Here is a 56444-nt window from a genome sequence, read left to right as displayed (position 1 = left end):
CACGATCTGGAGGTTGTCAATGGAGCTGATGCCTAGGCCGCCCCCCGGCAACGGCGCGGTTGTTATGCCGGCTGCGGTCGCGGTCAGACCATTGTTGTAGGCAAAGAACATCTCGGGTGCCGTCTCCAGCGTCCTGATGATGCCCGTATTCACCTTGGTGCGGGCCTGCAGGAATGTACGGACGTTCTGCTCTAGAAGCTTGGCGCCATAGAGACCGTAGATTTCGGCCAGGAAGGAACCAGGCACGGCGACGAGATAGGATGTGTGCTCGCCGTCAATGCTGTGCGCGGGTAGACACGGCAGCGGCGCGCCATTGACGCTGGTGACATCGATCTCGATTGGTTCAACCCCACCCTTGGCAGCGAGAATGCTGGCGTAACGGGCGAAGTCCAGCACGCTGCATACGAAGGGGACGCCGAGAACTTCACCGGCCATCTCAGGCTTCCTGCGTGTCGAAAGGCGTGCATTGGAGAAGGCGATAACACGAATGCGCTTGATGTGGCTTCTGCCAGCGTGGATTGGCCAAGCCGCCTGGAATGACGGGCTAGTCTCATCGACCGCTTGAATGAAGGATGGATCGATCGCCAGCTCGCAGAAGCGCCGAACCCGATCGAACAGAGCGTCGATCTGAGCGGCATTCAGGGTCTGCAGTTCGCGTCCGGTTCGGAAGTCGGAGATGGCCAGAAATAGATCGCCACGGTCGCGCTCCAGCGCGAAGCCATCAACCTGATAGCCGCCGCGGACCTCGTTCCGCGCCGGCGTATAGGTCAGGTCGATGCAATCGCCGTTTTCAGCTGCCAGTTTGGCGTAAAGCCGGAAGAAGGCAGCAGCCTGCGGCTCGGCGGAGGCCTCCGCCTCGAATAGGAGATCCTCCCAGAATCGGTCGAATGCCTCCTCGAGCTCCGGACCAGTCATGCAAAGACCTCGGTCAGCATTTGGTCGAGATCGACGGCAAACCTCTGACAGGCGCTCAGGAGGATCGAATAGGAGACTGCGTGGACGCCGGTCGGCAACATGGCAGCCGTCAATCGGGGGAAATCATCACGTACCTCGAACAGCCGTCGGTCGGTCAACAGCCACTGCGGCTCGTCATATTCCTCTCGTCGGATGTAGTGACAGGCTTCAAGCGCAGCCTCGAACTGTTCGAGAATCGGAAGTCCAGCAGCTGTGAACTCGTGCGTGAGCTCATCGATCAGTGCGTTCAGCGAGACGGCGGCGGCGCCAGCGGGCGCGCGCGCGATGGTCTGGTGGCACAGGAGCAGGCGACTGCCAGCGTTATCGAGCTGGGCTTCCGAGGAGATCAGCAGTCGATGGTCCGAGGTCGAAAGCTGAGTCTTCACTTCGATCTGCCAAGCGCCGATGGCAAAGTCCTGTTCGTCTCGGTGCGCGCCGCGCCAGGCCGCCACGCTGCTCGCAGCTACGGTGCGCGGCAGGACTTGGTCGCGCAGAAACAGCAGCTCACCGACCAGACCGATGATCTCCTCGGTGGTTAGCAGGGCCTCGCGGCGCCGGCGCAACATGTTGTGCCAGTCTGCCAAGCGGCGGAGGACAAGACGGAGACCAGGGCCGTTCGCGCCATACGGATGATCGGCGGTTGCCTCCAGGAGATGGCCACACAAAGCGCGGAAGATATCGAAGTGATCACGCTCCTCGAGCGTCAGGATGAGGCGAGCGCCGTCGCCCGGACGACGTTCCAACGAGACATCTATCCCGTTGAGTTTCGGGGGCTTGGGTAGCTCCCGGCAGCCTTCGTCGGCGGTCAGCGCGAAGATGTACTGACCGGCATGATTGCGGCCTCTGAAGAAGTCGAGCGGATGGGTGGATGAGGCGCGTCGGACGTTGTCGACGCGCGGATCGGGGGCGGGAGCTATGTCGTGCCAATCTCTCTCATCCATCAAACTTCCCCGGCGAGAATGGCTTCGTCGTCGTCCTCATCTTCGCGAGCGAAAGCCTCTTCTACCTGCTTCCGGTATACGGCGTTGACTTGGTAGCTCCGCTCAATGGTCGCCCTTTTTGTCCCAGGGAGACAGAAGCTCAAGGTGACGATCGGTCCTTCAAGCTTGAGGTCGGGCACTTCTGCGCCGGTAGTGAATACATGGATCAGCAGCATCGGACGACTACGCTGAGCGCAGTAAACCTTGTCGCCGCGCAGTCGGCCGTTGGCCTTTTCAGTGTCTCCAGCGTCGATCTGGCTCTGTGTCAGACCGATCTGCGCGTCCTTGGGGTCGGCCACCCGATTTCCACCCTTGGTTACTCGGAATCCCTTATCCAGTATTACGTCGCCGTGCATTCGCGTACGTAGTGGGAAAGAGAGATCGGACCGCAACACCGACTTTTTCTCACCGCTGGAGGGATGGGGAATGGCCACATCCCACTCTGACAGCTCATCTCGGACGCGGTCGGCAAAGTAGTCCTCGAACAAGCTGACGTCACCGCTGATCGGCCCCAGGTCACCGTGAGCCGCGGGGAAAGTGAACGCCTTCAGCAGGGTCATCACCGATCGACCTGACTGACGCGGCCAGACCTCAGCCTGCGGCGTTGACCATTCTGAGGATGGCGCGCCAAGCTTCGCGAGGAACGCGCGGACCGCTTCTAAGTTGTTCTCGTTGATCTGCTGATTGTTCGGCAGAATGTAACCTTCCAGATGCCGAACGGAATAATCCTGCGCGATCCTAATCTGGGTCGCCGTGCGCATCTTGTTGGCAGCGGTGATGCGGATAGCCGTGGGGCTTTCGCGGACCTTCAGCCCGAAGTGTTCGGGTGTCATGCCGAGGTCCTGCATCCGGCGCACCTCGCCGCGCAGCTCCTCGATGGCACCATTGATCTCGCGATAGTGATCCAGCGCCAGCTTCGGCAGATAGACGCGGCAGATGTCCTCATAGCCAGGCCTGTAGCCGAACCACCGGGCCATCTGCATCAGCGTGTCTGACGCTGCCGTGTTGCGGAGAATGTATGAGACCGTCAGGCCCTCGAGAGTCAGGCCGCGTGACAAGGCGAGCCCACCGATGGCGATGACGTGCAGTCCGTGCTCGCGGTGAGCGCGGTAGTCGAGGACGCCACCCTTCATGTTGACCGTTACCGGCCGAACTCGCGCCGCCTCTGCCAGGACGGTGCGGACCGCATCGAACGTCTCCGTGCAGCTTCCGAACTCGCGCTCGAAGTCCTCCTTCAACGAAACGATGATCGGATCCCTCATCGCCTCTGGTCCCAGAGCGAGAGCGGCGGCATTCTGCAGCGTCTGCAGGTAGACGTAGACCTCGCCGTGGATCTTCTCCTGCACGGCGTTGAATCGGCTGACGTTGATCATCATGGTGCAGTGCTCTCGGCCCTGACCTCGCAGGATGCGGATGGCGCGCGTCAGCAGAAAGACCCGGACTGCTGTGAGAAGCGACGCCGGCGAGGTCACGTGATGATCCCCTTTGTGGTTCAAGGGGAGGTGCGGGACATAGTCCGCGACTACCTTGACCATCGTTTTACGCAGGTCGCCGTCGTCGGCGAACACTCGTGAGGCGCCGACGTAGGTGTTCGGCGGGTCGAGCGCCTTTATGAAGTGTTTCGGGAACAGGTCGTCCTTTAGCATCTCATCGTTGCTGTCCGGGTCGATAAAGATGTTCGCGAACGGCGTGGCGGTGTAGCCGACGTAAGACCGTCGCTCGAACAGCGCCAGAATTTCTCGTATCACTCCATTGATCGCAGTCGTCGCCTTTGGGTCTTGCGACGTGTTGATCGAGGCGTTGTCCGCTTCATCGTCTATGAGCAGCAGCGGCGAGGTGATAACGCCACCATGACCTTGCTCGATCAGCCAGTCCCGAAGTTTCGACAGAGGAGCCTTGTTCTTCTTGCAGACAAATATGATCGGCTCGTTGTGCGCGGCCAAGCTGAAGACCACGCCGGCGCCGGGGTCGCGGGTAAAGTCTTTGTCCCGCGACGTGCCGTAGGCCGGAAACCGCTTCTTCATCGCATAGGTGAGGATCGGGAGGGGCTCGGCCGCCAGAGCATGGAAGATGGACTTCTTGCCGATGAAGGTCTCGTCCAGGCGCTCCTGTGTCTGCGCGCGCAGGCTGTTGGTGATCCCGGCAAGCAGAATGATGGTGCGATAGCCGGCGTCCGCTGCCTTGCAGATCAGGGCCGAGTAGTTGGTCGTCTTGCCGGACTGCACGTGCCCCATCACCATGCCGCGACGGGATCCGATTCCCGGCGTCAACGGGTTACCGGAATAGTCCAGAATCTCATCCGTGACGCTGTCAAGGGTCGCGACCACCGGTGCAGCCAGCGCACCGCCTTCGAGGTAGTACCTCTTGAGGCGGTTCCAGTAGTAGAAGTCGATTGAGCCCGCGCTTTCCCTGAGCCAGCGCTTGAAGTCGCTGAATACCGAATAGCCACGGGTCTGGAAAGTCGTGAAGCTTGTTTCCAGCACCCGCAGAACCTCAGCCCTCTCCTCGTCGTCGAACTTAAACGGCGAGGTATCCACTTCAGCGGCGATCGCACCCTGAGGCAGAGCACGGCCACTATTGACGTCGTCAGCGTACTTCTTCCCGATGCGCAGCGTCAGGAATGCCAGCTCCTCGCTTAGATCACGCATTGATCCACCCCTTTTCCTTAAGAACCGACTCGGTGGCGCCCCAGGCCTCGCACCACGGTTCAGTGATGCGCAACAGCTTTTCCAGAGCGGTGAAGTCTCCATCGACCTGCATAAGAAGCAGAGGTAAAGCTGCGCTCAGGTCGGCCCTGAAAGCGATGGGGTCGGCCAGTGTCTGATGGATGGCGTCGGGCTCCCGCATCGTGTCCTGACCGAACGCGGCGACCGGGAACGCCTGTTCGATGATCTTCAGCGCGGCGCTGGCAGTCTGCCTCTGCTTGTCGTCCCCGGTGTCCAGCAGCGCCTCAATCACGGGATGCTCGCGGTTGATGGCGTAGCGCACCTCGCCGCCACGGGCATGTCGACTCCAGACCGAGGTCGTGCCTGGGCGGTCAAGCCGACCACCACGAGACCGATAGACGCGCGATGAGCGACGTCGCAGACCCTCGACGAGTTGACGCAGGCGATTACGCAGGGCAGCGGGGAGCTGGGCGTCCGACTTGTCAATGGTGATCTTCCAGACGTGGTCGAGCGCGTTGGGTATGTCCACACGCACACGGACTAGTTGGGATAGTTCGCCGTGGCGCAACAGTCTGAACCAAGTGCCGCTGATGATGAGGCGATGGTTGCGATAGAGGTAGAAGCCCTGATTTCGGAGAAATCCTTCCTCTCCGCCCAGCTGATCGTACTGGTTTGGCAGTAGCTTCGAATAATGCGGAAGGATGAAGGGCTGGATGTCAATTGTGCACCCGGCGATCTTCAGCGGCTCGGGCTCCAGTTGCTGTGTCGCCTCATGATCGCGATAGAACGGATCAAGCGCCTCGATCTTCCTGCCATTGAGGCGAACAGTCAGCCGCTTTCCACGGACCTCGCCTGCGAGATACCGATGGAAAACAAGCCCCAGTTGATTGCCCGCGTGAGCGATCAGTGCGTTGAATTCGGATTGGGTGATCGTGTTGTTCTCGGACAGTCGATCACAGTTCGACCACACCACCTCGACGCCATCGGTCACAAGGAGCTCCGGTGACGCCGTGGCGGCGATTTCGTGGTCATCGAGGACGCCCATCCGCCACGCGTCGACATCGGCCAGATCCCAGACGCAGCCCGTCAGCTCTGAGTCTTGACGGCTGAGCACTGTAAGCCGTGCACACTGGGAGAAAGAGGCGGATTTCATGCCCCAGCCGAACCGTCCCAGATCGTCCGGTGACCGTTCCGTCAGGGGGTTGCTGCTGGCGGGACGCATCGCCTCCCTGAGCTCACGACCTGACAGGCCGTGACCATCGTCCCGGATCCGGATTTCAGGGTCGCCATCGTTGTATCGACACGTCAGCGTGATTTCGTGTGCGCCCGCCTGGATGCTGTTGTCGATCAGGTCGGCCAGCGCGCCAGGCAGATCGTAGTTGCCGAAGCTGCGGGCCGACAGCATCAGTGAGGCGGCGTCAGGTGGATTGGTCTCGTATTTCACGGAGCGCTCTGCCTCTCTTCAGGCCGAGCAAGCCTCCCCCTTGCAACTGCTGCCATAGATCCCCCTCGCACAAGCTATAGCTACGGTCAATCGGTCGGTAACGCATGATCCAACGGACACCGTCAGAGCAAGTCAGGCGACCTTGAAATCTTCCCCTGGCTCGGTCTGCGGTACGGGCATCCGCAGAAGATCCTGCTTCAGATGCCTAGCTACCGCCTCGGCGAGCAGAGGGGGCACGGCATTTCCGATTTGCCGGAAGGCCGCATTCATGGCCCCGGCGAAGCGGAAGCTATCCGGGAAGGACTGAAGCCTGGCTGCCTCGCGCACCGAGACCGTCCGCATCTGTGCGCTGTCCCAGTGGATATGAGAGTAGGTGTCCTTGCCCATGTGAGCGGTCAGCGTGCGCGATGGCATCGCCGGGTCCAGCTTCCACCATTTGTTTGGAAACTTGCTGGGATCGTAGGGCGGGACACACTTTGCACGTAGCGACGCCCACTTCTTCGAATTTTCGCGGGGGCGAATCGCGAGGGCTTCAAGCTGCTCGGTAAAAATCTCCTCGGCCACAGCAATCGCGTGCGGGTAATCGTCGCCGTGTTTCATGCGACGGAATATTTCGAAATCCCGAGGCGTGATCCGTACCAAGTGGCCATCGGTGTCGGCATGAGAAATCTGGAGGCCAGGCCACGTCCGCATCTTCTTCGCATAGTCGCTGAGGTCTACAGAACTGGCATACGGCAATCGGTCGGTCAGTCTGCGCCGTCGCATGTCGGTCGGTGCTGAGAAATGCTCCCTGATACGCGGTAGGTCCCCCAGGGCCGCCTTGACCGACACCGCCTTCGGAAGGCCTTGCCGGGCTTGTGGTATGGCGGCGAAATGCGAGCCCTCCTCCGGCACGTACTTGAGCGCAACGGAACGTGCGCTTTCATATCCCGAGGGTAGTTTGGCCGCGTGGCTTGGCTCGGGGAAACCAGGCACGAAGCCTAGCGAACTGTCGATGGCGACTAGAAACAGTCGTTCGCGCATCTGCGGGACGCCGTAGTAGGCGGCATTCAGCAACGTGTAACGGGCGTTGTAGCCCAGTGTCTCCAGCGTCTCACAGATCTCCTCGGGCACGTTGTGGCCGCCGTGGTTGAGGATGTCCGGGACATTCTCGATCAGGATAGCCACGGGCTGGACTGCTTCGACGTATTGAAGGAAGCGCTGGTAAAGCTTGGCGCGTGGATCGTTGACGTAGGCGACGTCATCGCCAGTCACTGAACGAAGTTTCGACCGACCGATCCGGGCAAAGGCCTGACACGGCAAGCCGGCGGCCAGGACGTCGAAATGCTTCAGGACAGAGCCCTTCAGGCCGATCTCCGAAGCCAGAGTGACAGGATCCGAGGCCACCATGTCCCGCGACTGGCTCCACGCGGCCCTCTTCTCTTCGACGGGCGGCTTGAAGTTCAGCGCATAGCTGGCGGCAGCGGTGTCGTCGAACTCTACGTGCCCCAACAGCTCGAAGCCAGCAGCCTGCATTCCGAGCGACATACCCCCGCAGCCCGAGCACAGCTCAAGCGCACGCGGTGCTTCACCGCTGCGCAGGCGATCCAGTTTGGCCTGCCGAGCTGCTGTGTTGATCTTCATTGGTCGTCAGCTCGTCCAAGGTATGCGGAGAGACGCGAGGCAACAAGTTCCGAATCCCTCACCTCGCACTCCCATATTACCAAGGTATCCCAGCCCTGGTTCTTCAGGTCGGCCAGCGCCTTCTCGTCGCGGGCCACATTCGCGGCGAACTTTTTCTTCCAGAACGCCACATTCGACTTGGGCTCGTAGGCCAGTCGACAGCCAGGGTGCCTATGCCAGTAGCAGCCGTGAACAAAAATAACTTTCCGTGAGCCAGGAAAGACAAGGTCAGGACTGCCCGGAAGATCCCGTCGATGAAGACGGAATCGAAATCCCAGTCGGTGTGCCAAGCGACGCACCGCGATCTCAGGCTTGGTGTCCTTGCCGCGTATTCGCCCCATCATCCTCGACCGGGCCTGCTTGTCGATGATGTCCATGAAGATAGTCTCGAGTGTTCGGCAGTCTCTACAAGAAGGCTTATTTGTTGCCGCGTTTGGTCGGTTGTGGGAAGCCGCGAATTGGTACCACGGAGTCCGTTTGACCGAGTCTCGCCTTGTAGTCCTGCAGTTTACGATGAAGATCGAGGATGGACTCTTCCGCGATGACAAGGCGTGCCATGGCCGTGTCGCGCTGCTTCGTAAGCTCCTCGATGCGGGCTTGCTGCTGGCGATTCTTGGCTCGCGCTCCCTTGATCAGAGATGCGCTGGAAGCGCGGGCACGGGGCGCGTCACCGTTGTCCTCAATCCACTTCTGAATTGCGCGAATCAGGCGCGGATACCTGCTCTTGCGCAGTGCGCTTGGATCACGCCCGGCCTCCTTGGCGACGTTGTTCTGGCTCACGGGCGTGCCACGTGGCAGCGTGGTCGGCTTGTCGCACTTCAGACGCTCGAAAGCGTCTCGAAACAGCTTTTCGGCGTCGCCGACGTAGTCAGGCTGTGACATCCATAAATCTCTCGATGGCCGCGGAGCTGCGTTCCAACTGGGTTCGCAGCGGGGTCCCCAGCGGCACGTCAACCAAGCGAATCGCAATCGTCTTCCCCAGCTTCTCGACGCTGCTGCGCTTGCGCTTGCTCAGGAGCGCATCATTGCAGTCCGGGCAGTGGGCGTAGTTGTCATGCCCGCCATAGGGACAGCTATCGCGTCGAGTGCAGACACCAAACAGAGTCTGTTTGACCGCCAATTGGCCTTTCTTGATGGCTTTCTGGAGCGCGTCACCGCTGCCGACATCGTGGAAGTTCAAGATTTCATCCTTGCGCGCCGTGCTGATAGGCGAGACGTACTCAGGGCCGTTGAGCAGGCCCAGCTCTACCGATACCAGCTCGTAGCGTGTTTGGACCAGCTCATAACTGAACGTTCGGTTGAGACGGAGACTCTGAAACCCTCTTCGGTAGTACGCACTCTGATTGCGTGTCAGATGTTTGAACTGGTATTGCTGGGATTCAAGACTGACCTGCGAGGCCCCCATCATCACCGCAACGGTACGGCGGTACTGGTGACTGGTGAAGTTCCACACGCAGCCTTCGCCATACTTCTCCGTATCCGCATTGGCACTGAAACGCCGCACATAGCTCGCATCGTCTTCCGTGATGCGCAGGGCGTCTTCCTCGAAGAGACCAGGCACCATGCTTTCCCAGCTGGAAAGCTTGTGGGGCTGAGGACGTCGAGCGGTTGGGTGATGCTTGTCTACCGCCGCTGGCCCACATGCCCAAGGCTCGTATCTTCGCTGAAGCAGGTACGGATTGGTTTTGTCCTCCCGGGTAAGCGGCACATCTGCTCGTTCGACAGCGATGCTGGTCCGCCAGCGAGCAACAATGCTCATCGCCTCGACAGCCAACGCCACTGTCGGTGCCGCCAACCAGCGCGCATCGTCATCCTCGGTCGTCTTGGTGGTCTCGCCGCTCAAGATGTGGATATCGCCGAGCAGTGGATCGTGCTCGACAGTGAGACAGTTACAACGTAGCGACTGGCTCTCGCTGCGGCGCATGCCACTGAAGCATTGCAAGTAAGCCATCCCCACCAGGCCGATCGCGCCAAAGTATCGGGCTAGCGTCCGGAGGCCCGTTTTGTTGGGGTTGAACTCATCCCATTCCGTCCCGGGCCGGAGTAGCCAGCGGGCGAGCACATCGCGGATGCCGTAGTGATCAGCGAACGATGAGAATGAGCCTAGATATGTGCAGCCACGAACCGTCCCCTTTCCATTAAAAGGGTTCCGATCCGAACTCCGGCGCATATTCGCCAGCGAACCGAAATTGCATCGATAGGCGGCCAAAATATCTCGCAGCGCTGTCTCAAACAGCGTTTTGTGTGCCAGGAAGTCCTCCAAGCATGCCTGCAGTTGCCCAGCCTGATACGCCCAGATGCGCGGTGGAATAAACTGGGTCTGTCGCACCTCGTGTTCCGGGATCAATTGCGTGAGGTGCGCGATCTGCTTGGGGTCGACGAGCGTAAACCCTAGGTGCTCGCGTGCCAGCCACAGCTCGTTGAGCAAGCGCATAGCGTACTTTGCGCTACCTAGCGGCATGGCCCTGGCTAGGGGAACCGCCAAGGTATCAAAAAAGCGCGACAGGTCCGACGCGACGATAGGTCGCGCGCGGCCGCTGCAGAACGCAAAAATGGGCTTCAGGAGCCGGTAGTAAGTATGAAGCGTACTGGTCGTTACGCCGCGCCGATCGCCGTACATGAACCAGGCGATACAGCGCTTGAGAAGCTCGCCATTGCCTTTGGTCAACACGAGATGACCAGAGCCAAGGTCTCCCGGATCGGTGCCGAAGTTGAATGGGCGTGTCCCGATTCGCCACTTGTGATCTCCGTAGCGGCACACGGGCTCTCCTTGGGAGTCAACCATCATCGGAAAATCATCGGGCGGCGGGAGAGTGGGCGGCGCATAGCACAGGCTTTCGGAGCCAATGAAGTCCACCCCAACGCCTTTCAGGAGAAAGGTAAAGCGCTTGTCTGTAGTGCTCAATGGGTACTCTCCATGTTTTCAAAGGCCGCTGTGTAGAACGGGTGGTAGCGGCCCTCATGGACACGTTGCCTGGCTTCCGCTGCCCATCCGGCGCATTCGCCCCCCAGCGCCGCTAGCGCGTCCAGCTTGGCGGCGATGCGCGCAATGGCCAGCGCTACGGGATGACTATTCTCGCGGCTAAGCGGTGTGCGATCCGCGTTGAACTCGGCGATCTTAAGGTGATGCAGACTCGCGAGGTTCCAGGCGTGGTCGAAGCTGCGCAGATCGCGGTTCTTGTCGCAAAACAAGCAGCCGCCACCGCTTTCACAATCAGGCGTGGGCGCTCCGTCTGGCGTATCCGCGCGCCGCTGCGGTACGGCTTGCTGACAGCCTCCCGGCCCGACGGCTAACACTAAGGCCTCGGTGTCGCTCCAGAAGTTCACAAGCTCTGCGACGGCGGCTTGGTGGTTAACTTCCTCGTAGGCTTCACGGAAGGTCTTTTCCTTGTTGCTCAGCAACTCTGCGGCCGCCTGACGCGAAATCTTGCGCCTCGTGAAGTTGGCGATCGTCTTCCGGAGCTGCTGCGAATAGACGAAGGGTCGTCCAATCGATCTCATCAGTTTGCGGGTCTCGGCGAACACCCATCCTGTCCGCTGCATAGCGTGGTCGCCATCGTCGTAGACAAATGGAAATGTCAGGCCATCGGGGTCGTCTCGAAAGAGCACAAACCTAAACTTCAGGTAAGCTTCGAATCGCATGCGATAGCCCTTATGAATGCGCAGTTCAATGTCGTGCTTGGCGCGGCTCTTCCAGACAAAAAGGCGGAGATAATCGCCGTCGCTTTGATAACGAAACTTGCTACCGGTGAGCCGTAATGCCTGCGTGAGGTTGCTACCCGTCTGGTTGATGAAGATCAGCAACTCCGCCTCGAGGCGCAGGTTGATCAGCGTAGCGCGCGCCTTGTTGGAAATGTCAGTCGCGCGGCGCTCGCGGGCATTCACGGCACGCTTGAGGTGAGAGGAATCAATTTGTTTCAGCCTATCCAAAGGCTGGAGTGGATTGCCGCAATGGATCACGTGTTCGCCACCGGCGACAAAGCGGAGAGTTACCGGCAATGGGCCGCGAATTACTTCCACCGGTAATTGTTCGACCGTTTCCAGCAGCGTCTGCACGAAGGTGGCGGTACCGTCCAGATCTTCTTTGGCTGCCTGGCTTCCTGCTCGTTTTGGCATCAAGATCTTGGTCTTCCATTGTAGTTTCCTGATGTCCATGCCGAGCACGGGAGCGACGAGAGTGGCCAATGCAAGGGAGTAGTGGTAGCGGGTCGTGGCGCTGATACCGCTACGGCGTTTGTCGTGCGCGCAGTAAGCAAGATATAGGCCCAGAGCTCCCGCGAGCGTAAGCTGCTTCTTGGCTCCCTCGGTAAATGCTACGAACGTCCTGAGGCGAAGCCATAGTTCTCGGACACTCATGTTTCCAATCGTGCCGGCAACAACGCGTGCCTGCCAATGCTGATGAATCGCCTCTAGCAAGGGCAAGCGCTCGAGCAGTGGTTTACCGAGCCGACCAGATTCGATGGCCTTCTTGATATTGGGCCCATGGATCGATGCTGCGCCCCTGTAGAGCAGCCAGCGGAGGTCAATCGGGTACTGCTTGGGGCCTAACGGGAGGCCATGCAGCGTCAGATCTGGGATGACGACATCACGCATCAGGCGCTCCGGCCACCTGGTAGAAGGGGCCGAACATCGTCCGTGTGAACTCGTCCATCACCGTGGCGCGTACTTGCTCCTTCTCAACCCAAAGGATGTATCGCTCCGTGGTGCGGTCATGCTTATGAGCCAGCATCCGCTTTAAAGTTGGCATGAACTCGTGCAAATGGCCGTTGGCCCGAGCGGCTCGAGCCCACATCGTCGCAAAGGTCGCGCGGGACCAGTGGAACGTAAAATCATCGATGTTCAAGCCCTCTTGGCGGGCAAGCCGCTTAAGCCGGGACATTTCTGCGTTGACGGTCGCGCTTCGATCGCCTTTGCCACGGCCATAGGGGTTCCCTTTGATCGTCAGAAAGAGCAAGTGCTTGTGCTCGGGCTTTGCGAGCGCCACCCGTTTTCCTCGCGCTAGGCTGATGCTGTAGTCCAACAAATATTCCAGCAGCCGCGTGGGAACCACGATTCCATCGCTACTTTGGCTGAGCTTCATTTTTACCGGCGGATTGGCCAGCGGCCCCACGCTAATGTGTTTGAGGGCGGCGCACTCATGGATCTGTACAGCGTTCTCGATCGATTGGACCTTGAGGTCGGTCACGGTGCCCAGGCGCAAGCCAGACCAAAAGCCAAGCGATAGCATCAGAAACAGCTCGTGGCTGCAGCGGCGATGGGCAAGGTCAAGGATGGCGTCACGTACCTCCAGAGACACCGGCTGCAGGCCCTCTTCCAACGACGCTTCACCTACGCGCTTGGCAGTTTTAATGTCGAGGTTCGTTTGCACTACCTCGATATGCCTGCGAAACCCAAAGACATCCTCATAGGCGACGCGCACGTTGCGCTCTGACCAGAGGGGAAAGCCAGGGCTCAGGATCTCCTCGCTGAGCAGCCAACGGTAAAAGCTCTTCAATGTTGTCATCCGCCTGCTCGCAAGAGTGGGCGCAATCACACCCTGCTCATAGCTTCTGACAAGGTGGCCTCGGTACAAATTGAGCGGGCGCTGGTCATCGCGCGGATGGCACTGCCACCAGTGCATGCCAGCACGTTCCAGCCAATTCGCATAGGCCAGCAGGTCTTTCCCGTTGGCAACAATTGTGTCTTCCTTAAGTTGACCGCTGAACATCCGGCGGGCGCGGGATAGAAACCAAAGGTTGGCTTCGCTCCAGAATTCCCCAGTAGCCCAAAGCAGCTCCGGTATGCGATCAGCGGTGACCCGTATCTTCAAGCGTGTTCGCGGGTCCACGATCTCTTGCGCAACGAAGCGCGTGGCGCCTCCTTCCACTACGCAACACTCCAGCGGTAGGCAAACATACTCAAGGCGCGCCATGGCGCGCCTCAATTTGATCAATCAGACTGGCACTTGTGGCTGTATGTGCGTTTCCGCCGCGCTGGCACCAAAGCCACGCAGCGATGTCGATCACAGTAGCGAAGCGCCCGCGGCGCCCCACGACTTCAAAGGTTGCGACCGGTACCCGCCCGCGGTGAAGGGCCTTGCGGAAAGCATCTTGTGAGGGAAACCCCAGCGCACGCGACAGCGTCTCGCCACCTATCATTGCGCCCAAGGCACGGATCAAGCGAATTTCAAATACCTCGTAGGCTTCGCACGGTACGGGCTGACATGAATCCATCGTTTGCAACTGCACCATGGGTGGGACCATCACGGACTGTCTGTATGTCGCCGATCGTGCGGCTTCGTCCCCTCCAATACAAAGTGGATCGGTCTGGTCAAAGTGATACACCTCGGCACTTGCCCGGACCAAGCGTGACAAAGGCGGACTTTTCGCTGACGATGGGTAATGCCCACTGGATTCCAGCATCCCCTGCCGCCCCTCGATAACTGGGTGAGCCATAAGCAGGAAGTGAAGCGCAGCCGCGGCGCAACCTGCTATGCCGCGCTGGCTGCCCATTTCGGCACGGACTCACCAAAGGAGTTGGAGTGGCGGATCGACCGTCGTAGACCCTACGGCGGAGAGGGCGACCCATCGATTTCAAATAAATACAGGCGCTGGCGGCAAGGCAAGGGGCTGCCAAGCGACGACACCATCGCGTGCGTATCAGAGCGTTCGGCCGGCGGCGTCCGACTAAGTTTCTGGCGAGATTTGCCGCTATGGGAGCTCCTGGCGCCGGAGCCTCCGGAGATAAAACGGCTGCACAAGATCATGGAGGGATCATCCTCGACCATTCGCCGCATTCTGTTTGGCGACAGCCGCCCGGATCGAGTGGGGCGGTTTCAGCCTTCGATGCTGAAGCGCGACCAAACTCTCGCCATTCGCAATCAGTACTCGCTAGATGCATTGATCGTCCTACTGTGTCTCGCCCGGAAAGGCGAAATCTTGGAGGAAGACCCGTTTCATTTTCTGCCTTCGGCGTGCGCGTTCGATATTTTTCCAAGAATTTTGTACAGATATCGACCACTGCATTATCGCTGGGAGGATCTGTTCGCGTGCGTTGAGCGCATCTTCTGGAGACGGATATACGGGGATGGTGTGTTTTTCAAGTTCCCGATTGAGACGGTGCGAACCAGCCTACTTTCACTCAATAGTGATCCTGCGGCGAAGTTGCCACGAACGTCCGGCAACCGGTTACGAGTGATCGAGAAGGATCCGCTGAATGAAATCGAAGATCGTATGGCACGTGCTACGTCGGTGACTTGATTATCGCAATACGCGGAATAGTGGTAGACACCATGGGTCATGTGATCGCGATAGTGCGGTGTAAGCAGCTGGCCCTGCGAGGGCCGAGTTGTTTGATGTAGATAACCGCAGCCAAAATGCCATGTCCACGGCCGGACGCATCGTAGGGTTCATGTCAATGGCGACCCACCTACCGGTAGTGTAGATCTGAGTGGTCGACACGTCGGCATGCCCCAGCAACTCCTGGATCGTGCGCAAGTCATAGCCATCCTCCAGCAAATGCGTGGCGAACGAATGCCGCAATGTGTGGCAGGTCGCCGGCTTGGCCAACCCCGCCCGCAACCGCGCCTGCTTGACCGCACGCTGCAGGCGCGACTCATCCAGGTGATGCCGACGCTCCTGACCGTCGCGAGGATCGTGGCTGCGCGCCGCCGGGAACACGTACTGCCAACCCCATTCGGCATCTGCCCGCGGATACTTGCGCGCCAGCGCATCGGGCAGCCAGACCCGCCCGAATCCCGCATCCAGGTCACGCTGGTGGATCCGACGGGCTTCGTCCAGCTGTGCCTGCAACGACGCAATGAGCGTCGAGGGGAGCATGGTGCGGCGGTCCTTGCCGCCTTTACCCTGCCTCACCGTCAACTCTGACTGGCCGAAGTCCACGTCCTTGACCCGCAGTCGCACGCACTCCATCAACCGCAGGCCCGAGCCGTACAGAAGGCTGGCCATCAGCCACGGCGTACCCGCGAGCTCGCCCAGCAATGCGGCGACCTCCGCCCGCGTCAGCACCACCGGCAACCGTTGCGGCTTCCTCGCGCGCGAGATGCCGTCGAGCCATGGCAACTCCACGCCCAGCACCTGCTTGTAGAGGAAGAGCAACGCCGACAGCGCCTGGTTCTGGGTAGACGCCGAAACGTTTCCGTGCACGGCCAAGCCGGTCAGAAAGCTCTCGATCTCGGCCGCCCCCATATCCGCCGGATGCCGCTTGTCATTGGCGAGGATGAAGCGTCGAACCCAACCGACATACGCGTCTTCGGTGCGGCGGACCAACCCCAACCGCCGGACGCGCGCCCGCACCTGATCGAGCAACCGTGGAGGCTGGGCGCCCTCTAAACTTGCGGGCCCCCTACGCAGCGTGAAAGGATGCCATCTGACGCTCCGCAAAAAGGTAGCCAGATTAGGCTGACGGATTAGGCTGCCGAAGGCGGGACAAGCCATTGATTTGGGTAGGCAGAAGCCGAACTGGATGTAGGCAGGTAGCGTTAGGCTGCGTGACTACACTGCATTCTGAAATCTACTTTTAGTTAGGCCTCAGGATGGCCGAACAGGATTACGTTGAGCTCATCAGAGGTCAGTGGCCCTCTACCAATAAAGCTGAGCCGACCCCGGAAACGATCGCGGTCTGCGAACGAGCAGTGGCCGAGTTTCCGCATACCGCGAAGCTGTGGCTCATGCGAGGAGACCTCATCCAACTCTCTGGCTACGAAGCGGCGCCGGCCCTCTCAGAGGCAGAGCGGTCTTACCGCCAAGCCATCGCCGCATCCCCATCATGCGCGGAGGTCTACGAGGAGCTCGCCCACTTTGTCGACGCGGTCGTGGCGAAGCCAAGAAAGGCCAGGCAGTATTTCCACAAGGCATGGCTCCTGCGCAGGGCCATGGCCTAACAACTCGTCCAAGCGGACGCGCGAAAAGCCGCGCGCCGCTTAACTCCAGCGTTAGGCCCTTGCTTGGTTGCCCCTCGCAGCGTGTGTTTCGGCCAAGCCCGCGCCAGTCTTCTGCCCTCCGCACTTGGCCTTTGCCTTTGCAGCGCTGCGGCAAGCCCCAGGCCTCCAAAGCTGCTAGCGTTGTGCTTGGTGGGGCTCGCGTTTGCACCGGCACAGTCGCCCAAGCGTGGCGCGGCGCAAGCCCCTAACTCTTCATTCAAGCGGACGGCTCCGCCGTCGCTTAATTCGGGCGTTAGGTCGCAAGCATGGATAGTCGCGAATCCGTTTTAAAGGCGCTTCTTTCGTTCACGCGGCCAGTCCCCCACATCGCGCGCGAACTCTCAGCTTACGGCTGGGACGCTCCCAGCCCACTGGTCGTGCTGGAGGCCGCCCATATCTCTTCGACACTCAAGCGGTTCATGGCTAGTGAGCTTTCTTCGGCGCAGGTCGACGACTGGGCCAACTGCATAGAGGGTCGTGACGACGTTGAGTACGATCCTTCTTCAGCAGTCGGCCTGGCGCTTCACGAGCTTGCCAACCCATTGCTTACATGCCCTCTTACAAGGCAATCTGCGACAACTCTGGTTGCAACTCTTTCGTAACTGCAACCTAACCCGTCATCCAAGCGGACGGCTCCGCCGCCGCTTAATTCCAGCGTTAGGCCTCTCATGATCAATCCGCAGTGGACTAGCAAAGGCAAGACCGTTGCGCAGCTGATCGAGGAGCTGCGAACATTCGAAGATCATACCCTTGAGGTTCGCATCTCGGTCGACGGAGGCGATACATCTGTACCGATCTCGCTCGTCGCGAGGGCGCAAGGCAGATACGCCCTCTTAGAGAACTGCCAAGATGTATCAACAGTGCTCAACCACCGTAGCCGCGAGGCCTAACAACTCGTTCAAGGCGGACGGCTACGCCGCCGCTTAACTCCAGCGTTAGGCCTCAAATGCCGCATTTCGCGCTCACCAGGCAGGGCTACGAGCAACTCATCGAATCATGTGGCGGTAGCCCACCATCGACGCTGTGGGTTAACGCTGGCATCCTCTCTTCCTCTGAGCGAGCGACGCTGCGCGCTCAAGGCCTCAACGTCACCGAGTTCGCACGGTCAGTTCCTTTGCAGGGCCAGGGCTTGTGTGCAGCTATCGACTCCATCGAGGAGCATCATCCTGGTTCGTCCATCTGGGTTGAGCACGTCGCGCAGCCCTAACTATTCGTTCAAGCCGGACGGCTTCGCCGCCGCTTAACTCCAACGTTAGGCAGCAAACACGGAGGGTTCTCGCCCTCACATCTGCCAGCTCCTCGACCAGCTCGTGGGCGCGCTGTCTGCGCCACTCACAGCTGCGGCACGCGCGGACGGCTGGACCGAGGTTGTTCAAGCCAAGTGGCTTCGAGTGTTCCAAGACATGCGTGCATCAGTGGCCGCCGGCCTCGACCTCCCAGGGGCATCAATCGCGCGCGCTTTAGATCACGACGGGATCGCTTCCGGTTCTGTGCTCGAGAAGGCAGCAACGCTTAGCAATCTAGTTCGTCTGGCAGGCACCTCGCGTGCCTAACACTTCGTTCAAGGCGGACGGCTTCGCCGCCGCTTAACTCCAGCGTTAGGTGCGACCATGCTCAAAGGGACATTTGTCATCCTCGCGTGCTGAACTTGGTGGCGTTCTACTTCAGCGCCGAGAGATTTCTCATTTCCCTTGCACCGCCGCACCTGCTGGGCGAGTGCACTTCAGGCGCGCTGAGCCAGGCCGCACACGAGGCTAGCAATTCAATGCAAAACTTCCTTATCCCTGCCGCCATGTGGCTAGGTGGAACAGCGCTGGCAGACCTTTTCTTTGCGGGGGTCGTTATCTTTGGCAGGTCCGGCAACGGCACCTAACAAGTCATCCAAGTGGACGGCTTCGCCGCCGCTTAACTCCAGCGTTAGGCATATGAGCCGCCACACGGATCTCTTCGTCCAAGCACCGAGCGAGGTGTCGCTAGACGATTTCGTCCGAAAGTCATGTTCGTCGCTTGACATTCCCACTTATGAGCAGCGCGAGAGCAGCCACTACCTCGAGTCTCGGTACTTCCGCTCTATCGGCCACCCACCCGAGGTCAAAGTCTGCCTCCTGGACGAGCCCGACTTCCCCGAGTACCGCTTTTGGGTTCGAGTGTCGTCCGACACCGATTCAACCAACTCCGCAACGGTGTTGGCCACCGCTCTGGCCAAAATCTGGCCATCCTGCTTCATGCCCTCCGCCGGTTGGGGGCGCAAAGACTGGAATGGCTATGGCACAAGCTACACTGCCTAACTACTCGTTCAAGGCGGACGGCTTCGCCGCCGCTTAACTCAAGCGTTAGGCCCTTGCTGGGTTGTCCTGTCGCAGCGTGTGCTTCGACCAAGCCCGCGCCAGTGTTCAGCCCTCCGCGCTTGGCGGCTGCCTCTGCGGCGCTGCGGCAAGCCCCAGCATCCAAAGCTGCTAGCGTTGTGCTTGGTGGGGCTCGCGGTTGTGCCGGCACGGTCGCCCAAGCATGGCGCGGCGCTAGCCCCTAACTCTTCATTCAAGCGGACGGCTCCGCCGCCGCTTAACTCGGGCGTTAGGCCTATGGGTCGGATCCTACTTTTGCTTGTAGCCTTGGGGTTTCTTCCAGGCTGCACTGCGTTAAAGCCGACGGCTCCAGCTTCCAAAGAGTTGGCGGCCGCCTTGCTTTTTGTCCCAGGTGACAAGCCTCTCGATGTGGGCTCAGGCATCGTCTCCGTGGGCAACTACTATTTCCCCTCCGCGCCGGTAAAGTTGGCTTACATTGCTCCGGGCGAGCGCGAGATTGGGTACAACTGTCCTGGCTATATCTATGTGGACGGGCCACCGACCGTAGTACAAACCTTCGAAGGCGGGGAGCGTTACGAGCTGTTCTGTCGTGGCGGCAAACCCATCATTCGCGTGCGGGCTCCGTGAGGCGCCTTACAACGCGTTCAAGGCGGACGGCTTCGCCGCCGCTTAACTCCAGCGTTAGGGCCCACAGCGAGCAGCATGGCAACAGAACTTCACCCGCTGACCAGAGCTAAGCTCGACGAGCTCTCTCGTCCAATCACCGAAACGATCATGAAGTGGCGATTCTTCAATGCCCAGAAGGGCATTGAGACTACTAAACATGACGGTTCGGCCGTTTCGATTCATGGGGTCAAGTACGCTGGATCCGTCCCGCTCGTCTACTGGTCCGGCTTTTTTGAGCCTTTCATGATTCACGCTGCATCTGAGACTTTGGGTTGGGTAGCGGATCACTGTAAGGAGAGGCGTCTCGACCCGGCCCCCTACATCGATGAGGCGCGATTGCTCATCCACGACTTGATTCGAAAGAGCTACCACGAGATCGCCAAGACTGATCAGCTTCTCCGAGGCAACGGCTTCCCAGAGACTGTCACCCCACATGACGTATCGAGCAAGGAAAAAGCCGCTTGTGATCACGTCGATCGTCTAGCTAAGGCCTATCTCCTGTCCGGCCCACCTACCCCGCGGGCAAGCGAAGACATCATTGAGATTAAGCCCAACTTATGGGGAATCGGCGTGAACTTCAATGCGGTCTGGCGCCGGATTAGGGGTAAGTAGGTGGCTCCTAACAATTCGTTCAAGGCGGACGGCTTCGCCGCCGCTTAACTCAGGCGTTAGAATTCAAGGGGGCATTGTGCGGAAGCTTGCAACAGTACTAGTCGCGTTGTCCTTCCACTCGGGTCTCTCAATCGCCGCCACCACCGGCGAAGTTCAGGCTAGCTCCTTCATCAGCCTCTACTCGTCTCTTTGCCTCAAACACGTCAACAACTTGGATGCCCTGCGAGAGAAGCTGAGGCCCTTGCCGAAGCTGCCGCCTGAAAAAGCAGAGCACTTTCTTGCTGGGCGCGCTGGTGACGTATGGCCAATTCCCGACAAACACGGAACGTTCGTGCTGGCCCTTCCCAAAGGCATGAACCTTTGTGCGGTATATGGTCGCCGAGCGGACGCTGAGGCTGTTCAGCGACAATTTTCAGCTATCGTGGCTACCGCACCGTCACCGATTGTTGCAACACGTGTGGCAAACAAGCTCGCTCAAACATCGGCTAACGGCCAAACACGTACAGTTGTATACGAATGGTCTGTCCCAAATGCTCATCGCAAACTGCTGTTCACGCTTACAACGGCTTCATCCGCAACAGCGCAAATCCAAGCTATGGGGTCCGCCGCAACCGTTAGCGAGTGAAATCTAACTACTCGGTCAAGCGGACCGCCGTCCCGCTGCGCGTGCCGTCGGCCGCTTACCTCAGGCGTTAGCGCCCTTGCTTGGTTGTGCTTTCGCAGCGTGTGCTTCGGCCAAGCCGGCGCCAGCTTGCAGCTCTCCGCACTTGTCGCTGCCCTTGCAGCGCCGCGGCAAGCTCCCAACGTCCAAAGCTGCTAGCGTTGCGCTCGGTGGGGCTCGCGGTCGTGTCGGCACAGTCGCCCAAGCGTGGCGCGGCGCAAGCCCCTAACTCTTCATTCAAGCAGACGGCTCCGCCGCCGCTTAATTCGAACGTTAGGCACGTAAATGCAAAGCTCTCCGCTAGCCAAGCTCCTAGACGCGATCGAGGTAGAGCTTCGAAAGCTCGGGTACCTCGCCGGCAATCCAGCTCCCATCACGGGCACCTCCTCTGCTTTCGGCCACGGCCAAATCTCGTTTGAGCAATGGCTAGGCCAAGTGTTCCTTCCTAATGCGCGGGGGGCGGTTGCCGCCAACAACCTGCCCAAATCAAGCCAAGTTGCGGCGGCTGCAGTACGCAACCTCGACGGCGTTGATGAAGCTGACACCCTGCTTGGGCTTCTCAGCTCCTTCGACGCAAAGATCAACCAAATGGGCGGCGCAAGCGGTGTCTCCCCGGGGCGCCTAACCATTCGTTCAAGGCGGACGCGCGTACCGCGCGCCGCTTAACTCAAGCGTTAGGTCCACGAAACAAGGACGCGCAAAATGGACGTACTGGATCACGAGCCTCACTGGTGGTTCCTCTTGCAGGACGGTGATGCGCTTCTGCTAGACGTCCACTGCAGCCATGGCCCCGTCGACTACGACTGGACTATGGTGTTGAACGATGGCGAAGTCGCTCAGTATCGTGCAGCCGGCCGGGCGTTCATCAATTCTCTCGCCGAAAAGGTCCAGTGGACGGCGCCGGGCGCTCGGGGCAGTAGCTCTCCATGCCTTGGTCGCAACCTAGGCGCCAGCGCGCGCCAACAAGTATCTGCAGCCATCATGCACTGGCGTAAAGGTCACGCCACGCAATTAAGCGGTCGGGCCTAACAACTCGTTCAAGGCGGACGGCTTCGCCGCCGCTTAACTCCAGCGTTAGGCGTCACATGTTCAATCGGCTTCGCACGTTTGCAAAGGACCTACACAGTGCGCAGTGCTGCTTTTGCGGCAGCTCTCTCGCGCAAGCGGAGGGTCTATCCCTCACCCTCCATCTACCTGACGGTGCAAGCCAGCACATGTACGCTCACCCGGACTGCTTCTCTCAAAGGTTGCACCCATCCGTGCCGTTCTTGGCTGACGATGCGTGAGCAATCTCGGTTGGCGCGTGTTCGGCGGCCTAACAACTCGTTCAAGGCGGACGCGCTGACGCGCGCCGCTTAACTCCAGCGTTAGACACCAAGAAACGGAGAGCCTGGCATGTTGCGAATTTTGCTTAAGAGCGCTGCCGTATCGTTGGTGGCGACTCTGTCCGTGTTGCTCGCACTCCTCTTCTACCTTGGCAGTTACACCTTCGTTCCCACCACTGCCGCGGCCAGCCTCAAGGGCATTTCGGCTGCGCAGCAAGCCGCGTGGGCCGCTGCCAACACGAAGACAATCAGCGGTGCGGGTTATGCGGCCTATGTCGCAAGTGATCCCACAATGCGCTCGGCCGTAATCTCCGGCTCGGCTTATGTGTTTGCGTTCGGCTTGGCATGTGCGTTTGCCGGTGCTCTCGTTCAACGCCGCAGCGCAAGTGTCTAACAACTCGTTCAAGGCGGACGGCTTCGCCGCCGCTTAACTCCAGCGTTAGAACTCACGATGCTTCGACAGCTCGCAGAAAAAATTCCAGCGCACCTCCCAAAAGCCTTCGTCATTGGGCTGGCATGCTGGGGCGTGGCTGCAATACTCATGGGCGCGGCCTTTGCGTGTGTAAAACTTGGCTGGCACAGCGCCTACATGGTGGTCTTCGCAGTCATCTTTATCTGCATTCTTGGCTTCATGGGGAGCGTGGCTTGGTTCTTGGTGGAGCAAACCTCAGGTCGCGTAACCAAGTGGCGCGGCTAAGTTCTAACAACTCGTTCAAGGCGGACGGCTTCGCCGCCGCTTAACTCAAGCGTTAGGTTCGACATGAGAATGCGGTTGCTTTCGAGATTCGCGATTGGGTTCTTCGGTGCTCTTGTGGTCAGCGCCGAGGCGGGTGCATTTGAGTGCACGCCCATTCCTGCCGGCGTAGATCATGCAGTCGCCCAAATCACGGGCACACCGCTTCCTGAGCACCAGACAGCGCTATACGACCTTCACCCCGGTGGTGCGCGAGAGGCATTGGTCTACCTCAGCGGCCCTGAGTGGTGTGGCAGCGGTGGCTGCACATTACTTGTGTTCGAGCAGCATGGTGCACGGTGGCATCCGGTCAGCCGCATCACTCTGGTTCGCCCGCCCGTTCGCGCCCTTCCCGTGGCTTCCGGTGGCTGGGCGGCGCTCTTCGTCCAAGTTTCGGGCGGCGGCATCATCAACGGCTACACCGCCGAACTGCCATTCGGGGCAAACGGCTACGCATCCAATCCCACCGTCCCGCCCGCCCGCCCAATCGCAGGTCCGCCCGGCGGCGTCACGCTCATCGGGGCTCATGGGTGCAGCGACCGCGCTCGGGTGGCACCTAACAATTCGTCCAAGCCGACGCGCGTACCGCGCGCCGCTTAACTCCAGCGTTAGGCCCTCAGATGAGCAGGCTACTTAACAAACTAGTTTTCGCCAATCCATGGCTCGTGTTGCTTGTCTGGGGCAGCTTCGTGGCGCTTCACGCCACCTATTACGTCCAGTCCATCCTTGCTTCATTCCCAGCGGACGGCGAGTGGTACGCTAGGTCACATAGCTACCAGCTCCTTGCGTTTTCGTTTGTTCGTTTTCCTCTTTGGCTTGTTCTACTAGGTGGGTACTTCGGCTTCCGCGGCTATTGGCAGGGCAAAGCAAGCGCCCCAAGCAAGCACGGGCAGGCCTAACAACTCGTTCAAGGCGGACGGCTCCGCCGCCGCTTAAATCAAGCGTTAGACACACATGCTCTACAACGACGGCACTGAGGCAAGGTTGGGCGACGAGATCACTATCTCAGGCACGTGCCATGGCAAAGTTGTAGCGTGCATGGATCGCGCTGAGTACTCACCGGCTTACCCAGAGGCAGAGTGGGCCTACCTCAAGGTCGGCGTCCTGGTCAATACGGACTTTGCTGGCTTGGTCCATTACCCTGATTCGGCACAAGAGCATTTCGCTCTGGTCAAGCGCAACGCCAGGGTCTAACTATCCATTCAAGCGGACGCGCGAAAAGCCGCGCGCCGCTCAACTCCACCGTTAGGCCCTTGCTTGGTTGCTCTATCGCGGCGTGTGCTTCGGCTAAGCCCTCGCCAGGGTTCAGTCCTTCGCACTTGGCCGCAGCCTTTGCAGCTCTACGGCAAGCTCCAAACACTCAAAGCTGCTAGCGTTGTGCTTGGTGGGGCTCGCGGTTGTGCTGACACAGTCGCCCAGGCATGGCGCAGCGCAAGCCCCTAACTCTTCATTCAAGCGGACGGCTTCGCCGCCGCTTAATTCGGGCGTTAGGCACCGCAATGAAGCGACTCTGGCCATGGATATATCTAGTGTTGTTTGCGGCCGCCTTCCTCAGCGGGTCACCGATCTTCGGCAAAGGGCAAGGTCGCACCAACGTCGACTGGGTTTTCGTAGCCGTTTCATTCGCAGGCTTCCTCGCCTTTCCGTCCTTGGCGGTCGGCTATGCGCGTTCACGCACAACAGGTCGCCTTCCCGTGGCTTCGTTCTTGCGAGGGTTTCGCGGCGGCTGGTGGGTAGACCCTTTACAGTGCCTCCGTGTAACTAGCCTACTGCTTATGGGCCTGTTCCTTGGTTCGCTGTTTACCTTGCCTCACGCCAGGTCGCAGAGTGTCATGCTCGTGTGGTGGTACGCTGCCATGGCAGCTGGCTCAACAGTAGGCGAGCTTGTCGCTCTCAAGGCGTTTCGCGGCAGCGTTGCCTAACATCTCGTTCAAGGCGGACGGCTTCGCCGCCGCTTAACTCAGGCGTTAGAACTCATGGACCCTCGTTGGCACAAATTCACTGCTGTCTGCAGGCAAGAGTTTGCAAGCTGCAGCTTTCAGGATCAGCTCATGGCTGCGTGCCAGGGCAACAAAGATGTAGCTTGGGCAACATACTTTCATTTGCGCGAGCACTCGTTGGACTGGCTACACAAGCAGGTGCACGCCCTGGGCAAGGAAATGCCAACAGCACTACTCACATCCGGCAGGGACGACGAGGTACGCCATTGTCTTTGGGCAATGCCGTGCTAGGCCTTTCTAACTACTCGTTTAAGGCGGACGGCTTCGCCGCCGCTTAACTCCAGCGTTAGCATCCATGTCCGAATTACTTGCCCGATATAGCGTCGTCCTCCGGTCGGATATTCCACCAAGGGAGTACGACTTTCTTTCGGACTATGCAGCCACATCACGTCTCCGAGCGGGCAAGACTTGTTACACTTCTGGTGTACCCAGATCGACACGTCACATCACGTCTATATTCAGCTCGAGACGTTCAAGTCTGGAGATGTTGTGACGTACCCGATACAAATACCTCATCACTACATCTTGCTCATTTCCGGCGCTCAGACACCAAAGGCCATTGGTTTCACTGCCCCGCCGTGAGTGCTAACCAATCATTCAAACGGACGGCTTCGCCGCCGCTTAACTCAGACGTTAGGCATCATATAGCCATGCAAGAAGAAATCACCAATGGCGTTGTTGCCGTCGTCAAGTTCGTCGCGTACTACATCATCTGGTCGTTCGTTCTGTTCAACCTTGGTCGCGTGTCACTGCTTCTTCTTACGCTGGGGCAGTATCCACGAGGCCTCGATGCGCAACGTCACGTCAATCAAATTTCGCTCGTGGGCATTCTTGTACTTGTCTTGGCTTGGTCGGTTGTTGCCATCTACAACAACACTCTTGGCGTCCATGCCTAACATCTCATTCGAGGTGGACGGCTACGCCGCCGCTCAATTCCAGCGTTAGCCTATGATCGGCACCCTCCTACTCATGAAGGTAATCGCCGTTGCTCAAGGCATTTTTGGCGCCATAGGGGTAATCTTGGTGCTTTCAACTGAAATGCAGGCGGACCTCATCTACCGAGGTCGGAGCCCCCTGGCTGGTGATGCTAAGAAGTACTTGGTCTGGGGCATGTGCTTTTGCCTTGTTCTTGGCGCCTTTTGTCCTTGGCTCAAGCCATCCGCATCCCCATTTTGGGCATGGCTCGCTCTTGGTTTTCACCTCATCAGCAGCGGGCTTGATGCGGTAACACTGCGAGGGCATGCTTGGTGCCGGCGCTGCGTTGTGACGGGGGTTACTGTCAAAGCGAGCGCAGCCCTGGTGCTTACTTGCCTTGCCTCCGTTCATGCATCGGCGGGCAACGGCTAACATCTCGTTCAAGGCGGACGGCTTCGCCGCCGCTTAACTCCAGCGTTAGGCCTCTGATGAAGTACGCATTGCTCTTGCTGGCGCTGCTATCCACGGCCTCGGTGGCCGAAGGTCTCGTACCACTCAAGAAGCCGGAACTGGCTGGCGTCTTGGGCTTGTCCGAGGAACTTGCTCGCACCGACGCATCTGCAGGCCAGCCGCAGCCCTACATTGTTCGCGTGTATGCCGCGCCTGTCGCTGTCAGCGAATGCGACGGCACCGTCGCGTCCTGCCCAGATGTCCGTCTTCTAATCACGGTCTCATCAGGAGATTTGGGCGAGCGCCCCTCCTTGTTCGAGCTTCCCGCTCAAAAGGGGTGGGAGTTCGTCGGCTGGTCGGCACCTAGCTCCTTGGGCGGCCAGCCTGCAGCATCCTTCGTCATCCGCAGCGCTCTGCCGGAAGCGAACATCAGTCCGGCGGCTCGCAAAACGTGGCGTCCCCGCACCTTCCGTATGCTCGTCACACCCGAGTTGGCCACCTATGCTCCTCGGTAGGCCTAACGAGTCGTCCAAGCGGACGCGCGTACCGCGCGCCGCTTAACTCAAAGCGTTAGCTGCCATGGGAAGTTCGCTCGCCATCGCCACAGCATTCCTCGTCGGCTCTTGGTTTCCCATAGCCGGAGGCACATGGACTCCTGAGCAAGGTGTTGTAGCGCAGCTGCGAGCAACGCTCCAGCCGTATGTAGTCGCTCACGCGAATGACCAGCATCGTGAGCTTCAACCTTGGTCAAGCTACTCGTTTCAGTATCAAGGTCGTGGCAGCACAGACGGCAAATTCATCTTCATCAACGCCTTCTGCGATTCGCCTGACGCATATGCGGCCAAGCAGTTCGTGCAAGTTCTAGACGGTGGCACTTGTTACTTCGAACTCAAATACAATCCAAAAACTAAGACGTTTTACGACCTCGGGTTCAACGGCGTAGCGTAACGCGCTGTGGCACCTAACCAGTCATCCAAGCGGACGGCTTCGCCGCCGCTTAATTCCAGCGTTAGGCAGCAAACATGGAAGGTTCTCGCCCTCACATCTGCCAGCTCCTCGACCAGCTCGTGGGCGCGCTGTCTGCGCCACTCACAGCTGCGGCACGCGCGGACGGCTGGACCGAGGTTGTTCAAGCCAAGTGGCTTCGAGTGTTTCAAGACATGCGTGCATCAGTGGCCGCCGGCCTCGACCTCCCAGGGGCATCAATCGCGCGCACTTTAGATCACGACGGGATCGTTTCCGGTTCTGTGCTCGAGAAGGCAGCAACGCTTAGCAATCTAGTTCGTCTGGCAGGCACCTCGCGTGCCTAACATTTCGTTCAAGGCGGACGGCTTCGCCGCCGCTTAACTCCAGCGTTAGATGCCTATGTTGGCCAATCCTCGCGACCGCCATGATCTCCATGGGTACCTGGCTTAATGTGCCTGGAGGCACGTGGAGCCCCGACGCCAACGTGGCAGCAGAAGCAGCTTTGAAGCTACGCGCATACGCCGAGCAGCAAGCATCCGCCAAGGGCCTCACGCTTCAGCAGTGGCCTAGCTACACGTTCCAGTATCAAGGGCGTGACGTTTCAGGCCATCATGTTCTCTACATCAACGCCTTCTGCGGCCAGCCTCCGGCTTACGTCAAGACGCAGCTCGTCCAGGTACTCGACGGCGGCACATGCTATTTCTCCGCGTACTACGACCCGGTAAAAAAAGCGGTTTTTTGGCATAGCATTCAACGGTGTCGCGTAGCGGCATCTAACCAGTCATCCAAGCGGACGGCTTCGCCGCCGCTTAATTCCAGCGTTAGGTTCGACATGAGAATGCGGTTGCTTTCGAGATTCGCGATTGGGTTCTTCGGTGCTCTTGTGGTCAGCGCCGAGGCGGGCGCATTTCAGTGCACGCCCATTCCTGCCGGCGTAGATCATGCAGTCGCCCAAATCACGGGCACACCGCTTCCCGAGCACCAGACAGCGCTATACGACCTTCACCCCGGTGGTGCGCGAGAGGCACTGGTCTACCTCAGCGGCCCTGAGTGGTGTGGCAGCGGTGGCTGCACATTACTTGTGTTCGAGCAGCATGGTGCACGGTGGCATCCGGTCAGCCGCATCACTCTGGCTCGCCCGCCCATTCGCGCCCTTCCCGTGGCTTCCGGTGGCTGGGCGGCGCTCTTCGTCCAAGTTTCGGGCGGCGGCATCATCAACGGCTACACCGCCGAACTGCCATTCGGGGCAAACGGCTACGCATCCAATCCCACCGTCCCGCCCGCCCGCCCAATCGCAGGTCCGCCCGGCGGCGTCACGCTCATCGGGGCTCATGGGTGCAGCGACCGCGCTCGGGTGGCACCTAACAATTCGTCCAAGCCGACGCGCGTACCGCGCGCCGCTTAACTCCAGCGTTAGACGTCAGGGGATCGCATGTCGCAAGGACAGCCAAGAGACTCGGTTCAAGTCGCCTACGACGCGCTCGAGCACGTGTTCAATAGGTACTTCAACTCCAAGGCGCACCAGAGTAATCGACACCCCGTCGGCGATCCTTCGCGCGTCGAGGCAGACCTCACGGAAATTGAAAAGGCCCACTTGGGCCTGCTTCAGAGCAAGCTGCACGCAACTATCGCGCAAGAGCTCCTGCGCTCCCTCGCGTCCTCGTCCACACAGAGCGACAGGCTTGGCAAAAAGGTTTTCTGGCTCAACGTTGTGCTGGTCATTCTCACGGCGGTCATGGCCGTGTCAGCGGTCGCGCTGCTACTACGCGGTGGCGTCTAACGTCTCGTTCAAGGCGGACGCGCTGACGCGCGCCGCTTAACTCTAGCGTTAGCCCCTTGCTTAGTTGGTCTCTCGCGGCGTGTGCTCCGGCCAAGCTCTCGCCAGCTTTCGTCTTCCGCACTTGGCACCAAAGCCTTGCAGCAGTGCGGCAAGCTCCAGGCCCCCAAAGCTGCTAGCGTTGCTTTCGGTGGGGTTCGCGCTCGTCCGGCACAATTGCCCAAACATGGCGCGGCGCAAGCCCCTAACTCTTCATTCAAGCGGACGGCTCCGCCTCCGCTTAACTCGGGCGTTAGGCCGACTAGGTAGCACCCATGGGTTCTGAGATCGTCTTTCTGTTCGGCCCGCTGTCCCTAGCCGTCATCTTCGCTCTAGGATACTTGGCATCTAAGCCACGCTTCCGGGTTGCTGCAGTGCTCTGCGCCTTGTTGGCAGCTTTCGTTAGCCTTGGCACTGTGAACGTGGTCCCAAGCTATTCCTTTTGGACCCAGGCAGGCTTCTACGGTTTTGTCTTCGTCGTCGCTGCACTCGTTGCGCTACCGGCTACGCTCGGCATTTGTAAAATCTTCCAGCGGCGTCAATCTAGGCGCATCAGCGGCGCCTAACATCCCGTTCGAGGCGGACGGCTTCGCCGCCGCTTAACTCCAGCGTTAGCGCCCATGACCACTCTGTCACTGCTCTTGTTTGTAAGCCTGGCGCTGTATTCCATCTTGTTTTGGTTCCTATACCTGTGCGTTGTCCTGCTCCGCATAAATGATGCTCAGGTAAAGGTACAAAGACCCGGGATATTGTTTCGGCAGCAAAGTTACATCGCGTGCTACTTAAGCTTACTCAGCAAAGAGGATAAGTTGAGGTGGTACAACATTTTTCTCAAGCACTCGTTGAGCATCGGACTAGTCATATCTACCGCGTTTTTCTTCACTGTTCTTGCCATAGCTTTTGGTGGCGTGCGCTAACTATTCATTCAAGCGGACGCCGTACCGGCGCCGCTTAACTCAGGCGTTAGGCGGCGCGGGGGCAACCGTGAGTCCCACTAGTAAGAAACCAAAGATTGGCGCGCCCGACCAGCTCGAGACTTTGCGGAAAGAAGTCGCAGCCGGTTCGTGGCTCGCCAACGCTCAGACTCGCGCCCGGCGACGGAAGAGCCCATGGAACCTTTTGCTTCCAGCGCTTGGATACCCGCTGTGGGGAGTCATCGGCTTTGCGTTGGTGTGGGCTGCCTACCATGTGCGGCTTCTCTTCTTGGGCTACCCGGACACCTTGCGAGCGTTCATGACCCGGCCAGTGCACGCGTCGTCCCTCCTTGTTCTCATCCCGTCCCTCATGGCGGCTATCGCGCCGGCGTTCCTCGTCGCCAATTTCTTGGTTTACCTGCTGCCTCCGGCGCGCCGCGCCATGGAGATCGAAGACCGGAACCTCCCGGCGTTGGCATACGGTCCGTCCCAATCAGCCCTCGGCCGCATGGCTGTTTGGCTTATGCTGGGCTGGGCGGTAACAACCCTGTTGGCGTGTGCACTTCCGTAGGCGCCGCCTAACAACCCGTTCAACGCGGACGGCTTCGCCGCCGCTCAACTCCAGCGTTAGGCCACAGATGAACATTGACGCGCTCGTACCGGAAATCGAAGCAGCTCGGGAGCGCGGCGCGACTGTACTGCTCAAGTGGGATGGAGAGCGGTCCGTTGGCATTTGCACCGTGGCTCTGAGCTACCCGCCAGCAGACTGGTTCTGGCGCCGAGACACCGACAACCCAGCTAGTTCCTTAGCAGAGGGCTTGTTGGAGTTCAGCGCCATCTTTGCAGCGGCACCAGCCAATCGCAGCCAACGTGGCTAAGCTGCGGGCCTAACAACTCGTTCAGGGCGGACGGCTTCGCCGCCGCTTAACTCCAGCGTTAGGTGTGAAATGAAGTGCATTGCGTTTGGCGGGGAAGAACACGAGCGCTTGGAGATCAATGTTCTTGGGTATGAGCGCGCTGCCTCTGGCGACTATCACGATGACAACTGGCTATCCGTAGAAGTCTCTGTTCACTGTGGAGCGTTTCGCGGCAATTTCCCAGCTACGTTCTTAACCGGCGAGCTTGAGTCCTTTCATGCCCAGCTCAACTCGCTCTATCAAACGCTCACCGGGAGCGCTAGATTCGAGACCCTCGAAGGGCAGCTTGAGCTGGAGGCTACAGGTGACGGTCTTGGCCACATCAAGATCTCGGGTAAGGCATACGACCAGGCAGGCATCGGCAACAAGCTTGTCTTTGCAATTGGTATTGATCAGACCCAGCTTCAAACTTCGGTGCAATCGTTGGCGGCGGCAATGTCCACCTTCCCCGTTCGCACCTAACCAGTCGTCCAAGCGGACGCGCGAAAAAGCCGCGCGCGCTTAACTCCAGCGTTAGGGCGCTCAGCGATGTTGCTAGCCAGCCAACTGTCTTTCCTCGCATTCACTTGCCTTACGCCCTTTTACCTGTACTCAGTCCTGCGCTTCTTCGGCATCCTCAAAGCCGAGAAGCCCGAGTGGCTTGAGGTGCGTGGGTCGTTGAGCTTCTTCTACGACGGTGTTCCTCGCATCGGCGATCCCAACGTTCAAGTCAAGCTTCTACGAGTGGTCTTCGGGCGTCGTTGGCGTCAGTTGCAGGCGCCCATGGCCGGTACGTACATCAAGCGGGTACGTATCCTTCTGCCTGTTTGCCTCGTTCTTTTTGCCGTAGGCTTGGCTGGGGCCATGCTCGGCGCCCCCTAACCACTCGTCCAAGCGGACGCGCGTACCGCGCGCCGCTTAACTCCATCGTTAGGCCCCATGCGCCAAATTGCCTGTCTACCTGCGCTGCTACTTCTCTTGTCTGGTTGCGCTGGCTTTATTCGCGGCCATCACCCGAAGCCACCCAGCTTGCTGCCTCGCTTTCATACGTCGCTGGGGACCTTCCTCTCGAGCCCGGCTCGGGCATCGTGTCTGTCGGCAATTTCTATTTCCCCAATGGTTACCCCAGGCTTGTGCACTTGGCTCCTGGTAAGCGCGAAATCGGCTTTTACTGTGCTGGCCAGATCTACGTAAATGGCCCAGCGACAATCTCGTACGACTTCCATTGATGGTCAAAGTTACGAGCTATATTGCCAAAAAGGTCAAGCACACATCCGTGCCGTGCTACCTGCGGCTTGGCCTAACCCATCGTCCAGGCGGACGCGCGAAAAGCCGCGCCGCTTAACTCAAGCGTCAGCCCTATGGAACAGCAGACTTGGTCATTTGTTGCGATGGAGTACTACGCTGCAATTCTGAACCGCACGTTCCTCATCACCATCGACGACAAGTGGCTGACGGCCGTGAAGTGCCGTGGCCTCACTAGCGTCGCTTCTGGTGTTGGGCTCGCCCGCGCCCTGACGGCTACGCTAGCCCTGGAGGGAAACCTCAATGATCCAAATTCTTATGTTGATGAGCGCGTTCTCAGCAAGAGCGGAAGCGTCAACTTTGCTGTCTTGCTCACGGATACCCGCGCAATCGAGTACGACCCGAACAAGAAATGGGGTGTGAGTTACTATCCGCACGACGGCCGGATCTACATCACTATCGGCAATCGTAGGCGCGAGTTCATAGTTCTTGGGCAGCAGTCCGGCCGTGATCTCTACGCTCGTCTTAGCACTTCGGTAGGGCGGGCTAACACCTTGTTCAAGGCGGACGCCTCCGGCGCCGCTTAACTCCAGCGTTTAGGCCTATGGAAGCTCCTAAATTTGTTTCAGGTAGCAGCCAGCTCACTGGAGCAATGGGCTATTGGCCGTCGTTCCATGATGCAGACGTGGTCAACGTTTCTCGTGCGAGAGGCTCGATCACGGTTGCAGTGCACGTCTTCGCAATGACCGATCAGGTTGATGCAGCGGGATACTACATCCTGGAAAAACATCATCTGGTCACGCTGGCGCTCGAGGGCGTGCAATCCAGCTCGCTCCCGCCCGACTACTCAAGCGACTGCTTGAGCCAGCTATCGTTCCACCGCGCTGGAGCTTCCATCTGCGTAGCGTTTGAATCCCACATGGACAGCGGCGGCGAAGTTATTTGCAAAAGTGTTGCGGTCCTCGATGTCGTACCCTGTTCGCCGGCGGGTACCGATCCGAGTGCCTAACAACTCGTTCAAGGCGGACGCCTCCGGCGCCGCTTAACTCCAGCGTTAGGCCCCTTATGCAGCTACACCGCCGATGAGATCACGAGGCTTGCTCGCTCGGTCTGTGCGCCGGCTGTGGCAGCCGGCGGTGGTCGGCGCGGCATTCGTCGTTGTCGTTTGGCTCCTGGCAGCAATTCGCACGGGCGCATGGGCGTTGTCGCTGTGGGAGGCACTACCTCTCAGCGCAGCGCCGGCCTTAGTGTTGGCGGCGCTTATCGGGCCGCTTCAGGCGTCGGCTGCACGCAGCAAGCATTGCGTCCCGATTCTCTCGCTCCCATCGCTGGGGCTAGCCGCGTTCGCCGCAGTGTGGGCTGCCTTCTGGGTAATCCCCTTTAACCTCGTGATTCTGGCCAAGCACGGACTCGTTCTTCCGCCTACGGAAAGCCTCACGTATCTTGCCGTCGCAGGAGCTGCCGGGTTCTGCTTGTCGTTCCTCCCGGTCAGGGCCTGACTATTCGTTCAAGGCGGACGGCTTCGCCCCCGCTGAACTCAGGCGCCAGGCCGTGGAGAGCAGGTATTGAACAAGTCTGTTGCCAGCTCGTTGCTCGCGATGCACGCCCTCGGGAATGTTGCCGCATTCCTGTCCAATCCCGCCTATTACGCTTGGGCAACTTTCTCCGTGCTCTCCCTGGTGGTCTGTTGCTTTCTAGTTGACAGACAAGTCGCCAGGCTCGTTGTGCTCGCTTACCTCGCAATCGGCTTGTATAGCTTCATCGTAGGCATGGCCTTCTCCGAGCACGGGCAACTGAGCGGTCAGGGTGTCTTTGCGATCGCGCTGGTCTTTCCGCCGGTGTTCTACGTGGTCTACCGCGTTTATTCATCCAAGAGCGGGTGACGTCGCTTCTGGCGTGGCCTGACCGCTCGTTCAAGGCGGACGGCTTCGCCGCCTGGCGTTAGGCCCCTGCATGGCTGACCTCCCGCGACGTGTGCCTTGGCCACGCTTCGTTTCGCAGGTTACCCGCACTTTTCACGACAAAGTACTTGACGACCGTGCTACGCCAAGCCTAGCCTCGCCGGCATGGACAACCGCCACTTGCGAAGCACGGTGTCGCTGCACGAGCACGCCGCGGAAAATCTTCTCTACATCCGCGATGCCATGGAGCGCGCCAGTTCCTTTACCGCCGTACCCGGCTGGGGTGGCGTTTTCATGGGGTTGGCCGGATTCGCGGCGGCGATCATCGCGCCGGCGCAGCACAGCAGGTTCGCGTGGTTGGTGACCTGGCTCGCGACCGCTGCCATCGCCGTGGCCGTCGGGTTGATCGGGGTGCTGGTCAAGGCGCGCAACGAAGGGGTCCCTCTGCTGTCGCGCCCTGCGCGGCAGTTTGCGCTTGGCTTCGTGCCGGCGATATTCGTGGCCGCGCTCCTTACGATCGTGCTGTTCCGCGCCGGGCTGGATGCGCTGCTTCCCGGGATGTGGCTACTGCTGTACGGCACGGCCGTGATTGCCGGCGGCACGTTCTCGATCCGCATCGTGCCGCTGATGGGCATCCTCTTTCTTTTCCTGGGCGCGATCGCGCTCTTCACGGCGCCGCCGGTGCAGGCAGTCTGCCTGGGTCTGGGTTTCGGTGGCCTGCACGTCGTGTTCGGCGTGCTCATCGCGAGAAAGTACGGTGGCTAAGCGATCGACCGCCAAGGCAGAGAACCTGCACAGCCGCCCGGCCCTGGTGCCGGTGGAGGGTGCGGTGGAACGCACGGTGGATCTTGACCGGCTGATCCACGAACGGCTGCGACTGGGGATCATCAGCGCCCTGGCCGTGAACGACCGGCTGGGCTTTACCGATCTCAAGGGCCTGCTCAATACGACGGACGGCAACCTCAGCGTGCACGCGCGCAAGCTCGAGGACGCGGGATACGTCGCCTGCCACAAGGGCTTCGAGGGGCGCATCCCGCGCACCGAATTCCGCATCACCCCGAAGGGCCGCAAAGCCCTGGAGTCCTACCTCAACCACATGGAAGCGCTGATCGCCGCAACCCGCATCGGCGACTGACCGTACGGGAGCGGCAGTTTGGCGCGCGCCTCAACTTTACATTGCAGAGTACTTGACGGATATGGACAACCTGCACGTTGCGATCATCATGGACGGCAACGGCCGCTGGGCCGAGGAGCGGGGATGGCCGCGAACCCGTGGCCATCGGGCGGGCGCGGGCGCGGTGCGACGCGTGGTGGAGGCGTCGCCGCGGTTGGGAATCACCACGCTGACGCTGTATGCCTTTTCCTCGGACAACTGGCGCCGTCCGGCACCGGAAGTCGCAACGCTGATGGCGTTGTTCCGCAATTTCCTCACGTCGGAGGTGGACGCTTGCCGCCGCGAAGGGGTTCGCCTGAGCGTGATCGGTCGCCGCGATCGGCTTTCCCCAGCGCTGGTAAGGACCATCGAGCAGGCCGAAGCAACGACCGCCGACGGCCGGATGCTCGACCTGCGACTGGCGGTGGACTATTCCTCGCGCGATGCCATCACCACGGCGGCCGCGCTCCACGCAGGCGCAGCGCCGAGCCGCGAGCAGTTCCGCCAGCTGCTTGCGCGTTCGCAGCACGGCGACCCGTGCACGCCGGACGTGGATCTGCTGGTCCGCACCGGACGCGAGCAACGGCTAAGCGATTTCCTGCTGTGGGAGTGCGCCTATGCGGAGCTGCTCTTCTCCAGCGTGCTGTGGCCGGATTTCACCGGGGGCGACCTTGCCGACGCGGTCGAGACGTTCCATCGGCGCAATCGCCGGTTCGGCAGCCTGCCCGAGGCGTGCGTGACGGAGCCGGAACGCAAGACAGCCACCCGATGAGCCCTCCGATCAACGGGCGACTCTGCCCTGTCGTTCAACCCAAAGCGAGGTTGCATCCATGGAACATCAGGACATGCACGAGGTCATCGGCGACGCCATTCGTTACTGGGAGCGCCACCGGATCGTCTACAACCTGGTATTGCTGGTGGTCGTCGCGACCATTTTCGTCGCGAATGCCGCCGCTTTCGGGCGCGTGGTTTCGCTCGACCTGTTCCTGCAGCTGTTCCTGCTCGCGGTCATGGCGAACGTGGCCTACTGCGCCGCCTATCCGGTCGACCTGACCGCGCAGTGGTCCACGCTGCGCGCACCGTGGCTTCGGATGCGGTGGGTTCTTTTCCTGATCGGCCTGGCATTCGCCACCACCCTCGCCCAGTTCATCGCACGCGGGTTGCTGGGCGAGCACGCCTGACCTTGCGTGGAAGAAGCAAAACGGACAGCTCCCAGCGGAGGCACTTCATGCGCGCACCTGTTCACCTCAGCACGTTCCGTTCGGCCGCCTGCGTGGCATTGGTGGCGACGATTCTCCTGGTATGGCTCAGCCTGGGGGTCGGCATCATCGGGGCCGATGGCGATCCGGCCAACCGAATGTATTTCGGAGTGGTGGCCATCGGCGTCATCGGCGCGGCCATCGCGCGTCTGCACCCCAGGGGGATGGCGCGGGCGCTCGCGGCGATGGCGTTTGCGCAGGCGCTGATCGGTGCGTTCGCGCTGGTCGAGGGGCTGGGGCTTCCCTGGAGCGGGCCAGCGGAGATCGTGCTGTTGAACGGCTTCTTCGTGGCGTTGTTCGGGGGATCGGCGTGGATGTTCGCGCAGGCGGCACGGGGCGAGCCGGAGCGCGGCAGGGTTTGAGGCGCGGGGCGCGATCGCGGGGACTCGCGGTCGCGTACAGGTGAGCTCCTGCAAAGATGGAATGCGATCGCGTGGTGTGGCTCGCGGTCGCGCGCAGGTGCGCTCCTCCAGGGAGCGATCAGGTGGCGAGGTGCTCGCGGGCCTGCATCGCCAGTTCGAAGGAGCGCCGCCGCAGGTTGTGATCGAAGATGTTGGCGGTCAGCATCAGCTCGTCGGGTTGGTGGCGGGCGATGAAGTCGGCCAGGCCCTTTTGCACGGCGGCGGGGCCACCGACCACGGCGCACGCGAGCGCGCGTTCGACGCCGAGCCTTTCGGTAGGCGTCCAGTAGCTCTCGATGTCGTCGATGGGCGCAGGTACCAGCCCTGGCCGGCCGCGGCGCAGGTTGATGAAACTCTGTTGTTGCGTGGTGAACAGGCGGCGTGCCTCGGCATCGGTGTCCGCCGCGACGACGTTGAGCCCGAGCATGGCGTATGGCTGCGCGAGCCGCGGCGACGGGCGGAATTCGCGGCGGTAGATCGACAGCGCGGTGTCCATCGCATCGGGCGCGAAATGCGAGGCGAAGGCGAAGGGCAGCCCCAGCGCCGCGGCCAGGCGCGCACTGAACAGGCTGGAGCCCAGCAGCCAGACCGGCACGTCCAGGCCCGCGCCGGGAACCGCGCGCACCGCCTGGCCGGGACTGGCCGGTTCGAAGTAGTGCAGCAGTTCGAGCACGTCGTCGGGGAAGGTTTCCGCCGCGTCGCCGTAGCGGCGCAGCGCACGCATCGTCGCCTGGTCGGTTCCCGGGGCACGGCCCAGTCCCAGGTCGATGCGGCCCGGGTACAGCGCGGCCAGCGTGCCGAACTGCTCGGCCACCTGCAGTGGCGCATGGTTGGGCAACATCACGCCGCCGGCGCCCACGCGGATGGTCGAGGTGCCACCGGCGACGTGGCCGATCAGTACTGCCGTGGCGGCGCTGGCGATGCCGGGCATGTTGTGGTGCTCGGCCAGCCAGTAACGCCGGTAGCCCAGTTGCTCGCCCAATCTGGCCAGGTCCAGCGTGTTGCGGAAGGCGGCGCTTGCGTCGCTGCCTTCGGTGATGGGGGCCAGGTCGAGTATCGAGAAGGGGATCATGCGGGAGGTCCTGCGCGGAGTTCCCTGGATGTGGGGCCGCGGGGCGGCCATTGCCAGTGTCCGCGCGGGGCGGGGCTCCGGCTCCGGCTGCGCTCGGCGCGAACGGGGTTTTGGGACGGCTACATTTCCCCGCCGGACTGCCGATACAGCGCGGAGCACGCCATGGAACCTGCATCCGGATGATCGCCATGTGGCGGCGTCTTTTCGCCGCGAGGAAAGTTCCGAGCCGCCCTGCCCCCGCCCCGCCGATCGTGACGGTGGTGGCCGACGCGCCCGTGTGCGAGATGGCGCCACCGCTGGCGGTGGTGGAGGACCGTTTCCATCGTTTCGTGCTGGGCCTTCCAGCGGCCGTCAGCGATACGGCCAGCGGCCCCGAGCAGGCCACGTTGCGGCGGCTGGAGGCGATCGGCGAGCGCTTCGACGTCAGCGGGCTGCCGCGCCTGCCCAGCGTGCTGCCACAGCTGCTGCGCGCGTTGAGGAACGACAACCTGGCCGGATCGCAGCTGGCCGCGCTGATCGGCCGCGATCCGGTGCTCGTGGGCGAAGTGATGCGCGTGGCCGGCAGCGCGCACTTCCGTTCGGCGCAGCCGATCCACAGCCTGCAGCACGCCGTGGTCCTGCTCGGGCGCGATGCCCTGCGCCGGGTCGCCACATTGCACGTGATGAAGCCGATCCTGCAGGCCAGCGCGGGCATGCGCGGGCATATGGCCGGGCCATGGCTGTGGGAGCACGCCGAGCGCTGCGCGCATGCCGCCGCCTTCCTCGGCCGGCATGGGGGCTGCGATCCGTTCGAGGCGTTCCTGGCCGGAATGGTCTGTCATACCGGCACCGGCGCGATCGTGCGCCTGCTGGACCAGGAGGCGCCGCCGTCGCTGGGGCCGTTCTCGCCCGTGTTCCTGGCGGGCTGCATGCGCATCGGCGCGCGGTTGTCGCTGCGCGCGGTGCGGCACTGGGAGATGCCGGCCAACGTGATCGAAGCACTGGTCGAACGCGTCAACGCACCGCAGGCGCCGGCCTCGTCGCTGGGCAAGGTGCTGGCCTGCGCCGATCCGCTGGCGATGGTGCAGCTGCTGGTGGAGCGCGACCTGCTGGACGCCGAACTGGACTACAGCGCCACCTGGCCGGACAGCTTCCCCACGCCGGTGATGCGGCGCGGGCAGTTGGACCTGCGCCGGCAGTTCATGCCGACACAGGACTGAAAGGGCATCAGTGCGGCGTGGATCCCACGTCCGCGCGCAACTGCCGCGCAATGTCGTCGGCGCCGGTGGCCAGCAGGGCGGCCAGCGCCTTGGCGTAATCGCCCCGGGCCGGCGCGGGCATGGACGGCGAGACGTGATAGGTCTTGTCCGAACCCAGGCCGCGTGCATTGATGGCGCAGTGCGTGCCCAGCTCGAGCGTGACGTTGGCCGGCGTGGCCTCGGTGTCCACGCGCATCTCGGCGAAGACCTGCTCGCAATGCACCACCAGATCGGTGAAATAGGCCGGCTCCAGCGCATGGCGCAGACGCGCCTGCAGCACCTCGGACACCGGCGGCGTGGGCTTGAGCGTGAGTGAATCCTCCAGGCCGCGAACCTCGACGTCCTGTTGATCCTGCTCGACCTGCAGCCACGGCGCCGAGGCCGGCGTCACCAGGTTGCCCAGCGCCACTGGCACGCGCGTGTCCTGCGAACCCCCACATGCGGCCAGCAGCAAGGCACCGCCGGCTATCCATGCAAACTTCTTCATACGAACTCCCCCGAGAGCGAATGGCCTGAACGAATCTACAGGCGCTCCGATGCGCGATCAACGCAACGGCATGGCAAACGCGAGCCAGTGCACGTTCGGACGTCCGATCGCTGCAGTCGCCGGCGCAGGCGGCCCACCGGCGTCACGTGCGAAACGCGGGTGGGCTGGCGTCCACCCTACACTGCCCGCCCTATCCGCGCGTGCGGACGGGGTGATCCAGGCCACCGGCCACACGCAGGAACTGGCGCCGCGCGGGTCCGAAACGCACCAGTCGCGGCACCAGGACGTCGCGCAGTTCGCGCAGGGTCGAGGGGCGGCCCTGCATCAGATGGGTCAGTGCACCCACGCGCCGGACCACCTGCCGATGCACCGGATGTCGCAACTGCGCGTAGCTCGCCAGGCGCGAGAGGCGGCCATTGAGCGCGTCGGCCGCGCAGTCGGCGAACACGTAGGCATCCTCGATCCCCAGATTCATGCCGCGCGCCCCAAGCGGCGAGTGGATGTGCGCCGCATCGCCACCCAGCAGCACGCGTCCCACGCCGGCACGCTCGGCCACGCGATGCGCGATGTGGAAGTGGGACTGCCACAGCACGTCACCGCACACCGTGCCGGGGGGCAGCGCGTCCAACGGCGCACGGCTGTTGCCGATAACGCGCCAGATGTCCTCGCGCACGCGCAGCGCGAACAGGAAGCCGTCCGGCAGCAGGAACAGATGTACCCGATCCGGGTCAAGCGGCGTCGCCAGGTGCAGGTCCCACAGTTGCCAGGGCTCGGGCAGTTCGTCGCCAGGGAAGGCCAGCCCAAGTGCCTGGCGCACCGTGCTGTGCGCGCCGTCGGCGCCGTACAGCAGCGGCGCCTGCGTGGGTTCGACGCTGCCGTCGGCATGCACCAGGTGGATCGTGACGCCGTCCTCGCCTTGCGCCAGCGTGTCGAGTTTCACCCCGCGCTCGACGGTGACGCCCTGCGCCCGCAACGCGTCGGCCAGCAGGGCTTCCGTGCGCGACTGGGGCAGCGAGATCAGCGAGCGCTCGGTGTCGAGCAGGGGCGAGACCGGCACGGCGACGTCCTCGTGCCCGCTCTGGTGCAGCGACAGTCCCTGCACGGCCCAGCCTTCGGCCAGCATGCGCGCGGTCACGCCGGTGTCTTCCAGCAGATCCTGCGTGCGCGGATTGACGGCCAATGCCTTGGAATGAAGGCTGGGCGCCGCCGCCTTGTCGACGATGCGCACGGGAACGCCGCGTCGGGCAAGCAACAACGCGGCCGCCAGTCCAGTCGGACCGGCGCCGGCGATCATCACGGGCATGGTGTTCGACGGCATGCCCGGAGACTAACAGGATCGACGTCGGCATCAGGGCGACATCGCATCAGGGCCGAGGAACCTCCGGATGGCGCGACTGCCAGGCTGCGAGCGCGGCGCGGTAGCGCTCCAGCGCCTCGTCGTAGCGATCGAGCACGCAATGCACGCAGCCCTCGCCGCAGCAGTCGGCCGGATCGGGTTCGCTGGGGCGAACCGGTGGCGGATCGTCGGACGGGAATGGAAGCTCCATGGCCCGATGGTACGGCCGCGCTCACGCCATGGACACCCGCAGCCGACGCCCCGCGAACCCGCGCTCCACAAGGATGACGATGGGCCGTCCCCGCGCCCGCCATTCCCTTCGCGAGGAGCGCCATGAAAACCCGCCATGTGTTCAGCACACCCAATGTCGAGGCCGCCAGGACCGTCATGCAGGCCGCGCGCGCCGCAGGCGTGCCCGAGGAGGACATCTCGCTGATCGCCCGCTCCGACATTGAACTCGAGGCGACACCGGAGCAGCACAAGGAAGCCGGAAGCGATTTCTATCCTGCTGCGCTGCGCGGCGTGGTCGGCGGTGGCGCGGTCGGCCTGCTGGCCGGGCTGGTGGCCGTGGCGATCCCGCCCGTGGGCATCACCGTGGCGGGCGTGGCCGGGCTGACCGTCGCCGGCGCGCTGACCGGTGGCTGGACCGGTGCGCTGGTAGGCGCCTCCGTGCCCGACCCGGTGCGGCGCAAATTCGAGGAGGAGATCGAGGCCGGCCGCGTCCTGGTGGTGCTGGACGGCGACAAGGAACAGCTGGTGCGCGCCGAGCCGGCACTCGCTCGCGCAGGCGGCACGCCACTGCCGTTCGATGAGCCGACGGCGCTGAGCTAGCGCGCGCACCCAGTCCGTCTGCCTGCGGGAAGGACAGATCCGCTCCCTTCGGGAAAGGAACAGGAGCAACGGCAAGACGGCCATTAAACGCCCCCTTCATGGTCCGCGCACACCGCATTCAACCGGGCGCGAGGAACATCCATCCGTCCCCGTTCGCCGCCGCCCGGAGTACCCATGGATCTCGACCGCGTGATGACCCGCAATCCGAAATTCTGCCTGGCCACCTCGCCGCTGGATGAAGTCGCCCGCGCCATGCGCGACGAGGACGTCGGCGAGATCCCGGTAGTCGACCTGGACCGCCACCCGATCGGGGTGATCACCGACCGCGACATCGTCGTGCGCACGCTCGCCGCCGGCCGCAATCCGCTGGACGTGCGCGTGCAGGACTGCATGACCGCGCCGCCGATCGTGATCAAGGAGGACGCGAGCCTGCAGGACTGCGCCAAGCTGATGGAACGCCAGCAGATCCGGCGGGTGCCGGTGGTCGACGCCAAGGGTGCCCTCTGCGGCATCGTCTCGCTGGCGGACCTGGAGCGCACCGACGCCCGTTCGCTGCAGCAGGAAGTCACCCGCGCCGTATCCCAGCCGCACTGACCGAATTTATCGGAGGAGCATGCCCATGAAGACCCGCCTGTTGTGCTGGAGCCTGCTGCTGGCTTCCACGTTCGCGCTGGCCGCCTGCAACCACGGCACCAACGACAACGCCGAGCCGGGCGCAGCCGCCCCGTCGACCGCGCCGGCGATGACGCCCACCCAGCCGACCACGCCGATGACACCGCCCCCTGCATCCACCGCGATGACGCCCCCGGCCACCATGCCACCGGCCTCGTCGACGGCGATGCCGCCGCCGACCTCGACCACGCCGAACTCCTCGGGTGGCGCCGACTGAGCGCAAGCCCGGACGTACGGGCAGGGATGCGGGCCGGGCCAGGGAAGGCCTGAAGCGGGATCGGCGAAACCGGGCGAGCCTGGCCCCGGCCGGGCTCTTTCAGCGTGTCCGCCCATCGGGAAACGCCGCGTGGGACGGCCGCGCCCTCCCCCAGAAGTCACGGCCATCCTGCCGCCGCGCCAGGCGCACAATCGCACACCCAACCCCGAAGGAGCCTGACATGCGCACGCTCGTCCTCGCCGCCGTGATCGCCATCGCCCTGCCGGCCGTGCACGCCGCACCAGCCGCGCAGACCGCCGCGCAACACGCACAGCCGCCGTACCTCGCCGCGGCGATCAACGACCCGGGTCGCCAGGCCGACCGCGCCGACGACGCCCGCCGCAAGATCGCGCAGGTGATGGCCTTCGCCGAGGTCCAACCGGGCGACAAGGTGCTGGAACTGATTCCCGGCAGCGGCTATTTCACCCGCGTGTTCAGCGGCGTGGTCGGACCCAAGGGCCACGTCTACGCGCTCTGGCCGAACGAGTACGCCGCCGAGTCGCAATCGGACGTGGCCAACCTGCGCAAGCTCGCCCAACAGCCGCACTACGCGAACGTCAGCATGCTGACTCAGCCGGCCGCCAAGCTGGATGCGCCCGAATCGGTCGACGTGGTGTTCACCTCGCAGAACTACCACGACTACCCGGACAAGTTCATGGGCAACGTCGATCCGGTGGTGCTCGACAAACAGGTCTACAAGGTGCTCAAGCCCGGCGGCGTCTTCATCGTTATCGACCACGTCGCGCCGGCCGGCTCGGGCATGCGCGACACCGACACGCTGCATCGCATCGACCCGGCCATCGTCCGGAAGCAGGCCGAATCGGCGGGCTTCGTGTTCGACGGTGAGAGCGACGCGCTGCGCAACCCGGCCGATCCGCACGACATCAAGGTGTTCGACAAGTCGATCCGCGGGCACACCGACCAGTTCATGTACCGGTTCCGCAAGCCGAAGGGCTGAGCGTTGCACGGGCGGTACGCCAATCGCAGGGGCCCGCACGCGGGCTCCCGCGGGAAGCGACGGGTTTCGGTGGGTGATGGCGTGATCGCCATCCGCATCGGCTGCGCCGGCTGGTCGATCCCCAAGGCGCACGCCGCGGCGTTTCCGACCGAAGGCAGCACGCTGGAGCGCTACGCGCAGGTGTTCGACTGCGCGGAGATCAACTCCAGCTTCTACCGCCCGCATCGCCCGGCGACCTGGCGCCGATGGGCGGACAGCGTGCCGGCGCACTTCCGCTTCGCCGCCAAGATGCCCAAGGCGATCAGTCACGAGTGCCGACTGCAGGCTTGCGACGGGCTGGTGACCGCGTTCCTGGACCAGGTTGGCGAACTCGGCGACAAGCTGGGCTGGTTGTTGTTGCAGCTGCCGCCAAGCCTGGTGTTCGACCCGGCAGTCGCCCTCCCCTTCTTCGAGCACCTGCGCGAACACCACGACGGGCCGCTGGCGTGCGAGCCCCGCCACGCCTCGTGGTTCACCGGAAGTGTCGACCACGCACTGCGCCAACTGGCGGTCTCGCGCGTGGCGGCCGATCCGGCACGCGTGCCGCGCGCCGCGCTCCCCGGCGGCGACCGCCAGCGCATCTACTTCAGGCTGCATGGATCGCCGCGAACGTACTACGACGCCTACCCGTCACCGGTGCTCGAACGCGTGGCCCGGCGCTTGCGGCGCGCACCACAGGCGTGGTGCATCTTCGACAACACCGCAATGGGCCACGCGACAGGCAACGCCATCGAACTGCAGCGCATGCTCCGCTCTTTGTAGGAGAGCCCGCGGCGCATTCACCTGGACGTGTCCCCTTCCCGCCCAGAATGCGCCAAGGCAGCCACGACAGGTGATCCGTGCCCGAGGGCCCTTCGATCGTCATTCTGCGGGGAGAGTTGGCACCCTTCACCGGGTGCAGGATCCGCCGCGCCGAGGGCAACGCCAAGATCGACATGACCCGGCTCGCCGGCGAGCCCGTGGTGGCCTTCCGCAGCTTCGGCAAGCAGACGCTCATCGAGCTTCCCGACGTGACCATCCGCATCCACCTGTTGATGTTCGGCAGCTACCGCATCAACGAGCGCAAGGACGCCGCCCCGAGGCTCAGCCTGCAGTTCGACGAGGGCGAGCTCAACTTCTACAGCTGCTCGGTTCGCCTGCTGGATGGCGACCTCGACGATCTTTATGACTGGCGCGCCGACGTGATGTCCGATGACTGGGACCCGGCGCTCGCGCGCAAGCGCCTGCGCGCCATGCCGGACACGCTCGCCTGCGATGCGCTGCTCGACCAGGACGTCTTCGCCGGCGTGGGCAACATCATCAAGAACGAGGTGCTGTTCCGCATCCGCACGCACCCGCTCTCGACCGTCGGCGCGCTGCCGCCCCGCAAGCTGCGCGAGCTGGTCGAGCAGGCGCGCCAGTACAGCTTCGAGTTCCTCGAATGGAAGCGCGCGTTCGTGCTGCGCAAGCACTGGCTGGCACACAACAAAAGCATCTGCCCGCGCGACCACGTGAAGTTCCATCGCGCGTACCTTGGCAAGACCAACCGGCGCAGCTTCTTCTGCGAGCTGTGCCAGCGACGCTACGTGGAGAGCTGACGATGTCCTCCTCCTCGTCCAACTCGCGCCTGGTCGTGTACGCCGCGCTTGCCGGCAACCTGGCCATCGCCATCGCCAAATTCGTGGCGGCGGGCATTTCCGGCAGTTCGGCGATGCTCAGCGAGGGCGTGCACTCGCTGGTCGACACATCCAACGAACTGCTGCTGCTCTACGGCATGCGCCAGGCGGCCCGGCCGCCGGACGCCGTGCATCCGTTCGGCCATGGCCGCGAGCTCTACTTCTGGAGTTTCATCGTCGCGTTGCTGGTGTTCGCGCTGGGCGCGGGCGTATCGTTGTTCGAAGGCGTGAACCACCTGCGCCATCCCGAACCCATGACCGATCCGCGGATCAACTACATCGTGCTGGGCGTGTCGATGCTGTTCGAGGGGAGTTCGTGGTACCTGGCACTGCGGGAGTTTCGTGCGGCCAAGGGATCGATGGGCTACTTCGAAGCCTTCCGCAAGAGTAAGGACCCGACCACCTTCACCGTGCTGCTGGAAGATTCGGCCGCTCTTCTGGGCCTGCTGATCGCGCTCGCCGGCGTGGTGTGCGCCCGCGTGTTCGACAGGCCGGAGCTCGACGGCGCAGCCTCGATCGGCATCGCGATCGTGCTGGCGATCTCCGCGAGCCTGCTCGCGCGCGAGAGCAAGGGGCTGCTGCTTGGTGAGCCGGCGCATCCGCGGCTGCGCGAATCGCTGCTGGAGATCGCCGCCAACGATCCGGGCGTAGGCCACGTCAACGGCGTGCTGACCGTGCAGATGGGCCCACACACCGTGGTCGCGGCCTTGAGCGCCGAGTTCGAGGACCGGCTCACCACGCCGCAGATCGAGCAATGCATCAACCGCATCGAGAAGGCGGTCAAGAGCTGCCACGAAGAGGTGACCTCGCTGTTCGTCAAGCCGCAGACCACCGAAACCTGGCGGGCGCGCCAGCATGCCATCGCGCGGGAAAACGCGCCGAAAGGGTGAGGGCGCCATGGCCTCGTTCTCGCTGTTCGCCGCCGGCCCGCAGGTGCTCTTCGACGATGCCAGCGGTCGGGTCGCCTACACCCCGGACGTGGTGCCGGCCGAAACGGCGCAAGCGTGGTTCACGCAGCTGTTCGAGGGTATTGCCTGGCGCGGCGGTCGCCGCGTGATGTACGAGCGCGAGGTGGATGTGCCGCGCCTGCGCGCGCACTTCGACCTGGCCGATCCCGCCCTGCCCGCGCCGCTGCACGAAGTGCTCGCGGCGGTCCGCGCGGAAGTCGATGCACCTTTCACCAGCGTGGGGTTGAACCTCTACCGCGACGAGCACGACAGCGTGGCGCCACACAACGACAAGCTGGAGGATCTGGTGCGCGGCTACCCGATCGCCCTGCTGTCGCTGGGCGCCACGCGCGAGATGGTGATCCGCGCCAAGCGCCCGCCACGGCGCGTGCTGCACCTTGACCTGGCCGCCGGCAGCCTGCTGCTGATGGACTACGCCAGCCAGTTCCATTACGACCACGGCATTCCCAAGCAGCGCGCGGCCATGGGGCCGCGGATCAGCCTGGCGTTCCGCGTGCGGCCAACTCCGTAGGGTGGACTTCACCCCACCCTCTGCGTGCCGATGATGGGCTGAAGCCGACCCTACGACGTCCTGTCCAGGACGCTACATGGGGACGGCTTTTGGTACAGACTCTGCGACACGCACGGAGTCCCCGACGATGTCCTCCTGCCGCCTTGCCACCTGCGTCGCCTGTCTGCTGCTCACGATCGGCATGGCCATCGCCATGCCCAGGCAGGACAAGCCGGCGATGACACCCGAGCGCTGGTACGCGCTGCAGATGGAAGCGGCGGACAAGGCCGACCGCATCATGCGCCAGGCCGATCGCCGCAAGTCGCTGCTGGGGCGCTACGAGACCATGCTCTCGGCCATGTTCGAGGGCGACCGCAACCCGGCCTTTCCGGTGATCTTCGGCCAGTACCTGGCCTGGTACCAGACCTATATCGGCGATTACCCGAACGCCGCCGCAAGTTTCTCGGTGCAGGAAACGCAGTTGCCCGGCGACCATGCCCTGCCGCTCGGCCCGGGTATGCGGGCGCAACCGGCGATCGATGCGATCGCCAGGCTCGCACGCGGCCGGCAGGCGGTCTTCTTCAACGAGATCCACCACGTGCCGCTGACCCGCACGCTGACCATCGAACTGCTCGCAAGGCTGCGCGAGGAAGGATTCGATACCTTCGCTGCCGAGACCCTTTATTCCAGCGACGACAAGCTGCAGGCGCGCGGCTGGCCGGTCGAGGGCACCGGCTTCTACACGAACGAACCGCTCTGCGCGGAGATGGTGCGTACCGCGCTCAGGCTTGGCTATCGCGTGGTGGCCTACGAAGCCGAGGGCGGCGACAGCGGCGATGCGCGCGAGCGCTCGCAGGCGCGCAACCTCTACGAGCGCGTGTTCAAGGCCAACCCGAAGGCGCGACTGGTGGTCGACGCCGGCTACGGGCATATCCAGGAAAGCGGCAAGTACCTCGGCGGCCAGTCGATGGCCGAACACCTGCGCACGTTGAGTGGCATCGACCCGCTGACGGTCGAGCAGACCATGCTGGTGCCGCATCCGGATGCCACACACGATCATCCCTACTACGCGGCGTTGGTGGCGCGGCTCAAACCCGTGCAACCGATGGTGTTCCTCGATGTGGAGGGCAAGCCGTGGGCGCTGCGCGACGGCTACGACGTGAGCGTGTTGTTTCCGCCCGAAACGCTGCGTCGTGGCCGCCCGACCTGGCTCGCGCTGGACGGCCTGCGCAAGCCGGTTCCGGTGGATGGCGATGAAATCTGCCGATCCGACTATCCCTGCCTGGTCGAAGCGCGCTACGCCAACGAGACGGATGCGGCAATCCCGGCCGACCGGCTGGTGTTCGATCCACCGCCGCGCCAGGGGCCGACCGGCCGCCTGTTGCGTCCCACCCTTGGCGCGTCGGCCAGCGACCTTTACCTGCGTCCGGGCGACTATCGGCTGTTGGCGACCGACGCACAGGGGCGCGTGCTCGGGCGTCGGTCGATCAGTGTGCGAGGTGCCACACCCTAGTGCGGGCCTTCCCCCGTTTACGGGGGAAGGCGCCGACAGGCGGGACGGGGGCGCGATCCCCCGGCCCTCACTTGCGCTGGTCGGCCGTCTTCTCGCGCACCGCGCGGAATTCCGAATCCTTCGACCAAGCCGGCCAGGCGTCCGAGCCGGCGAGCTGGTAGCCGAGCTGGTAAAGCAGCCGCAGGTCGTGCGCCATGCCGGTGAACGTCCAGCTGGCCTGCCATTCGTCCGAGGGCTGGTGGTAGTGCTCGCGGTTGTAGAGCTTGCCCGCGGCCTCGCCCGCCGCCTTGCCGCCCTTGACCAGGTCGTTGCCCGATTCGAACGAGATCGCCGGGATGCCCTGCTTCGCAAAGGAGAAATGATCGGAGCGGAAGAAGCTGCCTGCCTCCGGGTGCGGATCGGGCGCGTAGCTCATGCCGTAGGTCTTCGCCAGCGCGATCAGGCGATCGAGCAGCCCGAGCTTCGCGTTGCCGGAAATGGAAAAGTTGCGCGCGGGGCCGCTCGGGTCGAGCGCGTCGGTGTTGATGTCGGCCACGGTCTTGCCGACCGGGTACAGCGGATGCGTGGCGTAGTACTCCGAACCCAGCAGGCCCTTTTCCTCGGCGGTCACCGCCAGGAACACGACCGAACGCTCGGGCCGCGGCGCACGCGCAAAGGCGCGTCCCAGCTCGATCAGCGCTGCGGTGCCTGTAGCGTTGTCGACCGCGCCGTTGTAGATGCGGTCGCCCTTGGCGTCCGGCGCGCCCACGCCCAGGTGGTCCCAGTGCGCACTGTAGATCACCGTCTCGTCCGGGCGTTTGGCGCCCTCGACGCGGCCGACGATGTTCTGCGAGGTGATCACCTTGGCGTCGACGTCGTAGTGCGCCGAGAAGGTCACGCCATCGAGCGTCACCGGCTTGAAGTCGCGCCTCTGCGCCCGCTTCTTGAGCGCGGCGAAATCCAGCCCCGCGGCCTTGAACATCTGCACCGCCAGGTCGTGCTGGATCCAGCCTTCCAGCGTGGGGTGCTCGGCGGCCGGCTTGTCCCGCACGATGTCGAACTGCACGTTGGTGTTGGAATTCTTCACCGTGGCCCAGCCGTAGGAGGCCGGTGCGGTCTCGTGCACCACCAGCATCCCCAGCGCGCCCTGGCGCGCGGCTTCCTCGTACTTGTAGGTCCAGCGGCCGTAGTAGGTCATTGCCTTGCCGCCGAAGTCGCCGCGGCCGGTCTCGAAGTCCGGATCGTTGACCAGCACCACGCCGATCTTGCCCTTGAGGTCCACGCCCTTGAAGTCGTCCCAGTGGCGCTCGGGTGCCTTGACGCCGTAGCCGACGAACACCAGCGGCGCGTTCTCGATGTCGACCTTGCGGCTGCCGTCCATCGCCGCGCGCACGGCGATCTGCTCGCCCTGGGTCAGGGCCATGGCCTTGCCGTCCTCGCTCAGCGAGAACGTGGGCGTACCGGCGATCTCGAAGCGGCCCAGCGGCACCGGCTGGGTCCAGGTGCGCTTGCCGTCGACGATGGCGCCGCCCGGCGAAAGACCGGCGTCCTTGAACCGCGCGACCACGTAGTCGACCGTCTTCGTTTCGCCCGCCGTGGCCGGGCCGCGCCCTTCGAAGGCGTCGGAGGAGAGAGTCCTGACCTCCTGCGACAGGCGGTGCGGGTCGAACGTCGGCAGGTCGGTGGACCATGCGGGGCTGGCGAGCGCGGGCGCGAGCAAGGCCGCGGCGATGGCGTAGGCGAGCGATCGGTTCACAGGAGCACCTTTGCGAGGGGACACCCCTTGCATGGTAGGCATGCGAGCTGCGGATTCCTACCGTCCCGAAGCTTGCCCTTGCGGAAGCTCTCGAGCCCCGGCAAGGGACGGCGCAGGTCACGCGCCCACTACCGCCAGTACCTTGCGTTCCAGCTCGTCGTCGCGGAACGGTTTCTGCACCACCCGCTCCTCGCCGACGCCCGCCAATGCGGTCTGGTCGGCATAGCCGGTAACGAACAGCACGGGCAGTTCGGGCCGGCGTGCGCGGGCCTGCTGGGCAACCTCCACGCCGTTCATGCCGGGCATGGCGAAGTCCGCCACCAGCAGGTCCACCTGCGCCGAACGGTCCAGCAGATCCAGCGCCGCGCCGCCAGACCCGGCCTCCAGCACCTCGAAGCCGAGCTGGCGCAGCCGCGCGGCGGTGACGTCGCGGACCGCGCTGTCGTCATCGACCAGCAGCGCGAACCGGCGCTGTGGCAGCGGCTCGGCGTGGGTGTGGTTGTCGGCCATCGCCGGCTCCACGGCCACGCCTGCCTGCGCGCGCGGCAGGTAGACGCGCACGGTGGTTCCGGCATCCGGCCGGCTCTCGATGCGCACGCCGCCGCCGGACTGCTGCGCAAACCCGAGCACCTGTGCCAGGCCCAGCCCGGACCCCTTGCCCACGCCCTTGGTGGTGAAGAACGGCTCGAACGCGTGCGCGCGCACTTCCTCGCTCATGCCGGTGCCGGTATCGGTGACCGAAATGACCACGTAGTCGCCCGGCGTCGGCTCGCCGGGTACTCGGGGCTCGTCGGTGAGCGAGGCATTGGCCGTCTCGATGGCAAGGCTGCCGCCCACCGGCATGGCGTCGCGTGCGTTGATCGCGAGGTTGAGGATCACCAGTTCGATCTGGGTCGGATCGACCAACGCGCTCCACAAACCCGGTTGCAGGTGTGCCGCCACCGCAACGCTGCCGCCCATGGTGCTGCGGAGCAGCTCGCTCATGCCCTGGACGGTGCCGTTCAAGTCGACCACCTTGGGCTCCAGCCGCTGCCGGCGCGAGAACGCGAGCAGCTGCGAGGTCAGCGTGGCGCCCCGCAGCGCGGCTTGGCGCATCAGGTCCAGCCGCCGGCGCACCTTGGGATCGTCCACCGTCATTTCGATCAGGTCGAGGTTGCCCAGCACGATGGTGAGCAGGTTGTTGAAGTCGTGCGCCACGCCGGAGGTGAGCTGGCCGACCGCCTCCAGCCGCTGCATCTGGCGCAACGTCGCCTCGACCCGCTCGCGGCCTTCGATCTGGTTGCGCAACTGGCGGTTGGCCGCCTCCAGTTCGTGCGCGGCGAGCTTCTCCTGGGTGACGTCGCGCCCGACCGCGTAGATGCGGTCATGCTCGGCCACTGCGGTCCAGGCGATCCAGCGCCAGCCGCCGTGCTCGCACCGCATACGGTTCTCGAACGGCGGAGCCACGTGCCCGCGGCGCAGGCATGCCAGCACGGCATCGGCGGTGGCCCGGTCCTCCGGATGGATGAAATCCAGGAAAGGCCGCGCGAGCAGGGTCTCGCTGTCGTAGCCCAGGATGCGGGTCCAGGAGGGATTGATGACCTTGAAGTAGCCGTCGAACCCGGCCACCGCGAACAGGTCGCGGCTGAGCTCGAACACCCGCTCGCGCTCGCGCCCGATCCGCAGCGCCGCCTCCTGCAGCGCACGGTTGCGATCCTCCAGCGCGGTCCGCTCGCGGTGCGCGCCGGTGACGTCCTGGTTGACGCCGATCATCCGGCGCCCGCCATCGGAACCGATGACGGGCGTGCCCTTGGAGAGGATCCAGCGGGTCTCGCCGTGGGTGCGGATGCGGAATTCGATGTCCAGCGGCTGGCCGCTTTCGGTGCTGCGGCGGACCGCCTCGTCGACGGCCACGCGGTCTTCCTCGTACACGGTGGCAAGCCAGGCCTCTTCGGGCGTGATCCCCGCGTCCGGGTCAAGCCCGAACAGCACGTACATCTCGCGCGACCAGCTGGCGTCGCCCGACGGCAGCTCCCAGTCCCATACGCCGATCTTGCCCACCCGCTGGGCGAGTTTCAGCCGCGCTTCGCTGGCGCGCAGCGCATCCTCGGCGCGGCGGCGGTCGGTGACGTCCATCAGCACGCCCATCGCCTTCGCCGGCTGGCCGTCCTGCGCGTGGATCTCGGCACGCAGCAGCAGCGCGCGCCCTTCGCCACCGGGGCAGACATAGCGAAACTCTGTCTCGATGAAGCGCTCGCCATGGGCCAGCGCATCGACCATGCACGCCTGCAGACGCTCGCGTTCGCCAGCGGGGTAGCCGGCGCGAATCTGCTCCATCGTGGGCGTGGCGTCCTCGGGAAAGCCGAGCAGGCGGTTGAGTTCGGGCGAGCCGACGAGCGTCTCGTTGCGCAGGTCCGCTTCCCACACCGCCATGCGCCCGGCTTCGATGGCCAGGTGCAGCCGCGCCTGGCTGGTTTCCAGCGCCGCACGCAGCTGGCGCCACTCGCTGACGTCCTGCAACGTGCCGATGTAGCGCACCGCGCGGACCTCGCCATCGACGGGCGCGAACAACGCCTGGCCATGCGCGATCACCCAGCGTACCTCGCCGTCATCGTGCACCACGCGGTATTCGAAGGGCACGCGCTCGCGGATCTGTGGATCGAGCGCGCGCAGCAACATGCCATGCGTGCGCGGCAGGTCGTCCGGATGGGTGCGTGCCTGCAGCTGTTCCAGGCGCAACGGTTCGTCGCCCGGCGGCAAGCCGCAGATCTCGCGGGCGCGGGGGGAATAGACGAACGTGTTGTCGAGCAGGTTCCAGTCCCAGATGCCCAGCTTGGCCGCGCGCGTCGCCAGCTCCAGGCGCTCCTCGCTGCCAAACGGCATTCCGGCGCACGCCTGCGTGGAGAACGGATCCGCGCGGTGCTGCATGGCAAACCACCTCGTTCCTGCGACCAGCCAGGGCACTTTAGCGCAGGCGGGACATGGGGACGTGAGGTTCCCGGAAGGATGCGGCGCGAAGCCCGCCGATCACGCCTGCAAAATGCTCAGCCAGCCCTTTCCGCCACGCCGAGCTGGCCGGCGGCATCGGCGATGGCCCGATGCAGTTCGCGCCTGGTGAAGGGTTTGCCCAGCCGCACCAGTTCCATGGCGGGCGCCCCGGGAAGCTCGGCATAGCCGGAAGCAAGCACGATCGGCAGGCCCGGATCGCGATCGCGCAGGAGCTTGGCCAGCCGGATGCCGGTGATGCCGGGCATCGCCTGGTCCGTGATGACTACGTCGACCTCGCCCTTGGCATCGACGTACGCCAGTGCCTCCTCGGCCGAACGCACGGCATGGACGGCGTGACCGAGATCCTCGGCCATCGCCATCGTGCTCAGCAGCACGAGCTCGTCGTCGTCCACGACCAGCAGGCTCAGCGGCTCGCCCGCATGCATCGGGGCATCGATGTCCTCGCTCGCCTCGGCGACCGCGGTCGCGTCGGACGTCGCGGCGGCGACCGGCAACCAGATTTCCACCGTGGTGCCCCTGCCCGGCTGACTCTGCAGCAGCAGGCGCCCGCCCGATTGCTCGGCCAGGCCATAGGCCATCGACAGGCCCAGGCCGGTGCCCTTGCCCACGCCCTTGGTGGTGAAGAACGGCTCCGTGGCGCGCCGGACGGTGTCCGGATCCATGCCGTGGCCCTCGTCGGCCACCCACAGGCAGACGTATTCGCCGTGCGGCAGCGCGGTCGAGTGGCCCTCGCCGGCCCACTCGCTGCGCGCCCCGATCTCCAGCCGGCCGCCTTGCGGCATGGCATCGCGGCCGTTGACGGCCAGGTTGAGCAGCGCCAGTTCCAGCTGGTTGGGGTCGATCAATATCCGCGGGAGCTGCAGCGGGAAACTGGTGCCGATGCGGATTTCCGGCCCCAGCGAGCGTCGGATCAGGTCCGCCATGCCATGCACCAGCAGCGGCACGTCGACCGGCCGCGGATGCAGTTCCTGGCGCCGCGCGAAGGCGAGCATGCGCTGGGTCAATGCCGCGCCACGCTGCGCGCCGGCCATCGCGTTGTCCAGCAGCTGCTGCGGGCGCGCGGCCGGCGGCAACCATTTGCGCAATAACTCCAGGTTGCCCATCACCGCCATCAACAAGTTGTTGAAGTCGTGCGCCACGCCACCGGTGAGCTGGCCGATGGATTCGGATTTCTGCGACTGGAACAGCGCCTCGCGCGCGACCGCCAGTTCCTCTTCGGCCCGCTTCTTCTCGGTCACGTCGCGGGTGATCTTGGCAAAGCCCACGACCCGGCCCGTGTCGTCGGTCAGGCGGTCGATCACCACATGCGCGAAGAACAGCGAGCCATCCTTGCGCCGGCGCCAACCCTCGCCCTCGTACACGCCCTGCGTGCGCGCGACGGCGAGGTTGCGGGCGGGCTTTCCGGCCTTGGCGTCCTCGTCCGCGTAGAAATGGCTGAAGTGCTTGCCCAGCACCTCGTCGGCGCGATAACCCTTGATGCGCTGGGCGCCGGCATTCCAGCTGGCCACATGACCGTCCGGGTCGAGCAGGTAGATGGCGTAGTCGCGCACGCCCTGCACGAGCAGGCTGAACTGCTGCTCGTTGCTGCCAAGCATGTCGTCGGACTGGTGCGGCCAGGGAATGTCGCGGACCAGGTAGGCGTAGCCCTCCAGCTTGCCCGCCCTGTCACGCACGGCCTCCAGGATGGTTCGCGCCCACACCCGCTGGCCGTGCTTGCCCTGGTGCCAACCGGTTTCCTCGTCGCGTCCGTCATCCCTTGCCGCCTTAAGGGCCTGCTCCGGCAAGCCCGCCGCACAGCTCTCCGGGGTTTGCAGCGACTCGAAAGGCTGGCCGACGATGTCGGCGGCGGCGTAGCCGAAAATGCGTTCGGCACCTGCGTTCCAGCTGGCGATCCGACCCTGCGGATCGAGGAAAACCATGGCAAGCGTGTCCAGCGCCTGCACCATCCGGCTGTAGTTTTCCTCACCTGTCGACATGACTGACCTCTCGAACCAAAACAACCTGCACCCGCGGCGGCAGACGGCGGATTATGCGACCCGCCTCCATCCGCGCCGTGAATGCCTAGCCTGCGACCCTTGCACGCTCGAGCGCCGCCACGTGACGCTCCAGCCGCGGCCCCAGGTAGCAATGCGAGCCACACGGCATCAGGCCCGCCTGCGCGAACTCGCGAAGGTACCAAGCGGGCGGCCGCGACAGGAACCCTTCGCGGTCACCGACGACGTCGTCGCGGCTGGTGAAAACCTCCAGGAACGCCACGCCCTCGAGCATCTCGCCGATGCCGGCCAGGCCGGCGCGGATCTCGCCGGGCCTGAGATAATGCAGCACGTCGGTGCACACGATCAGGTCGAAGCGGCTGTCGAAGCGCAGGTGCTCGAGTTGGCCGAAACTTGCCAGCCCGACGTTGCGGCTGCGCCCGTAGCGGGCCACCACGTAGGCGCTCGCGTCCAGTCCGCGGTATTCCACGCCCGGCCGCAGTGCGCGCAGCGGCGCGCGCCACGGTGCCTCACCGCAGCCGACATCGAGCACGTTGCGCAGCGGGCGACCCAGGTAGTACTCCGCCTGTGCGACCGCCAGCGCCACCTTTCGCCTGAGTTCGGCGATCGAGGCGACGGCGTGGCGCGGGTCGCGGTACCACTTGTCGAAATAGGCGCGATCGTAGGTCTTGGGCATGGGCTGGGCGGTCGCGAAAAGAGCCCATGGTACGGCCTGGCAATCACCCGACGCATACATGGGGCACTCCAGCATTTTTGCAACCGCCCCATCTGGAGCCAGTCATGTCCATGATCCGCCTGCGCCTCATCGGCAACCGTGACGCCGCCGATTCGATCATCACCGTGCTGCACGGCATCGACGGCATCGAACACGTCGAGGAGATCGAGGACTTCATGCTGGGCGTGCGCGACGATTCCAGCTCGGCCAACCTCGTCGACGACAGCGAGGGCAAAGTCTTCATGGTCGAGGTCGACGCACCGGACGACATGCGCGCCGATGCGGTGCGGGTGGTCGCCGAAGCCGAAGCCCGCCGACTGGACGCGGGCCTGGAAATCGTCGACGGCGAGGATTTCTGACCTTCACCAGGCTCGCGGGGCGCCTTCAGCCCGCCAGACGCCTTGCCGCGAGCCCCGCTGGTGGGCCGAAGCCCACCCTGCTACCAACGCTCAGCCGCGCACCAGCAGGTGCCGCGCGACCTGCCCATGCATTCGGCCCAGGCCACGCGCCAGGTGCAGCGTGGCGAACAGCAGCAGCACGCCCAGCACGCACAGCGCGATCGCGTCGCCCCAGCCCGGCACGTGCTGGCCGAAGCCCCAGTTGATGACCGGCTGGTCGTTGACGTACACGTCCGAGATCCAGCTCGGCGCGA

Annotated in this window: 52 protein-coding genes and 1 pseudogene (2 of these 53 cut by a window edge); 33 read left to right on the top strand and 20 right to left on the bottom strand. The window is 63.1% G+C overall.

Translation table 11 applies throughout. From position 1 onward, the window contains the following. From ACFWZ1_RS06915 to ACFWZ1_RS06870, 10 genes are all read right to left on the bottom strand, one after another. Positions 1 to 915 carry the 5' end (the start) of an AIPR family protein gene (locus tag ACFWZ1_RS06915; RefSeq protein ID WP_439665886.1) on the bottom strand. It extends 1194 nt beyond the left edge of the window, so only the first 915 of its 2109 coding nucleotides appear in the window; its start codon is at positions 913 to 915; the stop codon falls past the left edge of the window. Continuing rightward, entirely contained in the window at positions 912 to 1895 is a 984-nt protein-coding gene (locus tag ACFWZ1_RS06910; protein WP_439665885.1) for a PD-(D/E)XK motif protein, read from the bottom strand. Before ACFWZ1_RS06910 ends, ACFWZ1_RS06915 begins: the two co-directional genes overlap by 4 nt. Then, complete coding sequence (locus ACFWZ1_RS06905) at positions 1895 to 4582, bottom strand: Z1 domain-containing protein (protein ID WP_439665884.1); 2688 nt, start codon at positions 4580 to 4582, stop codon at positions 1895 to 1897. The genes ACFWZ1_RS06910 and ACFWZ1_RS06905 overlap by 1 nt, the downstream gene beginning before the upstream one ends. Next, positions 4575 to 6044, bottom strand: coding sequence for an ATP-binding protein (locus tag ACFWZ1_RS06900; RefSeq protein WP_439665883.1), 1470 nt, complete (start codon positions 6042 to 6044; stop codon positions 4575 to 4577). The genes ACFWZ1_RS06905 and ACFWZ1_RS06900 overlap by 8 nt, the downstream gene beginning before the upstream one ends. Before the next feature lie 132 nt (positions 6045 to 6176). Then, the gene (locus ACFWZ1_RS06895; RefSeq protein WP_439665882.1) at positions 6177 to 7667 is read right to left on the bottom strand and encodes a DNA cytosine methyltransferase; all 1491 of its coding nucleotides are present in this window, start codon (positions 7665 to 7667) and stop codon (positions 6177 to 6179) included. After that, positions 7664 to 8083 carry a very short patch repair endonuclease gene (locus tag ACFWZ1_RS06890; protein WP_439665881.1) on the bottom strand — a complete coding sequence of 140 codons (420 nt, stop codon included), beginning with the start codon at positions 8081 to 8083 and terminating at the stop codon, positions 7664 to 7666. Before ACFWZ1_RS06890 ends, ACFWZ1_RS06895 begins: the two co-directional genes overlap by 4 nt. A 40-nt stretch (positions 8084 to 8123) precedes the next feature. After that, positions 8124 to 8588, bottom strand: a complete 465-nt coding sequence (locus ACFWZ1_RS06885) for a hypothetical protein (RefSeq protein WP_439665880.1) — start codon at positions 8586 to 8588, stop codon at positions 8124 to 8126. Next, positions 8575 to 10611, bottom strand: a complete 2037-nt coding sequence (locus ACFWZ1_RS06880; RefSeq protein ID WP_439665879.1) for a hypothetical protein — start codon at positions 10609 to 10611, stop codon at positions 8575 to 8577. The genes ACFWZ1_RS06885 and ACFWZ1_RS06880 overlap by 14 nt, the downstream gene beginning before the upstream one ends. Next, positions 10608 to 12299, bottom strand: a complete 1692-nt coding sequence (locus tag ACFWZ1_RS06875; RefSeq protein ID WP_439665878.1) for a hypothetical protein — start codon at positions 12297 to 12299, stop codon at positions 10608 to 10610. Before ACFWZ1_RS06875 ends, ACFWZ1_RS06880 begins: the two co-directional genes overlap by 4 nt. Further along, positions 12292 to 13617 carry a tyrosine-type recombinase/integrase gene (locus ACFWZ1_RS06870; protein WP_439665877.1) on the bottom strand — a complete coding sequence of 442 codons (1326 nt, stop codon included), beginning with the start codon at positions 13615 to 13617 and terminating at the stop codon, positions 12292 to 12294. The genes ACFWZ1_RS06875 and ACFWZ1_RS06870 overlap by 8 nt, the downstream gene beginning before the upstream one ends. Positions 13618 to 14086: 469 nt before the next feature. Between ACFWZ1_RS06870 and ACFWZ1_RS06865 the strand changes: the two genes are divergently transcribed. Beyond that, a complete protein-coding gene (locus ACFWZ1_RS06865; protein ID WP_439665876.1) occupies positions 14087 to 14944 on the top strand; it encodes a hypothetical protein in 858 nt (285 codons plus the stop codon). A 177-nt stretch (positions 14945 to 15121) separates the two neighbouring features. On the opposite strand, the pseudogene ACFWZ1_RS06860 reads toward ACFWZ1_RS06865, so the two are convergent. Beyond that, positions 15122 to 16012: pseudogene (locus ACFWZ1_RS06860) on the bottom strand (integron integrase); the annotation flags it as partial. 3622 nt (positions 16013 to 19634) lie between these two features. Here ACFWZ1_RS06860 and ACFWZ1_RS06855 point away from each other — a divergent pair. The 21 genes from ACFWZ1_RS06855 to ACFWZ1_RS06755 all read left to right on the top strand — a co-directional run bounded on the left by ACFWZ1_RS06855 (position 19635) and on the right by ACFWZ1_RS06755 (position 36806). Then, positions 19635 to 20210: a hypothetical protein gene (locus tag ACFWZ1_RS06855; protein WP_439665875.1), complete on the top strand. Its 576-nt coding sequence runs from the start codon at positions 19635 to 19637 to the stop codon at positions 20208 to 20210. Continuing rightward, a complete protein-coding gene (locus ACFWZ1_RS06850) occupies positions 20179 to 20835 on the top strand; it encodes an NMCC_0638 family (lipo)protein (protein WP_439665874.1) in 657 nt (218 codons plus the stop codon). The genes ACFWZ1_RS06855 and ACFWZ1_RS06850 overlap by 32 nt, the downstream gene beginning before the upstream one ends. A gap of 321 nt (positions 20836 to 21156) precedes the next feature. Beyond that, positions 21157 to 21537 carry a YqcC family protein gene (locus ACFWZ1_RS06845; protein ID WP_439665873.1) on the top strand — a complete coding sequence of 127 codons (381 nt, stop codon included), beginning with the start codon at positions 21157 to 21159 and terminating at the stop codon, positions 21535 to 21537. Positions 21538 to 22266: 729 nt separating this feature from the next. After that, entirely contained in the window at positions 22267 to 22590 is a 324-nt protein-coding gene (locus ACFWZ1_RS06840) for a hypothetical protein (protein WP_439665872.1), read from the top strand. A gap of 57 nt (positions 22591 to 22647) precedes the next feature. After that, the gene (locus tag ACFWZ1_RS06835; protein ID WP_439665871.1) at positions 22648 to 22893 is read left to right on the top strand and encodes a hypothetical protein; all 246 of its coding nucleotides are present in this window, start codon (positions 22648 to 22650) and stop codon (positions 22891 to 22893) included. A gap of 990 nt (positions 22894 to 23883) precedes the next feature. Then, entirely contained in the window at positions 23884 to 24123 is a 240-nt protein-coding gene (locus tag ACFWZ1_RS06830; RefSeq protein WP_439665870.1) for a hypothetical protein, read from the top strand. A gap of 1456 nt (positions 24124 to 25579) precedes the next feature. Then, positions 25580 to 25825, top strand: a complete 246-nt coding sequence (locus tag ACFWZ1_RS06825) for a hypothetical protein (RefSeq protein WP_439665869.1) — start codon at positions 25580 to 25582, stop codon at positions 25823 to 25825. A 507-nt stretch (positions 25826 to 26332) separates the two neighbouring features. Beyond that, entirely contained in the window at positions 26333 to 26809 is a 477-nt protein-coding gene (locus ACFWZ1_RS06820) for a hypothetical protein (protein WP_439665868.1), read from the top strand. 64 nt (positions 26810 to 26873) lie between these two features. Continuing rightward, positions 26874 to 27242, top strand: a complete 369-nt coding sequence (locus ACFWZ1_RS06815; RefSeq protein ID WP_439665867.1) for a hypothetical protein — start codon at positions 26874 to 26876, stop codon at positions 27240 to 27242. Positions 27243 to 27693: 451 nt separating this feature from the next. Continuing rightward, positions 27694 to 28665, top strand: a complete 972-nt coding sequence (locus ACFWZ1_RS06810) for a hypothetical protein (RefSeq protein ID WP_439665866.1) — start codon at positions 27694 to 27696, stop codon at positions 28663 to 28665. Positions 28666 to 28692: 27 nt separating this feature from the next. Beyond that, the gene (locus ACFWZ1_RS06805; RefSeq protein ID WP_439665865.1) at positions 28693 to 29040 is read left to right on the top strand and encodes a hypothetical protein; all 348 of its coding nucleotides are present in this window, start codon (positions 28693 to 28695) and stop codon (positions 29038 to 29040) included. Between the two features lie 1897 nt (positions 29041 to 30937). Then, a complete protein-coding gene (locus ACFWZ1_RS06800; RefSeq protein WP_439665864.1) occupies positions 30938 to 31369 on the top strand; it encodes a WapI family immunity protein in 432 nt (143 codons plus the stop codon). 66 nt (positions 31370 to 31435) lie between these two features. Further along, positions 31436 to 31768 (top strand): hypothetical protein, encoded by a 333-nt coding sequence (locus ACFWZ1_RS06795; RefSeq protein WP_439665863.1) that lies wholly within the window; start codon positions 31436 to 31438, stop codon positions 31766 to 31768. A gap of 479 nt (positions 31769 to 32247) precedes the next feature. Further along, positions 32248 to 32718, top strand: a complete 471-nt coding sequence (locus tag ACFWZ1_RS06790; RefSeq protein ID WP_439665862.1) for a hypothetical protein — start codon at positions 32248 to 32250, stop codon at positions 32716 to 32718. Positions 32719 to 32735: 17 nt separating this feature from the next. Continuing rightward, entirely contained in the window at positions 32736 to 33140 is a 405-nt protein-coding gene (locus ACFWZ1_RS06785) for a hypothetical protein (protein ID WP_439665861.1), read from the top strand. A 556-nt stretch (positions 33141 to 33696) separates the two neighbouring features. Continuing rightward, a complete protein-coding gene (locus tag ACFWZ1_RS06780) occupies positions 33697 to 34014 on the top strand; it encodes a hypothetical protein (RefSeq protein ID WP_439665860.1) in 318 nt (105 codons plus the stop codon). 183 nt (positions 34015 to 34197) lie between these two features. Then, the gene (locus ACFWZ1_RS06775; RefSeq protein WP_439665859.1) at positions 34198 to 34797 is read left to right on the top strand and encodes a hypothetical protein; all 600 of its coding nucleotides are present in this window, start codon (positions 34198 to 34200) and stop codon (positions 34795 to 34797) included. Next, positions 34790 to 35167, top strand: coding sequence for a winged helix-turn-helix domain-containing protein (locus tag ACFWZ1_RS06770; protein ID WP_231324891.1), 378 nt, complete (start codon positions 34790 to 34792; stop codon positions 35165 to 35167). The genes ACFWZ1_RS06775 and ACFWZ1_RS06770 overlap by 8 nt, the downstream gene beginning before the upstream one ends. Before the next feature lie 61 nt (positions 35168 to 35228). Then, a complete protein-coding gene (locus tag ACFWZ1_RS06765; RefSeq protein WP_439665858.1) occupies positions 35229 to 35957 on the top strand; it encodes a di-trans,poly-cis-decaprenylcistransferase in 729 nt (242 codons plus the stop codon). Between the two features lie 58 nt (positions 35958 to 36015). Then, on the top strand, positions 36016 to 36366 hold the full coding sequence (locus ACFWZ1_RS06760; protein WP_439665857.1) for a hypothetical protein: 351 nt from the start codon (positions 36016 to 36018) through the stop codon (positions 36364 to 36366). Positions 36367 to 36413: 47 nt separating this feature from the next. Continuing rightward, positions 36414 to 36806, top strand: a complete 393-nt coding sequence (locus tag ACFWZ1_RS06755) for a hypothetical protein (RefSeq protein ID WP_439665856.1) — start codon at positions 36414 to 36416, stop codon at positions 36804 to 36806. A gap of 118 nt (positions 36807 to 36924) precedes the next feature. Here ACFWZ1_RS06755 and ACFWZ1_RS06750 read toward each other — a convergent pair whose 3' ends face one another. Then, a complete protein-coding gene (locus ACFWZ1_RS06750; RefSeq protein WP_439665855.1) occupies positions 36925 to 37917 on the bottom strand; it encodes an LLM class flavin-dependent oxidoreductase in 993 nt (330 codons plus the stop codon). Between the two features lie 188 nt (positions 37918 to 38105). On the opposite strand from ACFWZ1_RS06750, the gene ACFWZ1_RS06745 reads away from it, so the two are divergent. Continuing rightward, positions 38106 to 39116: an HDOD domain-containing protein gene (locus ACFWZ1_RS06745; protein WP_439665854.1), complete on the top strand. Its 1011-nt coding sequence runs from the start codon at positions 38106 to 38108 to the stop codon at positions 39114 to 39116. A 7-nt stretch (positions 39117 to 39123) separates the two neighbouring features. Here the strand turns inward: ACFWZ1_RS06745 and ACFWZ1_RS06740 are convergent, their stop codons facing one another. The 3 genes from ACFWZ1_RS06740 to ACFWZ1_RS06730 form a co-directional block, all read right to left on the bottom strand. Beyond that, positions 39124 to 39642: a hypothetical protein gene (locus ACFWZ1_RS06740; protein ID WP_439665853.1), complete on the bottom strand. Its 519-nt coding sequence runs from the start codon at positions 39640 to 39642 to the stop codon at positions 39124 to 39126. A 190-nt stretch (positions 39643 to 39832) separates the two neighbouring features. Continuing rightward, a complete protein-coding gene (locus ACFWZ1_RS06735) occupies positions 39833 to 40945 on the bottom strand; it encodes an FAD-dependent oxidoreductase (RefSeq protein WP_439665852.1) in 1113 nt (370 codons plus the stop codon). A gap of 61 nt (positions 40946 to 41006) precedes the next feature. Then, positions 41007 to 41189 (bottom strand): oxidoreductase-like domain-containing protein, encoded by a 183-nt coding sequence (locus ACFWZ1_RS06730; protein WP_231324874.1) that lies wholly within the window; start codon positions 41187 to 41189, stop codon positions 41007 to 41009. A gap of 122 nt (positions 41190 to 41311) precedes the next feature. Here ACFWZ1_RS06730 and ACFWZ1_RS06725 point away from each other — a divergent pair, with 122 nt between their 5' ends. From ACFWZ1_RS06725 to ACFWZ1_RS06685, 9 genes are all read left to right on the top strand, one after another. Further along, positions 41312 to 41809, top strand: coding sequence for a hypothetical protein (locus tag ACFWZ1_RS06725; RefSeq protein ID WP_231324873.1), 498 nt, complete (start codon positions 41312 to 41314; stop codon positions 41807 to 41809). 174 nt (positions 41810 to 41983) lie between these two features. Next, positions 41984 to 42403: a CBS domain-containing protein gene (locus tag ACFWZ1_RS06720; protein ID WP_231324871.1), complete on the top strand. Its 420-nt coding sequence runs from the start codon at positions 41984 to 41986 to the stop codon at positions 42401 to 42403. A gap of 25 nt (positions 42404 to 42428) precedes the next feature. Next, the gene (locus tag ACFWZ1_RS06715) at positions 42429 to 42698 is read left to right on the top strand and encodes a hypothetical protein (RefSeq protein WP_231324869.1); all 270 of its coding nucleotides are present in this window, start codon (positions 42429 to 42431) and stop codon (positions 42696 to 42698) included. Positions 42699 to 42918: 220 nt separating this feature from the next. Then, positions 42919 to 43695 (top strand): class I SAM-dependent methyltransferase, encoded by a 777-nt coding sequence (locus ACFWZ1_RS06710; RefSeq protein ID WP_439665851.1) that lies wholly within the window; start codon positions 42919 to 42921, stop codon positions 43693 to 43695. A 90-nt stretch (positions 43696 to 43785) separates the two neighbouring features. Then, the gene (locus tag ACFWZ1_RS06705; protein ID WP_439666881.1) at positions 43786 to 44496 is read left to right on the top strand and encodes a DUF72 domain-containing protein; all 711 of its coding nucleotides are present in this window, start codon (positions 43786 to 43788) and stop codon (positions 44494 to 44496) included. 77 nt (positions 44497 to 44573) lie between these two features. Continuing rightward, positions 44574 to 45311, top strand: a complete 738-nt coding sequence (locus ACFWZ1_RS06700) for a DNA-formamidopyrimidine glycosylase family protein (RefSeq protein WP_439665850.1) — start codon at positions 44574 to 44576, stop codon at positions 45309 to 45311. Positions 45312 to 45313: 2 nt separating this feature from the next. Beyond that, a complete protein-coding gene (locus ACFWZ1_RS06695) occupies positions 45314 to 46279 on the top strand; it encodes a cation diffusion facilitator family transporter (RefSeq protein ID WP_439665849.1) in 966 nt (321 codons plus the stop codon). A gap of 7 nt (positions 46280 to 46286) precedes the next feature. Next, on the top strand, positions 46287 to 46868 hold the full coding sequence (locus ACFWZ1_RS06690) for an alpha-ketoglutarate-dependent dioxygenase AlkB (protein WP_439665848.1): 582 nt from the start codon (positions 46287 to 46289) through the stop codon (positions 46866 to 46868). Positions 46869 to 46995: 127 nt separating this feature from the next. Next, the gene (locus ACFWZ1_RS06685; protein WP_439665847.1) at positions 46996 to 48360 is read left to right on the top strand and encodes a hypothetical protein; all 1365 of its coding nucleotides are present in this window, start codon (positions 46996 to 46998) and stop codon (positions 48358 to 48360) included. 67 nt (positions 48361 to 48427) lie between these two features. Here ACFWZ1_RS06685 and ACFWZ1_RS06680 read toward each other — a convergent pair whose 3' ends face one another. The 4 genes from ACFWZ1_RS06680 to ACFWZ1_RS06665 form a co-directional block, all read right to left on the bottom strand. Further along, positions 48428 to 50128: a M28 family metallopeptidase gene (locus ACFWZ1_RS06680; protein WP_439666880.1), complete on the bottom strand. Its 1701-nt coding sequence runs from the start codon at positions 50126 to 50128 to the stop codon at positions 48428 to 48430. Between the two features lie 84 nt (positions 50129 to 50212). Next, complete coding sequence (locus ACFWZ1_RS06675; RefSeq protein WP_439665846.1) at positions 50213 to 53002, bottom strand: PAS domain-containing protein; 2790 nt, start codon at positions 53000 to 53002, stop codon at positions 50213 to 50215. Positions 53003 to 53118: 116 nt separating this feature from the next. Next, complete coding sequence (locus ACFWZ1_RS06670) at positions 53119 to 55059, bottom strand: PAS domain S-box protein (protein WP_439665845.1); 1941 nt, start codon at positions 55057 to 55059, stop codon at positions 53119 to 53121. Between the two features lie 85 nt (positions 55060 to 55144). Then, positions 55145 to 55753, bottom strand: coding sequence for a class I SAM-dependent DNA methyltransferase (locus tag ACFWZ1_RS06665; protein WP_439665844.1), 609 nt, complete (start codon positions 55751 to 55753; stop codon positions 55145 to 55147). Positions 55754 to 55857: 104 nt separating this feature from the next. Here ACFWZ1_RS06665 and ACFWZ1_RS06660 point away from each other — a divergent pair, with 104 nt between their 5' ends. Beyond that, complete coding sequence (locus ACFWZ1_RS06660) at positions 55858 to 56151, top strand: hypothetical protein (RefSeq protein WP_439665843.1); 294 nt, start codon at positions 55858 to 55860, stop codon at positions 56149 to 56151. Between the two features lie 90 nt (positions 56152 to 56241). Here ACFWZ1_RS06660 and ACFWZ1_RS06655 read toward each other — a convergent pair whose 3' ends face one another. Continuing rightward, a protein-coding gene (locus ACFWZ1_RS06655; RefSeq protein WP_231324852.1) for a sensor domain-containing protein crosses the window boundary here: on the bottom strand, positions 56242 to 56444 show its end. It continues 712 nt past the right edge of the window; only the last 203 of its 915 coding nucleotides appear in the window; its start codon lies beyond the right edge, outside the window; its stop codon occupies positions 56242 to 56244.

This window comes from Frateuria sp. GZRe14, from assembly GCF_051900395.1.
GTDB classification, from domain to species: domain Bacteria; phylum Pseudomonadota; class Gammaproteobacteria; order Xanthomonadales; family Rhodanobacteraceae; genus Frateuria_A; species Frateuria_A edaphi.
Note: the sequence above shows the minus strand (reverse complement) of the source record. Positions and strands in the feature narration are given on the sequence as shown.

Excerpts from the sequence above, each read along its gene's own strand:
- ACFWZ1_RS06910 (WP_439665885.1), bottom strand. The coding sequence starts at position 1,895 with ATGGATGAGAGAGATTGGCACGACATAGCTCCCGCCCCCGATCCGCGC.
- ACFWZ1_RS06905 (WP_439665884.1), bottom strand. The coding sequence starts at position 4,582 with ATGCGTGATCTAAGCGAGGAGCTGGCATTCCTGACGCTGCGCATCGGG.
- ACFWZ1_RS06895 (WP_439665882.1), bottom strand. The coding sequence starts at position 7,667 with ATGAAGATCAACACAGCAGCTCGGCAGGCCAAACTGGATCGCCTGCGC.
- ACFWZ1_RS06890 (WP_439665881.1), bottom strand. The coding sequence starts at position 8,083 with ATGGACATCATCGACAAGCAGGCCCGGTCGAGGATGATGGGGCGAATA.
- ACFWZ1_RS06885 (WP_439665880.1), bottom strand. The coding sequence starts at position 8,588 with ATGTCACAGCCTGACTACGTCGGCGACGCCGAAAAGCTGTTTCGAGAC.
- ACFWZ1_RS06875 (WP_439665878.1), bottom strand. The coding sequence starts at position 12,299 with ATGCGTGATGTCGTCATCCCAGATCTGACGCTGCATGGCCTCCCGTTA.
- ACFWZ1_RS06870 (WP_439665877.1), bottom strand. The coding sequence starts at position 13,617 with ATGGCGCGCCTTGAGTATGTTTGCCTACCGCTGGAGTGTTGCGTAGTG.
- ACFWZ1_RS06865 (WP_439665876.1), top strand. The coding sequence starts at position 14,087 with ATGCCCACTGGATTCCAGCATCCCCTGCCGCCCCTCGATAACTGGGTG.
- ACFWZ1_RS06855 (WP_439665875.1), top strand. The coding sequence starts at position 19,635 with ATGGCAACAGAACTTCACCCGCTGACCAGAGCTAAGCTCGACGAGCTC.
- ACFWZ1_RS06850 (WP_439665874.1), top strand. The coding sequence starts at position 20,179 with ATGCGGTCTGGCGCCGGATTAGGGGTAAGTAGGTGGCTCCTAACAATT.
- ACFWZ1_RS06845 (WP_439665873.1), top strand. The coding sequence starts at position 21,157 with ATGCAAAGCTCTCCGCTAGCCAAGCTCCTAGACGCGATCGAGGTAGAG.
- ACFWZ1_RS06840 (WP_439665872.1), top strand. The coding sequence starts at position 22,267 with ATGTTGCGAATTTTGCTTAAGAGCGCTGCCGTATCGTTGGTGGCGACT.
- ACFWZ1_RS06835 (WP_439665871.1), top strand. The coding sequence starts at position 22,648 with ATGCTTCGACAGCTCGCAGAAAAAATTCCAGCGCACCTCCCAAAAGCC.
- ACFWZ1_RS06830 (WP_439665870.1), top strand. The coding sequence starts at position 23,884 with ATGCTCTACAACGACGGCACTGAGGCAAGGTTGGGCGACGAGATCACT.
- ACFWZ1_RS06825 (WP_439665869.1), top strand. The coding sequence starts at position 25,580 with ATGCAAGAAGAAATCACCAATGGCGTTGTTGCCGTCGTCAAGTTCGTC.
- ACFWZ1_RS06820 (WP_439665868.1), top strand. The coding sequence starts at position 26,333 with ATGAAGTACGCATTGCTCTTGCTGGCGCTGCTATCCACGGCCTCGGTG.
- ACFWZ1_RS06815 (WP_439665867.1), top strand. The coding sequence starts at position 26,874 with ATGGGAAGTTCGCTCGCCATCGCCACAGCATTCCTCGTCGGCTCTTGG.
- ACFWZ1_RS06810 (WP_439665866.1), top strand. The coding sequence starts at position 27,694 with ATGGGTACCTGGCTTAATGTGCCTGGAGGCACGTGGAGCCCCGACGCC.
- ACFWZ1_RS06805 (WP_439665865.1), top strand. The coding sequence starts at position 28,693 with ATGTCGCAAGGACAGCCAAGAGACTCGGTTCAAGTCGCCTACGACGCG.
- ACFWZ1_RS06800 (WP_439665864.1), top strand. The coding sequence starts at position 30,938 with ATGAAGTGCATTGCGTTTGGCGGGGAAGAACACGAGCGCTTGGAGATC.
- ACFWZ1_RS06795 (WP_439665863.1), top strand. The coding sequence starts at position 31,436 with ATGTTGCTAGCCAGCCAACTGTCTTTCCTCGCATTCACTTGCCTTACG.
- ACFWZ1_RS06790 (WP_439665862.1), top strand. The coding sequence starts at position 32,248 with ATGGAACAGCAGACTTGGTCATTTGTTGCGATGGAGTACTACGCTGCA.
- ACFWZ1_RS06785 (WP_439665861.1), top strand. The coding sequence starts at position 32,736 with ATGGAAGCTCCTAAATTTGTTTCAGGTAGCAGCCAGCTCACTGGAGCA.
- ACFWZ1_RS06775 (WP_439665859.1), top strand. The coding sequence starts at position 34,198 with ATGGACAACCGCCACTTGCGAAGCACGGTGTCGCTGCACGAGCACGCC.
- ACFWZ1_RS06765 (WP_439665858.1), top strand. The coding sequence starts at position 35,229 with ATGGACAACCTGCACGTTGCGATCATCATGGACGGCAACGGCCGCTGG.
- ACFWZ1_RS06760 (WP_439665857.1), top strand. The coding sequence starts at position 36,016 with ATGGAACATCAGGACATGCACGAGGTCATCGGCGACGCCATTCGTTAC.
- ACFWZ1_RS06755 (WP_439665856.1), top strand. The coding sequence starts at position 36,414 with ATGCGCGCACCTGTTCACCTCAGCACGTTCCGTTCGGCCGCCTGCGTG.
- ACFWZ1_RS06750 (WP_439665855.1), bottom strand. The coding sequence starts at position 37,917 with ATGATCCCCTTCTCGATACTCGACCTGGCCCCCATCACCGAAGGCAGC.
- ACFWZ1_RS06745 (WP_439665854.1), top strand. The coding sequence starts at position 38,106 with ATGTGGCGGCGTCTTTTCGCCGCGAGGAAAGTTCCGAGCCGCCCTGCC.
- ACFWZ1_RS06740 (WP_439665853.1), bottom strand. The coding sequence starts at position 39,642 with ATGAAGAAGTTTGCATGGATAGCCGGCGGTGCCTTGCTGCTGGCCGCA.
- ACFWZ1_RS06735 (WP_439665852.1), bottom strand. The coding sequence starts at position 40,945 with ATGCCCGTGATGATCGCCGGCGCCGGTCCGACTGGACTGGCGGCCGCG.
- ACFWZ1_RS06730 (WP_231324874.1), bottom strand. The coding sequence starts at position 41,189 with ATGGAGCTTCCATTCCCGTCCGACGATCCGCCACCGGTTCGCCCCAGC.
- ACFWZ1_RS06725 (WP_231324873.1), top strand. The coding sequence starts at position 41,312 with ATGAAAACCCGCCATGTGTTCAGCACACCCAATGTCGAGGCCGCCAGG.
- ACFWZ1_RS06720 (WP_231324871.1), top strand. The coding sequence starts at position 41,984 with ATGGATCTCGACCGCGTGATGACCCGCAATCCGAAATTCTGCCTGGCC.
- ACFWZ1_RS06715 (WP_231324869.1), top strand. The coding sequence starts at position 42,429 with ATGAAGACCCGCCTGTTGTGCTGGAGCCTGCTGCTGGCTTCCACGTTC.
- ACFWZ1_RS06710 (WP_439665851.1), top strand. The coding sequence starts at position 42,919 with ATGCGCACGCTCGTCCTCGCCGCCGTGATCGCCATCGCCCTGCCGGCC.
- ACFWZ1_RS06695 (WP_439665849.1), top strand. The coding sequence starts at position 45,314 with ATGTCCTCCTCCTCGTCCAACTCGCGCCTGGTCGTGTACGCCGCGCTT.
- ACFWZ1_RS06690 (WP_439665848.1), top strand. The coding sequence starts at position 46,287 with ATGGCCTCGTTCTCGCTGTTCGCCGCCGGCCCGCAGGTGCTCTTCGAC.
- ACFWZ1_RS06685 (WP_439665847.1), top strand. The coding sequence starts at position 46,996 with ATGTCCTCCTGCCGCCTTGCCACCTGCGTCGCCTGTCTGCTGCTCACG.
- ACFWZ1_RS06680 (WP_439666880.1), bottom strand. The coding sequence starts at position 50,128 with ATGCAAGGGGTGTCCCCTCGCAAAGGTGCTCCTGTGAACCGATCGCTC.
- ACFWZ1_RS06675 (WP_439665846.1), bottom strand. The coding sequence starts at position 53,002 with ATGCAGCACCGCGCGGATCCGTTCTCCACGCAGGCGTGCGCCGGAATG.
- ACFWZ1_RS06670 (WP_439665845.1), bottom strand. The coding sequence starts at position 55,059 with ATGTCGACAGGTGAGGAAAACTACAGCCGGATGGTGCAGGCGCTGGAC.
- ACFWZ1_RS06665 (WP_439665844.1), bottom strand. The coding sequence starts at position 55,753 with ATGCCCAAGACCTACGATCGCGCCTATTTCGACAAGTGGTACCGCGAC.
- ACFWZ1_RS06660 (WP_439665843.1), top strand. The coding sequence starts at position 55,858 with ATGTCCATGATCCGCCTGCGCCTCATCGGCAACCGTGACGCCGCCGAT.